Consider the following 50,702-nt stretch of genomic DNA (forward strand, 5'->3'; position numbering starts at 1 on the left):
CGTCTCATACAGACGTGTCGGATCCAGCTTGACGTCCTCCGGACATAGCACCAGCTCGCCCCCGTTCGTCAGCGTCCGTGCCAGATCGGCGAGGAACACATCGAACGAAAAGCTGGCAAGCTGAAGCAATGTCACGGGGAAGGTGTCCATGGCAAAGGCATCCCGGTAAGCAAAGGCAAGATTGGCATAGCTGCCATGCTCCACCATGACGCCCTTCGGCTTTCCTGTCGTGCCCGACGTATAGATGACATAGGCCAGCCGGTCGGGATGCGGCCGAGGATCCCAGGCAATCGGTCCTTCCGCATAGGCTTCATACGCGTCCAGGTCCAGGACTTTGCCTGCAAACCCTTCCGACCGGCGGAGCAGAGCGCTTTGGGTAAGCAGGATAGCTGCCTGACTGTCTCGCAGCATATGCTCGATTCGCTCTGCCGGGTAAGCGGGATCGATAGGGACAAAGGCCGCCCCCGCCTTAAAGGCGGCAAGAACGGCGACCACCCAATCGACGGACCGCTCGGCCATGACGGCTGCGATGCTCTCGACCCCGACCCCTCGGGCAACAAGCGCGGCAGCTAGACGTCCGGATCGTTCGTCAAGCTCTTGGTAGGTCAGTGCCCGATCCAGATACCGGACGGCTATGCGCTCCGGACTCGCCTCTGCCTGTTGCGCGAACAGCTGCAAGAAGGTCGTATTCTGAGGATAAGCGGTCTCGGTCGCGTTGAAGACGGTCCGGATCTCGCGCTTCTCCGCCTCCGTCACCATATCCAGCCGGTCGATCCGGCAATAAGGCTCAGAAGCGATACACTCGAGCAGGCAGCTGTAGTGATCGGCCATCCGCTGGATCGTTTCTCTTCGGAAAAGATCTGTACTATATTCAAGATGGACCTCGATATGATGAGCATGCTGTATGGCCTCGAACGTAAAGTCGAATTGAGCCATCTTCGCTTCAAACTCATACGGCTTGAAGGTTAAGCCTGCGATGTCCAGCATCGGCGGATCGGTCTGCAGCGTGAACATCGTGTCGAATAACGGATTGCGGCTCAGATCCCGCTCGGCGCCGGAGCGCTCGACCAGCAGCTCGAACGGATAATCCGCGTGCTCATAAGCCGATAAAGCCAGCTCTCGGACCTTCTTGACATAGTGAAGGAAAGGAAGCTCGTCCTCCACCTGACTGCGGATGGCCAGCGTATTGACGAAGAGGCCGATAAGCGGAGCCGTATCCGGATGGGGGCGTCCGCCTGACGGCGTGCCTACGACAATGTCCTCCTGTCCGGCATACTTGCGCAGCAAAATGAAATACGCAGACAGCAGCAGCATGTACAGCGTGACGTCCGTCCTTTCGGCGAGCCGGACGAGAGCGGCCGTCAGCTCCGGATTCAGACGGAAGCGAAAGCTCTCCCCGGCAAAGCTGCGCTCCGCAGGTCGCGGAAAGTCCGTCGGCAGACGGAGCGAGGAAGGCAGCTCCCGATACCGATCCAGCCAGTAAGCTTCTTGCCTCTCCATCTCCTCCGACTGCAGATAGCCTTGCTGCCAAGCCGCATAGTCCTTATATTGAACGTTCAGCTCTTCCAGCCTCTCGCCCGCGTACAGCTTCACGAACTCCTCGGCAAAGATTCGCATGGATTCCCCGTCGGCTATCAGATGATGCATATCGAACAGCAGGATATGCCTTGTGCGGGAGATCGACAATAGTCCAGCACGCATCAACGGAGCCTGAGACAAGTCATAAGGACGGAAAAATGCGGCAATCCTGGTCGAAAGCTGCGAATGATCGATCGTCTCATAGTCGATACGGAAATCGACCTGGGCGTGAACGCGCTGCAGGAGCTCGCCCTCTATCATCTCGAAGGACGTTCGAAGCGACTCGTGACGTTCGATCAGCTGATGCCAGGCCCGCTCGAACCGAAATAAATCCATCTCGCCCTCGACCTCGAATATTCCGGGGATATGATACCCCGACTGGCCGCCTTCGAGCTGCTGCAGGATGTACATGCGCCGCTGGGCGGAGGAGGCGGGATAGGCGGCGGCCTGCGGCAGCCGCTCGATATCCGGAAGCTCCCTCCGTTCGGTCTGCAGGATAAGCCGGGCCATCTCCTCGATCGTCGGATAATGGAACACGGCACGGATCGGGAGCGAAATCTGCAGCTGCTTATGTATGCGGGCGATGAGCATCGTCGCTTTGATCGAATGACCGCCAAGCTCAATAAAATGATCCTGTACCCCGACCTCGCATTGCAGCACTTCCTGCCAAATAGCCGCCAGCTTCGCCTCGACTTCATTTCGCGGGGCAACATAAGCCGCACCGCTGCCGATGCTTCCGTCCGGCTCCGGCAGTGCCTTGCGGTCCAGCTTGCCGTTGGCCGTGACCGGCATAGAGGGCAGCCTGACGAAATACGAAGGAATCATGTATTCGGGCAGCGAATCCGCAAGGAAGCCGCGCAGCTCCCGGACCGTCAGTTCCTCCTCGGCTACCAAATAAGCGCATAAATACTTCTCCCCCGCCTCGTCCTGACGGTCGATGACGATCGCCTCCCGGACAGATGGGTGATGGACCAGCTGCGACTGAATTTCGCCCGTCTCGATCCGGTAACCCCGGATTTTCACCTGATGATCGATCCGTCCGAGGAACTCGATATGACCGTCCGGCATCCATCTTGCCCGGTCGCCTGTCCGGTACATACGCGGTGAGCGTGCGTTCCTGCCGCCGAGCTCAGAAGCCGCTGCCGCTTCTGCAGCTGCTGAATGCGGCAAGGAATTACCAAAACCTGACGCCTCCGCTGCAAATGGATCGGGTAGGAATCGCTCCGCCGTCAGCTGCGGGTCATCATAGCCGACCGCCAGGCAGTCGCCGCCGATATACAGCTCTCCCGGCACTCCGATCGGACACGGCTGCAAGCCCGGATCGAGGATATAGTAGCGCGCATTCTGAATCGGCTTCCCGTAAGGGATGCTCGCCCACTCCGGGCGCACCTCGTCCACCTCGAACATGTTCGACCATACTGTCGCCTCCGTCGCTCCGCCCAGCGCCAGCACGCGCACGCCCGGGAAGGCTTCCTTCAGCACGCCCGGCAGCTTCAGCGGAATCCAGTCGCCGCTGAGCAGCACGAGCCGCAGGCGGCCTCCCGCCTTCCCCGGCTTGGCCTGCAACAGCGGCGCGAGCTGCTGAAGCGCCGCCGGGGCCGAGTCCCAGCACGTGATCGGCTCCTCGAGCAGCAGCTGCAGCAGCCGGTCCGGCTGGCGCACCTCGTCCACCCCGGCCAGTCGGATCGTCCCTCCGGCCGTCAGCAGGCCGAATACATCATAGACCGACAAGTCGAACGTCGGCGACGTCACGAACAGCAGCCGGTCGTCCGCTCCCATCTCCGTCGTACGGTTCACCCAATCGATCAGATTGGATACCGTCCGGTGCGCGACGATAACTCCCTTCGGCACCCCGGTCGAGCCGGAGGTAAAGATCACGTAAGCCGTATGATCTGGCTCCGCCGCCGCAGGCAGGTCTCCTCCGTCGTATCCTGCAAGCATGGACTCTGCTTCATCGACGAAGAGCACGGCGGAGAGGGCCGGGCAGGACGCGTACAGCGCCGCCGATACCGTCTCCAGCGGGCGTTCGGTCACCAGATGCGTCGCGCCGAGCGTGTTCATGATTCGCTCGATCCGCGCTGTCGGCGTTGACGGCTCCATCGGAACATAAGCGCCTCCCGACTTGGCGATGCCGAGCATTGCGGCGATCATTCCGACCGAACGGGAGACGAGCAGCCCGACATGCGTGCCCGGCCCGACGCCGGTCTCTCGCAAGCAGCGGGCGATCCGGTTAGCCCGTTCGTTCAGCTCCCGGTACGACACCGTTTCATGATCCGTGATAATCGCGGGATGATCCGGCGTCTCGGCCGCCTTCCGCTCGAACCCCTGATGAATCAACCGATCCTTCGGATAGTCCCGCGCCGTATCGTTGAACGCATGCACAATCTGCCGGTATTCTTCTTCCCGGAGCAAGACGCAGCTCCCGATCTTCGCCAATGGATCGGTCACGACGGACTCCGCCAGCTTCACGAAATGGCCCTCCAGCCGTTCGAAGAAATCGGAATCGAACGCGTTTGCATTGTATAACAGCTTCACACCCAGCCGTTCTCCCGGAACGAACAGCACGTTAAGGTCATAGTTGGTTTGCTCGAAAGCCTCTACCTCGACAGGTTCAAAGCCGATCCTTTCCCGAGTACCCCCTCCCATGGCTCCTTCCAGCGGAAAATTTTCGAATACGAGGATATGGTCGATCAATCCCTGCTTCATCAAGCTGGCCGACTGCGTTTCATATAGCGGATAATAGTCGTACTCCGCCGAGGCTTGCTCATTGCGGCCTGCCTGCTTGAGCAGCTCGGCGAAAGGCAGTTCCCCATTCATCCGCATCCGTACCGGAATCGTGTTGATAAAGAGTCCGAGCATCGATTCGATCCCCGGCACATCAGCCGGCCTGCCCGAGACGACGGCGCCGAACATCACATCGTCTAGATGGGTATAGGTATGCAGCAGCACGGCCCACATCGTCTGGATAAGGGTGCTGATCGTAACCTGATATCGGTAGCCGAGCTCCCTTAACGCCCCCGTTACTTCAGCGTCCAACTGGAAGCTGTATTCCCGCTGCTCGTAGATGTCGCCCTCCCGGACGCCGAAGCGCCTCGGGAGAGCGGCCAACTGGTCGTAGCCTTGGACGTAGCCGGTCCAGTAAGAGCGGGCAGCCGCAGCATCTTGCTTCTCCAGCCACTTCATGTAGGTGCTGAAGCGGGGAGCCGGCTCCAGACGGATCGGCTCCTCGTGCTTCAAGGCCCCGTAGATGGCCAGCAGCTCCCGAAGCAAGATCCCGAGGCACCAGCCATCGAGGATAAGATGATGAAAGCTCCACATGAGCAAGTATTCCTCTGCCCCGGTACGGAGCACCTTGATGCGAATCAGCACCTCCTCGCTCAGACGGAAGCCTTGCTGCAAATCCATCCGCTTCAGCCAAGTGATCCTCTCCTGCTGCGACTCGGGGTCCAGATCGGTTAAATCCTCGCTGCCGATGACAGGAAACTCCGCCTCCTTAAGTACAACCTGCATAGGCTTGTTAACCTGGTCATAGACGAACACCGTACGGAACATGTCGTGCCGGTCCGTCAGCTTCTGAAAGCTGCGCTGCAGCAGGTCGATATCGACTTCACCCTGCATCTTCAGCATGATCTGCTCGCGATACGTCAGCGATTGCTCGTCCATCAACGCATGAAACAGCATGCCCTGCTGCATAGGCGAGAGCAGATACACGTCCTTGATTTGATCCTTGGTCCACTTCACGCATCGTCACCTCGTCTCAATGAATAAGCTGCATCTTGTATTGTGCCTCCGGCTTCTATACCCGAAGGACTTTAGTCGGAGAGCAGACTGAACAGATCCTCCAGATCCTCTTGTGTGATTTCTTCGGAGCTCACATCGCTGGAGGTCAGCTCTGACTGCTTCTTCGTCAAGCAATGCCGGATAAGGCTTGTCAGATGGCGCCGATACCCCTCCGCAAAGGTATGCATGGTCACCCGCTGGAAAACATACGGATTGTAATCGATCTTGACGGTCAACCGCCCCTTCTGTATGACCGCATGAATCCCGATCAGACTGATCCGCTCCGCATTTGGACTGATCTGCCAGCCCATCGGGGCATCCGACAGGACAAAACCGCCGGTAACCGACTCCTGGTCGATTTGACCTAGATAGTTAAAACTGATTTCCGGCTCGATGGCAAAGACGGAGCTGTCCCGAACCTCCGCAGGAGCCATATACTTTAACACGCCATATCCAATTCCCTTCGACGGTACGGACCGAAGCTGTTCTTTCACCGAGATAATCGGATGACGGGAGCTATCGAGCTCCAACATGACGGGATACTGGCTTGTGAACCAGCCGACCGTACGCGACACGTCCAGCTCGGGGAAAAGCGGCTCCCGGCCATGTCCTTCGAGCAGCACCAGCACCCGCTCATCTCTTGCCCAGTCCTTCACGGCCAGAGCGAGGGCGGCGAGCAGCACATCTTCTATTTCCGTATGGTAGGCATGGTGCACATGCTTAAGCAGGTCCTCGGTCTCTTCGGCTGTCAGCGTGAAGGAGCATTCCTGGGCCAGCCCTATTGTGTTCGAATACGCATCGAAATCCGGCAGATCGCGGGGAAGCAACGCATACGGCTTCGACTCCATTCGCTGCCAATAAGCTAACTCACTCCGCAGTTCTTCGCTCGAGGCATACCTGTTCAGCGCAGCTGTCCAGGCCTGATAGGCATGCGTCTTGGCCGCGAAGCTAACCGGCTCCCCCCTTACGGACTGGTCATATCCCTCTGCCAAGTCCTCCAGCAGAATGCGCCATGACACCCCGTCCACGACCAGATGGTGAATGACGATGAGCAAATAGCTGCCTTCATCCGCATGGAACAGCTTCGCTTTCAGAAGCGGACCTTGCTCAAGATCTAGACCTGCCTGCTGTTCGTCAGCCATCAAGCGAATCTGCTCAAGCTTGTGACGGGCATCTACGGCAGCGGTCTCCAGGGTAAAGCATGTCCGAACTTCGGCCTCGTCGATACCTTGCTGGACCAGACGGTAATGACTTCCCGCACGCACACATCTCATTCGAAGCACGTCATGATGCACAACAAGCCGTTGGAACACGGTCTGAAGGTACGCTTCATTCCAGCCTTCTTCTCTAAACAGCATCACCGATTGATTGAAATGATGAGGCTCGGCAAAGGCTCGCTCGAAAAACCAGCTTTGTACCGGGCCTGGCACCAGTTCCCCTACGACAGGCTCTTGCGGAGCGATAACCGTCAGCCTCTGCACGCGCGGTTCCAGCTCGGTGATTGTCGGGTAGGCAAAGAAATCTCTGACCCCGAGCTTATAACCGAATTTCTGAAGCCGGGCAGCCGCCTGAATGGCCTTGATCGAATCGCCGCCGAGATGGAAAAAGTGATCGTGAACGCCGATCCGCTCCGCGCCGAGCAGCGTCTTCCAAATATCCGCCAGCAGCTCCCCGACAAGCGTCGTGGGGGCCTCGAACTTGGCGCCGCCTGTCTGAAGGTCCGGCTCGGGCAGCGCTCGCCGGTCTACCTTTCCATTCGCCGTTAGCGGGATACGCGTCAGCTGCATGAAAACATGCGGAATCATATAGTCCGGCAGCCGTTGAGCCAGGGCTGCCCTAAGCCCGGCAACCGTCCATTCGCGATCGGCAACCATATAGGCGCACAGCATCGTCTGGCCGTTGGCATCCTTGTTCGCCGTTACGGCTACCTCCTTAATCATGTCCAGCTCCAGCAGCCGGCTCTCGATCTCGCCCAGCTCGACGCGGAAGCCGCGCACCTTCACCTGCTGATCCAGACGATCCAGATATTCCAGCGTTCCGTCCGGAAGCCACCTGACCAGATCGCCTGTCCGGTACATCCTCTCTCCCGGCTCGAACGGACACGGCGCGAACTTCTCCGCGGTTAGTTCAGGCCGCTGCCAATATCCGCGCGATAGTCCGATGCCAGCCGCGCATAGCTCGCCCGGAACTCCGATCGGCACCAGCTTGTCATGACGGTCCACGACATACAGCCGGGTTTGCTGAACCGGTCTGCCGATCGGGATAGAGACTGCCGCCTCCTCTAGGCTCTTCATTTCATATGCCGTCGCCAATACGGTCGTTTCCGTCGGTCCGTACAGGTTCACCAGCCGGTCCGGACCCAGCAGGCCAAGGGCTTTGCGGACATGATGGACGGATGCCTTTTCTCCGCCAAACATCATTTTGCGCAAGCTTGTCAAGCGATGAGGGCACTCCTCGACAAGGGCGTTGAACAAAGCGGTGGTACAGAAGAGGATCGTGATCGCGTGCTTCTCAAGCACCTGGGCCAGCAGCGAGAGGTCCGTTATGACCTCGGCATCGACGAGCACAAGCTGCGCTCCGTTCAGCAACGCTCCGAAAATCTCAATCACCGAGCCGTCGAATGCATAGTTCGACGCTTGCAGCATCCGGTCTTCCCGCGTAAAGTCGACATAGCCGGGATGCTTGACGATGCGCTGGACTCCCGCATGGGTGATCATCGTGCCTTTCGGCTGTCCGGTCGTGCCCGATGTATAGATCACATAAGCCAGATGTCCGGGGTTACATACCGGCTGCAGATTAGTTCCGCCCCCGTCATAGATGGACGGGTCATCCGTCCGAAGACAAGTCCCCCTGAACCCGGAGGGAACGTTCCGCTTCCCGTTGGTTATCAGAAGGTCGACCCCGCTGTCCTCCAGAATGTACTGGATGCGCTCCTCCGGGTATAACGGATCGATCGGGACATAAGCGCCGCCTGCCTTCAGGACAGCCAAAATGCTGACGATCATATCGATGGAACGGTCTGTTAGCAGCGCGACGAGCTTGTCGGGTCCTACTCCGCGTGCGCGAAGGGTGCGGGCCAGCCGGTTCGCTCTTTCGTTCAGCTCCCCGTACGTCTGCTGCTCCCGGCCGTGGACGAGGGCGATGTTCGCCGGATGAAGCCTTGCCTGCTCTTCAAACCATTCGTTCAACACCAGGGTATCCTCCGCATCGCCAACGCTCACGTTGTTGAAAGCAAGCAACTGCGCCTTCTCGGCTTCTGTGAGGCATTCCATGTCCGCAAGCGTCCGGCCGGGCTCCTCCGCCAGCTGCTGCAGCAGCCGGATATAATGAGCGCCCAGTCGTTCCATTGTGGCAGCATCGAACAGGCTGGTCCGGTATTCCAGCGTGAAGGTCAATCCTTCTCCTCCAAGGGAGGCTTCGAGCAGCAGATCGAACTTGGCGTGACCGCTTTGCAAGGGCGATGGTTTCAACGTGAGGCCGCCTGCGGCAATCCCGTCCACATCCAGATTCTGCAGAGCAAATACCGTGTCGAACAACGGATTGCGGCTCGCTTCGCGCTGGAGATGAAGCCGTTGAACCAGCTCCTCGAACGGGTACTCTTCATTCTCGAACGCTAGCAGCGCCGACGCTTTCACCTGCTGCAAGTATTCGGTAAAAGTCAGCTTACCGGAAGGGTAGACTCTTAGCGGCAGCATATTGACGAACATTCCGACGATCGGCTCCAGATCCGGGTGGGATCTGCCGGCGACCGGACATCCGACCACGATGTCTTCTTGACCGCTGTACTTGGCCAGCAGCACCTGGTAAGCCCCCAGCAGCACCATGAACAGCGTTGCCTCCTGCTGTTCCGCCAGCTGCTGAAGTTGTCCGGTTAGGGATGCTCCTGCTGCAAATGTTAGAGAATCTCCCCCGAAGCTCTGAACGGCCGGTCTCGGACGGTCGGTCGGCATATTCAATACCGGAATATCGCGGGAAAATTGCTCCAACCAGTACCGCTCCTGCCTTAACAGACGCTCCTCCTTCAGCAGCCGCTGCTGCCATATGGCATAGTCCTTATACCCCAGCGCCAGCTCGGTCAGCGTCCCTCCTTCGTAGAGAATGGCCAGTTCCTTCATTAATATATTCATCGAGACGCCATCGGAAATCAGATGATGCATGTCGAACAGCAAATAGGACACGCCCGGCTCATTTTTTACCCAGGCCGCACGCAGCAAGGGGGCCATTCTCAAGTCGAAAGGACGGATGAAAGCATCAGCTTGCTGCCTCAGCTCCCCCCCTGCCTCCAGCTTTTCCAGGCGAAACGCCACTCTATCATGAACCCGTTGAACCGGCTCTCCGTCCTCCCAATCGAAGCTTGTCCTTAACGCTTCATGACGGCGAATGAGCTGTGCAAAAGCTCCCTCCAGCCGTTCGGGATCGGCTTCGCCTTCTATCCGGAACACACCTGACATATGGTAAGCCGTTCCCAGATCCTCCATCTGGCTGACAATGAATAATCTTCTTTGCGCGGACGAAAGCGGGTAATTCTCGCTAATCGGCGCAGGTGTCAGCGCAGAGTAGCCAGAACCGCCGGCTAGCGCCACATACTCGCTCAGCTGCTCCAATCTGCTGTGCACGAACAGGATGCGCAGCGGCAGCTCGACGCCCAGCTGCTGATAGACGCGCGCCGCCATCCGCGCCGCCAGAAGAGAATGGCCTCCCAGCTTGAAGAAATCATCCTTTATCCCTACCTGCCGCTGCAGCACCTCCTCCCAGATGGAAGCGAGCTTCGCTTCCACCTCATTGCGGGGCGCCACATAGACGGTACCGCTGGCCACACTTCCGTCCGGCTCGGGCAGTGCCTTGCGGTCCAGCTTGCCGTTTGCCGTGACCGGCATCCCCTCCAGCCGTACGAAGTGGGCCGGGATCATATAGTCCGGCAGCGCATCTGCCAGGAAACCGCGCAGCTCGCTGACCGTCACGTTCTCCTCCATGACGAGATAGGCGCATATATACTTCTCCCCTGCTTCATCCTGACGGTCGATCGCAATCGCTTCTCGGACAGAAGGATGCTTGACCAGCTGTGCCTGTATTTCGCCCAGCTCGATCCGGTATCCCCGGATTTTCACCTGATGGTCGATCCGCCCGAGAAACTCGATATGGCCGTCCGGCATCCACCTTGCCCGGTCGCCTGTCCGGTACATGCGCGGTGGGTGCGCGATGGTTTCGCCTGCAAGCTCCGCCGCAAATGGATCAGGCAGGAATCGCTCCGCCGTCAGCTGCGGGTCATCGTAGCCGACCGCCAGGCAGTCGCCGCCGATATACAGCTCTCCCGGCACGCCGATCGGACACGGCTGCAAGCCCGGGTCGAGGATATAGTAGCGCGCATTCTGAATCGGCTTCCCGTAAGGGATGCTCGCCCACTCCGGGCGCACCTCGTCCACCTCGAACACGTTCGACCATACCGTCGCCTCCGTCGCGCCGCCCAGCGCCAGCACGCGCACGCCTGGGAAGGCTTCCTTCAGCACGCCCGGCAGCTTCAACGGAATCCAGTCGCCGCTGAGCAGCACGAGCCGCAGCCGGCCTCCCGTCGTCCCCGGCTTGGCCTGCAGCAGCGGCGCGAGCTGCTGAAGCGCCGCCGGCGCCGAGTTCCAGCACGTGATCGGCTCCCCGAGCAGCAGCTGCAGCAGCCGGTCCGGCTGCCGCACCTCGTCCGCCCCGGCCAGACGAATCGTCCCTCCGGCCGTCAGCAGGCCGAATACATCATAGACCGACAAGTCGAATGTCGGCGACGTCACGAACAGCAGCCGGTCGTCCGCGCCCATCTCGGTCGTACGGTTCACCCAATCGATCAGATTGGATACCGTCCTGTGAGCGACGATAACTCCCTTCGGCACCCCGGTCGAGCCGGAGGTAAAGATCACATAGGCCGTATGATCCGGCTCCGCCGCCGCAGGCAGGTCTCCTCCTTCGTAGCCTGTAAGCATGGACTCCGCTTCATCGACGAAGAGCACGGCGGAGAGGGCCGGGCAGGACGCGTACAGCGCCGCCGATACCGTCTCCAGCGGGCGTTCGGTCACCAGATGCGTCGCGCCGAGCGTGTTCATGATTCGCTCGATCCGCGCTGTCGGCGTTGACGGCTCCATCGGAACATAAGCGCCTCCCGACTTAGCAATACCGAGCATCGCCGCGATCATCCCGACCGAACGGGAGACGAGCAGCCCGACATGCGTGCCCGGCCCGACGCCGGTCTCCCGCAAGCAGCGGGCGATCCGGTTAGCCCGTTCGTTCAGCTCCCGGTAGGACACCGTTTCATGATCCGTGATAATCGCGGGATGATCCGGCGTCTCAGCCGCCTTCCGCTCGAACCCCTGATGAATCAACCGATCCTTCGGATAATCCCGCGCCGTATCATTGAACGCATGCAAGACCTGCCGGCGCTCTTGCTCGCCAACCATCCGCAGCTCCGTCACTTTCCGGTCCGGATGGGCGATCGCATCCCCGATCAGCTGCAGCAGTCTGCCGCACAGCTGCTCTATTTCGCTTTCGGCATACACTTGGGTGTGGTAATCAAAATCCAGAAGCAATGCGCCTGTCCCGACATGTTCCTTGATGTGAATAGCCATATCCAAAGCCTCTGCTCCGGCAAATAAACCTTCTATCCTGCACTCCATCCCAGGCTTGCGGACAAAATCCATCACCTGGTACTCCATCAGAATATGAAACAGCCGGTCCAGCCCGCTGTTCCGCTCCTTGAGCTCGGTAAACAGCAAGTCGAACGGATAGCGCTGGTGACGGATCAGACGGCTCTGTTCCTTGGCAAGCAATTCGACCCATTGGGCGAAATTCATCCCGGACTCTACTTTCATCCTTACCGGCGTCGTGCTGGTGAACATGCCCAGCGTCTGTTTCTCCTTGCTGTTCGTGCGATTCAGGATATTCGTGCCGACTACCAGATCCTCCATCCCGGTCACCTTATACAGGTACACGTAGAAGGCAGCTAAAAATACGGTTAGCATATTCGTCCGATGCTCTGAGCAAAACAGCTTCAGCTGTTCGAACACCGGCCCGGGCACCTCATAGCTGTATCTGGCTGCCTCAATATCCGGCGTATACAGATCATAGGGCTTCAAGAGGGTCGGCTCCGGCAACTCGCTGAATGTATCCAGCCAAAACCGGCGATCCTTCTCGAATCGGGGAGACGCCTCATACTGCCGCTCGCTATCGAGAAAGTCCAGATAGCTCGGCCCCGGCTCCGTTACCGCCTCCACGCCATGCTGCAGTTCAAGATACGTATCTAGGATCCGATTCACGGTCAATACCATGGAATGGCCATCGGAGATCAGATGATGCTGCTTCAGCAGAAGCATCGCCTGATCGCCTCCGAGCAGACCGAGCTGAAAGGAGCATAGCCGGGAACCGGTAATCGGCAGTGGAATGCGGAATTGTTCTCGGGCCCATGCCATGGCGGCTTCCTTCCCGCTCCCGGTAAAATCTACAACCTCTATAGGCAAGTCAAGCTCGTCCGTTAGGTGCTGATGCGGTATGCCATCCGTCTCTGCAAATCGAAGCCGAAGAGCATCGCTCGTTCGGAATAAGTGTCGGATGGAAGCGATCAGCCGCTGTACGTCCAGCCCTTCTGTTTGGATATGGACGATGCCGCCTATCGTCGCGACACTTGTTCCGGGGAATGTTTTTTCGGTATACCAAATCCTTTTCTGTGGGTGCGTCAAGTCATATGTACCGGAAGTGAAGTCAGTCACCTCAAGCCCTCCCATCCATTCGATTCAAATTTAGTCAAACGATATTCATGTGCAGGCGTAAGTGTTCCATTAAGGCTGGATCCGAGCCTCGAATCGTACATCGGGTCCATGCGGACCGGCGGTTTGCAGCAGATTTGACGGCTCTCCCTTTAGATACTGGTCGAAAAATGCCAGCGTATACCGGTTCATCTCCGCATGGATTTCGCCAGCGGGCCGCTCCAACGCCAGCAGCGGTGAATAAAGCACCGTATCGCTGAAGCTGAGATGATGCGTACCTGGCAAAATTATCCGATAAGCGTCGGTCTTGGCGCCGGTGTACACGCGCTCCACATGCTCCAAGAAATTAGCATAATAAGCCGTGACGGCGTCCCGCTGCTGATTCGCCGTTCCTCCGGATTGTCCTACGTGCTGCTGGATGCCATACCAGGTCCCGGACGCCATCATAAACATGACCGGCCGGGACAATCCCGCTTGCAGCACCTGACCGTATGGAGCGCCGTCCATGTCCAGTCCGGCTTTGATCCGAGGATCGAGAGCGAGCGCCTCCACGGCCGTCGATCCGCCGTCGGAATGTCCCAGGATACCGACCCTATCCAAGTCAAGCCGGCCGCTCCATTGCCCAGCCTCATCCTGCCGGTTCCAGACCTGCAGCTGATCCAGCACCGACTTTGCATCCGCAGCCCGAATCCCGATCAGCTCGGCACTCTCCTCGCTGCTTAGCATGTCGGGGCCCCCGTGGTAGGGGGCGACATGGCCATCGGGAAACACGGTATCCGCAGCCATATACGTATGCTGGATCGATGCTACGACATAACCATGGCTGGCCAGCTCTTCGACCTGGAACAAGCTTTGAAACCGGGACGCGGTAGCTCCGTGCGAGAAGAGAAGCACCGGATAACGCTCCTGGGCCTTCGATAGCGGAAGGTCCTCTCCGGCATGCGTCTGAACGCTATCCAGCTGGGAGAACAGCCACGCGGGGAGCCGGGTGTTCGCCTGCAAGGCGCGCTTCATTTCCTGGGGATACGGCTCCCGGCGGATACGGTCGCCGCCCTCCCCTTCGGCCGGATACCAGAATCGGACGAGGAGCTGCCTCCGATCTGCGGGATCGGAGGAGAACGGTTCCTCGCGATCCGTCAGCACCAGGCGTTCTGTCGTCCCGACTGCAAACGGACCTCCCGGCTTCGGCAGCTCGAAGGCCGGTAATACGATCGGCAGGAGACACCCGAGCACAATCCCCGATCCGGCGCCGAACAGCGACCAAACGGTACTGCTCCTGCCCTTGACCCGCTGCTTATTATGGAGCTTGCGCCCTACCCATCGCCAGAAGCCGTAGCAGGCCAAAGCGGGCAGCACGCCTGCGGCCATCAGCGGAATCACGTCGGTACGGCCACGTAGGAGCCATACGGCTACGACGACGACCGCGACAACGACTGCGGCCGGGAATGTTCGTCTGGCAGCCGTGGTTCTTGTACGTTCAACCTCCATATCGTTTACCTACCTCACTTTCTCCACGAGCAGCTCTTTCTCAAGCTCTTGAACTTTTTGCTCCAATACTTCGATCTTCTCGGCCAGCCGTTTCTCGATCAGCTCCAGTTGGCCGGTCATTTGTTCCAGCTTCTCCCGAGCAGGTCCGAACGGCTTGTCCGCATCAAGATCGGCCGATGAGGAGCGATCGCCTATCTGCTCGCCTCCTCGCCGTACGACCTTCCCGGGAATCCCTACGACCGTACTGTGCGGGGGCACCTCGTGAAGCACGACCGAGCCTGCGCCGATTTTTGAGTAATCGCCTACCGTAAAAGGCCCCAGCACCGTCGCTCCCGAGCTGATGATCACATGATTGCCGATTGTGGGATGACGCTTTCCGACGTCTTTGCCCGTCCCGCCAAGCGTAACCCCTTGGTAGATCGTAACATGATCGCCGATCACCACGGTTTCTCCGATGACGACGCCCATGCCGTGGTCGATGAACACGCCCTCGCCGATTACGGCTCCGGGATGAATCTCGATTCCCGTCAGCGCACGGGAGAGGGCAGCCACGATGCGGGCAGTCAGTCGGAAGTTCCATTTCATCAATCGATGAGCGATACGATGCAGCAGCAGGGCGTGGAAGCCCGAATAGACCAAAACCACTTCGAATGCCGACTTGGCGGCGGGATCCCGGGAGAGGGCGGCCCGGATGTCTTTTTTTATCGCTGCTAGCATAAATGCCTCCTTTCCGTCTAAGAGCTCCATTTGTTAGTATTATGTAATTGAAGAAAATGTTTACATTTCCTATTGTTTTGATATAGTATGAACTTGCAATCCACTATTTTGTCGGGAGGAACATGTATGATTTGGATGTTACTGGTTGGTGTCGGTATTGAAATTTCGGGAGTGGTCTGGGACACGATTTATCACGAGAAGTACGGATATGACGAGCTTTTCTTCATCCCCCCGGCGCATTATATGGACCTGGTCGGCGCGCCTCTTCTCTTCATCACCGCCCTCTTGCTGAAGCGACAAGGCAAGATCCCTTCCTGGCCTTTGTACGGCATTATGCTCGGCGCCGTTCTGCAAACAATCGGCTGGGTATGGGACAACGTCGGCTACCATCTCCGCGGCATTGAGCCAAGTCCGCTGGCCCCTCCGCATCTCGCTTTGAATCTTGGCTTGCTGGCCATGCTGCTATGTACCATCGCGGCCTTCATCGGACGAGCGGTGAGACGGGCCAAGGCCAAATCCAATCCTAAGCTATCCGCTTAAGGGAAGGAGGGTTCCCGATTATGATGCAGGTTCTGAGAAACGCTAACTTTCTTTCCTTCTTCACCTCGCGCACCTTGGCCAACTTTGCGGACAGCATCTACTTCATCGCGCTGCTGTGGATCGTCCAAACGACGTTCCATTCACCGGCCTTTACCGGATTTACGTTCACCGCTTTGTCCCTGGCCGCCGTCTTCAGCTTTGCCTTCGGACCGCTGATCGACCGGATCTCGGCAGCTGCCTTATCCGGTGTCGCACTCCTGGCCCAAGGGATCATCTTGCTCTTCATCCCTGTGCTGACCGGCCAAAGCCTGCTTTCCTTTTCGATCATTCTCGTTCTTGTTCTGGTAGCTTCGCTGTTCGCAGCCGTATTCTACCCGGCCAATATGTCGCTGATTCCGCAAATTTTGGAGGATAAGGACAAGCTCGTCCAGGGCAATGCCCTGGTCTCCTCCTCCGATCAATTGATCAACCTTATCGGTTTTCTCCTCGGGGGAACCCTGGTCGCTTGGATAGGAGCCAGCCAGTCGTTTTACGTGGCTTCGGGCGCCATGCTCGCCGGGTCCATCCTATTTTTTCTCCTCACGCGTCGCATGAAAGCCGGGAAGCCCAGCCGTACAGATGCCAGCAGCGGTTCGTCGTCTTCCTCTCCTGCCTCCTACATGGCCGAGATCAAAGAGGGCCTGCATTTTCTATGGGGGAATCTGTTCCTTCGGGTCTTAATGCTGCTCAATCTAGTCGCCAATTTCTCCATCGCCCTGCTGATCATTGCGCTGCCTTCGCTGGGCGAATCCTACGGTTCCGCCTTCTATTACAGCGCCATTTATGTGGCCTTCTTCTTCGGGATGATTATCGGCGCGCTGATGACGAATTCGATCAAAAAGACCGGCATGAACATATCCTTATTCTGGATCGGCAGCGGCTTGGCTCTCATGCTTTTCTTCGTGCTGCCGCATGCTATCGGCTGGAAGGTCATCTCCATCGCCTTGTTCGGGCTTTGTTCGGGGGTAGTGAATGTGCTTCAGATGAGCTTTATCCAGCTGCTGACCGAGGAGCGGATGATGGGACGGGTCATGTCCTCCGTGACGACCATGTCCAATATCGCGATCCCGCTAGGCAGCTTGATCGGCTCCTCGTTGGCGCTGCAACTGCGGATCGAAACCTTGTTCCTGCTGGCCGGCTCTTTAATCATCGGCTGCGGGGCCGTTATGCTGATGATTCGTTCGGTACGCCGTTTTACCGCCGATAGTATCCAGCCCTCCCATGCGCAATCGACCGAAGTGGCCGTCTAGCCATCGCACAGAACTCGCCCGTTATGCTCCGGTCGACCGACCGGACATAACGGGCTTTTCCGTTAGGCCGGAAGCATGTGCCCGACATTATCCCTTAAAGCTTTATTGACGAAATAAGTAGCGATCGCCACGTCGAAGACAGCCATACCCATCGGATTAAACATAATCGGGGCATCCGCCGGAAATGCTTCCATACAGCCCCCCACGATCAGATCCGTTATCGAGCGAACGGCCGTCTGCTGAAGTCCCTCCTGCAGATGAAACCGTTCGATGTCCGTTTTCTCCCGGCACACCTCCTCCCAGCTGTCGACGACGATCGTATCGCGTACATAGGGGAACACGTCGTTCTTGAAGTCGCGCAGCGAAATATTCAGAAGCAGCGCGCCCTCCTTGGGTCGTCGGTCGATATAAGGCTCCGGGGCAACGGTACACGTCATAAACCAATCAGCGTCTTCATAGGCATCCTGCCAGCTATCCGTTACGACGACCTTATCGCGGTAGGACTCCGGAATAAGCCGGATGTCGATCGGTCTCGGATCGTACAGCTTGACCTTCCCGATGCGTTCTCCCCATAACGACATCGCCATCTGCAGATGCTGCCTCCCGATCGGCCCGAAGCCTGTGATTCCGAGGTTGTACGCAGCCTTGGGCCGATGCCGGACATACTCCCGAATCACACTCCCGGTCACCGAAGCGGTGCGGATGGTGCTGAGCAATGCCGTATGGATGATGGCCTTGGGCTCTCCCGTATCCGCATGGTTCAGGATGACGACGCAGCTGGCCCGCGGCAAATGCTTATCCACATTGCCGGGAAAGCTGGCGATCCACTTGATCCCTGCCGCATTCATCTGTCCCCCGACAAACGCGGGCATCGCAATAATCCGATTGGCCGGATCGCGAAAGCGAAGATAAGGCTTGACGGGCTGCACGCAATCCCCCTGTTCCAGATAGCGGACTGTCTCTTCGATAACGGAGACCGTTTCCTCCCAATCTCCATGCATTTCCATTACATGACCTTCGTTCAAATAGAGCATCCCAGCATCTCCTTCATCTATAGAGCGGGTTTTAGACGGCTCGCTCCGACTGCAGCCTGCAGATTGTTAACTGTTGACTTCGGCTGCTATACCGTTTCCAGCTTGTTTACCTGGTCGTAGATAGAGTCGCACCATGCCTCATTGTAAATCGTACTGGCATAGCGCTCGCCCCTGTCGGGGAAAATCATCACCACATTCGGCGGCTCGGGGAACACGCGTCCCGCGAAATAATGTCTGACCGCCGCATATACGGAGCCCGAGGAGCCTCCCGTGTACATGTAATGTTTAGTTAATAACCGGTGACAATGCTCGATGGTCGCTACCTCGTCAACCAGAATAACGTCGTCATACAGCGCTTGCTTCAAGATATCCGGCACCATACTGGAGCCAATACCGGGGATATGACGCTTGCGGGGTATACCTCCGAATATGACCGAGCCCTGCATATCGACGGCAATGATCTGAGCCTTCGGGTATCGCTCCTTGACCTTCCTTGAAGTGCCTGCCAGGGTCCCTCCCGAGCTGACACCGAGAAACACATAGTCGATCCCCTCAAGCTGCTCGCAAATTTCTGTCCCTAAGGAGTTGTAGTAAGCCTCGGCGTTCAGCGGGTTGCCGTACTGGTTGATCCAGTAACAATTGGGCAGATCCCGTAACAGCCGCTGTATGACGGCGATCCGGGTCAGCAGGTAGCCGCCGCTGTGGTCGGGCTCCGTTACTTTGATCAGATTGTCACTCAGCCGCCGGATGATCATTTCATTTTCCGGTGAAATATTCGGGTCGACGACACACCAGAAGTTCAGGCCCAGGCTCTTGCAATAGGAGGACAAGGCCACCCCGAAATTACCGGAAGACGACTCGATCAAAATGGTATCTTGGTTAATCGTTCCGCTGCGGAGCAGCTTTTCGAGTATGTATGCCGCGCTTCGATCTTTCACGCTTCCTGTCGGATTGAATCCTTCCATTTTTGCGTACAGCTTGACCTGCTCAAGCCCTGCATCCTGCATATGAACCAAGGGGGTGTTCCCCACCTTGCTCAGGATGGATTGGTATACCATACGCTTCACCTCGATTCCGCAATGTGTATGACGTTAACCTAGCCGGAGGTCGTCCCCCGAAGGTGGCCGGGAACCGCACGGAAGGTTCAGCTGAACGTGCGATTCCCGGACTATCTTGCGGTCAGCTCCAGACTTGCTCTATCCTTGGGTGCCTCCTTGCAGCTGCAGCCCGTTGCCGGATGAGCAAGCCAGGCTTAGGAGGGACAGCGGTTCGTCCGGATTTCCGCACAGCTGCTCCAGCAGCTGGGTGAATTGATGCAGCAGAAGCTGAATGTCCTCTTCTGCCAACAAGTCCTGCGCATACTCCATGATGAGTTCAAGCCCCTGCTCTCCCCGATCGACCGCTCCGGCAGCCAGAAGAGAGAGAACCATCCCGTTATTTTCGGGATACGGAAGGAGCGTCAAGTCGCCGGAGCTCATGAGCTCCGCCGGTTCGTTCTGCATCTGGAACGTGACGTCAAACGGGGGTCTTTGGTAGGTCGGCCAGCCCGCATCGCGCAAGGACTCCAGAAGCCACAGGAACGGATACTCCTGATGCTCCAGCGCCTGAAGGGCCGTTTCCTTTACTTGCTCAAGCAACTCGTTAAAGGAAACCGTGCTGGCGGGCCGCACCCGAATGGCAAGCGCGTTCTCAAGCGGCGCTATCATCGGGGAAACGGCCGGATGGCTGCGGCCTCCGCTCGGCGAACCGATAACCAGATCGTTTTGGCCGGTTCTTCGATAAAGCAGGGCGCTGAAGGCGGACAACAGGACCATGTAGAGTGTGGCCCCCCGGCGTACCGCCAGCTCCCTGAGCTGCCTGGAGAGCTGAGGCTCCAGCCGAACCGCCAGCTGAGCGCTTTCGGCTCCGCGTAAGACGGGTGCACCGCTCCGCACAGGAAGCTCTACGTTCGGAAGCGCACCTGATAGCTGCCGCAGCCAATATTCCTCCTGGGCCATCATTCCCGGCTCCTGCAAGGCCGATTGCTGCCAGCATGCATAGTCCTTATACTGTGCCGTTAACTTTGGAAGCGCGTCGCCTTGGTACAAACCGAACAGCTCCGCCATCAACTGACCGGTTGACAACCCGTCGGCGACGGACCGGTGCAGGTCAGTAAGCAGCATGTGGCGATTCTCTGCCAAGCTGACCAGCTCGGCGCGCAGCAGCGGAGCTTGCTCCAGGTCGAACGGCCTTACAAACGCTCTTAAGATTTGGTCCATATCCTCTTCGCCCGCCGTCGATTCGGCGACTTCAAAGCAGACGGAATCATGTACCTGCTGATCGGCTCCCTCATCATGAAGAATGAAAGAGGTACGAAGCGTTTCATGGCGGCTCAGCAGTTCTCCGAAGGCAGCCCGGAGCATTACCTTATCCAGCGGACCTTCAAGCAACATCGCTCGGGTAAGGTGACCGCCAGCAAGGTTCGTTCCATTCCTGTAGCAGCGGATGTGTTCGGTCTGGGCATAGGAAGCCGGATAAGCGTCCCTGCTCCCTGCCTCGGGAATGGCTGCCCACAAGCTTCCGATCGTTTCGGACTCCAGGTACGCAGCCATCATCCGTACAGTCGGATGCGTAAACACCGTGCGCAGCTGCACTTCCATTCGGAATTCCCGCTCGATCGCCTGGATCAAACGGATGGCCAGCAGCGAGTGGCCGCCCAGTTCAAAGAAATGGCCGTCCATGCCGAAGCTGCTTGTGCCGAGTACATCATGCCAGACGCGCAGCAGGCGGGATTCCCATCCATTCTTGGGCGGAGCCCAGGCGCTGGCAGATACGGATTCGGAGTTAGATAGCTCCGGCAGCGGCAAGGCCTTACGGTCGATCTTGCCGTTGGCCGTCACAGGCATGCGCTCCAGACGGATGAACTGCGCCGGGATCATGTAGGACGGCAGGCTTTCGGCGAGGAAAGCCGCCAGCTCCGCAGCTTCCGGTGGCTGACGCTTACCGGATTCGCGGGGGCGCTCGGATTCACCCGCCCCGTCGGAGCTCTCTGATGGCCCGGCTTCCTGAGAAGTCGTAAAGTACGCGCACAGCATACGCTCCCCGGCAGCGTCATCCAGATCGATGACGACCGCTTCGGTCACCTGCGGATGATCAGCCAGCTTGTTATCGATCTCGCCCAGCTCGATCCGGTAGCCTCTCACCTTTACCTGATGGTCCTTCCGCCCGAAAAACTCGAGGACGCCGCCTTCCTGCCACCGTCCGAGGTCGCCCGTCCGGTACAGCCTTCTTCCCGGCTCCTTCACAAACGGATCGACCCCGAAGGTCGCCTGCGTACGGGCCGCATCGTTCAAGTACCCCCGACCGACGCCGATGCCCGACACCCAGATCTCGCCCTTCACCCCGACTGGACATGGCTGGCCCCACGCATCCACCACATAGATGCGGAAGTTGCGCAGAGGCTTGCCGACCGGCACCGTACCGGCTTCGGGTGTCCGCTCCATTCGGTAGTGGGTAATATCGTCTGAAGCTTCCGTCGGCCCGTAGGCGTTGACGACCGGAATGTCCGGGTACAGGCCGAACCATCGCTTCACCGCATTCTGCTTCAGCGCTTCCCCGGTCGCCACCAGATAGGCCAGCTGAGGCAGCGGCACAGGCGCAGGGCCGGCCTCCAGCCCATCCAGCAACACCGCCAGATAAGACGGCACAACCTCCAGAATCGTCACGCCATCGGCGATCACCTGCCGGAGCAGCGCTTCCGGCTGCAGGATCAGCTCATTCGGATAGATCGCCGTCGTGCCTCCGAGCGTCAGCGCGGTGAAGAACTGCCACACCGAAATGTCGAAGCAGTGCGAAGCGTTCTGCGCGATCACGCTGCCGCCGGTCACCTGCAGATCCTCGACCTTCGCGGTCAAATGATTCATCATGCCGCGATGCTCCACCATCGCTCCCTTGGGCCGGCCCGTCGAGCCCGACGTGTAGATCACGTAGGCCAGACGGTCCGGATCATGCGGCAATCCCAGGTCGGAGCCTTCCTCCGCAGCGAGCTGCTCCGCGTGACGGTCCAGCTTGACAACTGCGCAGCCGAGCTGATCCGTCAGCTCCTGGGCCGCATACTCCGACAGCGTAAGCAGGACCGCCGCTTCGGCATCGCCGAGCATGCCCGCGTTCCGGCTTGCCGGCGCTTCCGGGTCGATCGGCACATAGGCGGCGCCTGCTTTCCAGACGGCCAGGATGCAGGCCACCATCTCCGGCGAGCGGTGCATCAGGATGCCGACGCGATCCTCGCTTCGGATTCCTTGCCGCAGCAGCAACCGGGCGATTCGATTGGCCCGGGCGTTGAGTCCGGCATAAGACACCCGCTCCTCACCGAAGATGAGCGCCGTCCTGTCCGGCTGCTGCCGCTCGATCAGCTGATGGAGCGCGCGCTCCGCAGCCTGATCCCCGGGCCGCTCGTCATAGAAGCCCTCCAGCTGCTCCCGCTCCTGACTCGTCAACAGGCAGATGCTGCCTATCTTGGCCTCAGGAGTGCCGGTCATCTGCTCCAGCACCCGGATGAAGTGTCCGGACATCCGCTCGATGGTGCTACGGTCGAACAGGCTTGTCCGGTATCCCCAGCTTAGCCTCAGCCCGTCTTCCCCCTCAGAGGTCTCCAGGTTGATATCGAATTGGGCCGCCGGGTTCTCGATGGGATAGGGGACGCAGCGGACGCCATCCAGCTCAAGCTCGGTGGAGCCTATATTCTGATGAGCAAACATCACGTCAAACAACGGATTCCGGCTCAAATCACGCTCCAGACGAAGGTCCTCGACCAAGTCCTCGAACGGATAATCCTGATGCTCGAAGGCCTCCAGTACATGCGTACGAGTCTCCTCGAGGAAATCTTCGATACGCTTGTCGCCATCCGGCGCACAGCGCAGCGCCAACGTACCGACAAACATGCCCAGAACGTTCTCCAGCTCCGGAGCGGTTCTCCCGGCTATGGGCGAGCCGATGACGATATCTCGCTGTCCGGCATATTTGGACAAAAGAATGCTGTATGCGGCAAGCATTATCATGTAGACGGTCGTTTGCGACTTCTTGGCCAGCTCGCCCACTCGTTGTGCCAGTTCAGGTTCGAGCTTAGTCACGAATAAGTCCCCTGCGTAATCCAGCACCGCAGGGCGGAGCCGATCGGTCGGCAGCTCCAGCACAGGCAGCTCGCCGCTGAAGCGATCCAGCCAATACCCGCGCTGTTCCGATATCCGGCTGCGGACCGCTTCGGATTGCTGCCATTCGCTGTAGTCCCTATATTGCAGGGTAAGCTCCGGCAGCGGATCGCCCCCGTAAAGCTGCTGAAGCTCTTGAATGAGCAGCTGAACGGACAGGCCATCGGCAATCATATGGTGCATGTCAAAGAGCAGTAACGCACAATCCGCGTTGAAGGTGATCAGCTTAACCCGCATAAGAGGCGCCAGGCTTAGATCGAAAGGCCGTATGAAGGCTTTCGCCTCAGCCTGCAGCTGCTCCTCAAGAAGCTCCGCGTGCTCAAGCCTGAAATCCGTCGTTGCATGAATCAGCTGAACGGGATTCCCATCTTGAACCTCGAAGGATGTTCGCAGCGCTTCATGTCGCAGGATAAGTGCTTGGAAGGCTTTCTCCAGCTTAGCGCGATCCAGACGGCCTTCGATCCGAAGTGCCGTAGGCAGGTTGTAGCTGGTCTGGCCCCCATCCAATTGATTCAAGATGAACAATCGCTTCTGTGCCGAAGACAACGGGTAAGTCTCCCGCAGCGGCGCTTTCGGAATCGATCGGTAAGCGCCAGTCACGAACTGTCCAAGTAACGGACTCAGCTGCCGGATCGTCGGCCGTTCGAATACGGCTTTAAGCGGAACCTCGACGCCGAGTTCCATATGGATCAGGGCAACGAGGCGAGCCGCCTTGAGCGAATGGCCGCCCAGCTCGAAGAAATGATCGTCGATGCCGATCAATCCCGCCTCTCTACCTAGCAGCTCGCTCCACAGGAGAACCAGCGTCCGTTCGCTTTCATTGCGCGGAGCCGTGTAGACGGCCGCCGTACTTCCGGCTTCCGGTACCGGCAGCGCCCGGAAATCAATTTTGCCGTTTTGAGTCAGCGGAAGCCGCTCCAGCCGGACGAACGCCTCGGGAATCATATAATCCGGCAAATGCCGGGCCGCATGCGCCTTCAGCTCCCGCGCATCGGCAGGCTGGCTTTGCTCGCCGGTCGTATAATAAGCGCATAAATATTTAGTACCTGCGGACTCGCCCGGACAGTCGACGACGACAATCTCCCGGACAGCCGGATGCTGAAGCAGGACGGCTTCTATCTCGCCAAGCTCGATCCGGTAACCGCGTATTTTCACCTGCTGATCGATACGACCCAAATATTCGAGCTGACCGTTCGGCAGCAAGCGAGCCAGGTCGCCTGTCCGGTACAACCGGCCCCCGGGGACCTGCGCATGATGCGGGAATTTCTCTTCCGTCAGCTCCTGGCGGTTCAAGTAGCCGAGCGCCAATCCCGCTCCGGAGATGCACAGTTCGCCGGCAGCGCCGATCGGCACAAAACGCAGATGCCTGTCCATGAGGTGAACGTGCATGCCTGCCACTGGACGACCGATAGGTACGCTCCCTGCAAGCGGAGTTTCGTCAGGGTCCGGGTCCGGGCGCCACATCGTCGTAATAATCGAAGCCTCGGTCGGTCCATATGCGTTCGCATAAGACGTGTGGCGACGCCATTCGTTGACATGCTCGGCAGGCGCTTCGGAACCGCCTGTAATCAAGAGCCGCAGTGAGGTCACGCGGCCGATCGGCAGCTGGGCTGCATAGGCCGGCGGCAGAAGCGCTGCCGTCACTTGCTGCTCTCCCATAAGCCGCTCCAGTTTGACAGGATGGTGCAGCACTTCTTTGGGAGCGAGCACGAGAGTGGCTCCGCTTAGCAGTGTCATCCACAGCTCCCAGACGGATGCGTCGAAGGACAGACTTGCAAACTGCAGCACCCGGTCGCCAGCAGCAAAGCCGTATTCGGCTTTGAACGTATGCAGCAGATTCAAGATACCGCGATGCGGGATCATAACCCCTTTGGGCTTGCCCGTCGTACCTGATGTATAAATGACGTAGGCCAGATCGTCCGGGGATGAGACCGAGCGTACCCGCGCTTGCGGCCGCTCGGCGGCCGTAGTCATCAGCCTTTCACGCTCATCCAAATAGATGCAGCGGCAGTTCAAGTCCAGAGCAGACATCAGATGCCGTCCGGCGAGAAGCAGCCGGGCCCCGCAATCTTCCAGCATATAACGGATCCGCTCCTGCGGATTGGCCGGGTCGATCGGCAGATAGGCCCCGCCTGCTTTCAATATGCCGAGGGTAGCGGCGACCATCTCGAAGGAGGCATCGGCGAGAAGAGCGACGAGCGAGCCCCGACCGATCCCGGCCGCTGTCAAGACGACAGCCCATTCCTCCGCTTCGCGGTCCAGTTCCTCATACGTCAACATGCTGTGATCGAACGTGACCGCTGCAAGCGTAGGATCGGCGCTTCCGACGACCTCTTCGAACACCTCGCTTATGGTGCCCGCTGATGCAGCTTGTATCGTTTCAGTCTCCGGTAAAATGACGCATTCCTGCAGCATCTGCTCCTCTGCCGTCACCATCTCCAGCTGGCTTACAAGCATATCCGGCTTCGCCGCCGTCTGCTCGATAAGCCGCTCTAGATGAAGCGGAAGCATCGCCAGCACCCGTTCGTCGAACATCCCGCTCTCATAACTGAGCTTCACCGTCAGAACTTGTCTTGGCGCTACGGTTACCGAGAGCGGATAATGCGTGTGCTCGGTCACATCCACGCTCCCGATTCGGAAGCCTAGATCCCAGGCTGAACCGATCGATTCGGCCTCTTCCTCCAGCGGATAATTTTCGAAGGCGATCACATGATCGAACAGATGCTGCTGCAGGGCGCTTTCCGCCTGAATGTCATAGAGCGGGTAATCATCGTACTCTCGAGACTGCTGCGCTTGCGCAGAGACCGCCTGCAGCAGCGCGGAGAAGGTTGCCCCCAAGCTTGTGCGTATACGAACCGGAACGGTGTTGATGAAAAGACCGACCATCCGCTCGATATCCTCGATCTCCGGAGAGCGACCGGATACGACTGCACCGAACAGTACATCATCCGTATCGTTGTACAGCTGAAGCAGAAGACCCCAGAGCGTCTGGAAGACGGTGTTTAGCGTGACTTCCTCGGCGCGGGCAAGCTCGCGCAGCATCGACGTGCGTCGCTCATCGATGACGAATATCTTTTCCTTCCGGAGGGAGCTTGCGAAGGAGTTGTTCCGGTTGCCCGTCTTGGGCAAGCTTGTCTGCGTATCGTAGCCGTCCACATACTGCTTCCAATACCGGGAGGCCGCTGCTTTATCCCGGCGTTCCACCCAAGCGATGTACTGCCCATAGGCTGGAGCCGGCTCCGGTTCCGCAAGCGTGCCCCTTTTCAAGCCGGCGTAAGCTTCGAACCACTCCTTCAGCACGATTCCAAGGCACCAGCCGTCAAGCAGAATATGATGAAAGCTCCAGACCAGTCTGTAGCTGTCCTCCCCCATCTTCACAAGTCCGATCCGCATCGGCGTAGACTCGCTCCAGGCAAACGGACGGGTGCGCTGATCTTCCTCGAAGGTGAGAATCGACGTCTGCCACTCTGTTTCCGGTACTGCGGATAAATCCAAATAGGCCATTGGCTCCATCGAGCTTTCCTGCAGCACAACTTGCAGAGGCGCTTGTACCCCATCGAATAGAAATACGGTACGGAAAATCTCGTATCGGACGATCAGCTCTTCGAAGCTCTGCCTAATCAGCTCCGAATCAACCTTCCCCTGCAGATGCAGGGTCAGCTGTTGAAAGTAGGCGCCCGACTCCGGCTCCAGCAGCAGCTGGAACAGCAGCCCTTCCTGCATGGGAGACAGCGTGTAAACGTCCCGAATCTGGCGCTCAGAACCGATGAGTCCGTATACCTGCTCCAGCTGCTCTAAGCCGATCCGGCCGGAGCTGATGTCGCTCGGGGTCAACTCCCCGTAGGACTGGCCGATACAATGCCCGATCAGCTGCTCCAGTTGAAGCCTCAGGCCTTCGGCAAATGTGCCCATGGCCTCGGCTTCGAATTCCGCCGGATTATAGTCGATGACAAGCGTCAGACGGCCGCCTCGTATCCATCCGTTAATATCGACGGGATGACGGCGCTCCAGATTCGGGCTCACTTCATCTCCCGTCTCATAAGCGGACAACGCGAACGTGGAATCTTCCATCGATCCGTCCAGTTGGCCCAAATAGTTAAAGCTGATATCCGGGCACAAGTCGAAGGTTTGCCCGTCATGGTCCAGGGCGCCGCTCTCGGCCACATATCGCAGAATTCCGTATCCTATCCCTTTGTGTGGAACGGCACGAAGCGTTTCTTTCACCTTTTTCAACCGCCTGCCCGGAGAATCTGCGGCTTCGACGTTCAGCACGACCGGATATAACGCCGTGAACCAGCCGACCGTTCGGGAAAGGTCGAGGTCGCGGGTAATCTCCTCACGTCCGTGGCCTTCCAGCCAGATGCCGATCTGCTCTCCGCCCGTCCATTCCACGGCAGCTCCGCCGAGCGCGGCAAGGAGAACGTCGTTCATATCCGTATGGTAGGCCTGGTGAACGGTAGTCGTAAGCGCAGTCGTCTGCTCGGCGGTGAGCGTTATGGCGATCTGAGCGTTGAGGTCGCGACCGGAGGCGGCATGCCGCCCTTTCCGCGGCAGCTGAGCCGGCAGCTTCTGCTCCATGGAACGCCAGTACTCCCTCTCCTGTAACAGCTGCGGACTGTCCGCATAACGGGTGAGAAATTCCGTCCAGTCCTTATAAGCATGCGATTTGAGAGGCAGCTGCAGCGCTTGGCCCGCTTCCGCCTGCTGATAAAGTTGAAAGAAATCCTCCAGCAAAATGCGCCAGGAAACTCCATCTACGACCAGATGATGAGCCGTCATAAACAGATGGTCCCCATCCGGGGTCCGGAACCAGCCCAGCTGCAGCAGCGGCCCGTGCTCCAGATCCATGCTTCGCTGGATCGCAGCCGTTGCGTCATAGATGCGGGCTTCCGCGTCGGATGCCTCTTCGATGTCTTCGATGTGCAAGCCATATAAGGGCTCCTCCATGCTCCCTACCCGCTGGATAAGACGATCTTCCCGGTAAGTGAAGCGGGTGCGTAGCGCATCATGATGCTCCGCCAGTTTGACCAGTGTACGCTCCAGACTTGCGAGCTCCAGCCTTTCCTTCCGATACAGCAGCACCGATTGGTTAAAATGATGCGCATCGGTAAAGCCCTGCTGGAAAAACCATCGCTGGATCGGAGCTAAAGGCGCCTCACCCGTTACCGGCTCCTGGCTCACCTGACGCTCCAGGTTACGGACGAAGGGGCTTAAGCCCCGGATTGTCGGATGAAGAAACAGCTGCTTCATCTCCAGCTGAAGCCCTTCCTTGTGAAGCCGGGCCGCCGCTTGGATCGCTTTGATGGAATCTCCGCCCATATGGAAGAAGTGATCGTCGATCCCGACCTCCCGGCCAAGCAGCCCGCTCCAGATCCCGGCCAGCTTCCGCTCCAGCTCGTTCCTCGGCTTGGCGGCTGGGGCAAAGGCCAGCTTTGCGGTTCTCAGCGGCAGCGGCAAGGCTTTGCGGTCGATCTTGCCGTTGGCCGTCACAGGCATGCGCTCCAGACGGATGAACTGCGCCGGGATCATGTAGGACGGCAGGCTTTCGGCGAGGAAAGCCGCCAGCTCCGCAGCTTCCGGTGCCTTATGCTTACCGGATTCGCGGGGGCGCTCGGATTCCTCCGCCTCATCGGAGCTCACCGATGGCCCGACTTCCTGGGGACTCGTATAGTACGCGCACAACATACGCTCCCCGGCAGTGTCATCCAGATCGATGACGACCGCTTCGGTCACCTGCGGATGATCCGCCAGCTTGTTATCGATCTCGCCCAGCTCGATCCGGTAGCCCCTCACCTTCACCTGATGGTCCTTCCGCCCGAAAAACTCGAGGACGCCGCCTGCCTGCCACCGTCCGAGGTCGCCCGTCCGGTACAGCCTTCTTCCCGGCTCCTCCACGAACGGATCGACCCCGAAGGCCGCCTGCGTGCGGGCCGCATCGTTCAAGTACCCCCGACCGACGCCGACGCCCGACACCCAGATTTCGCCCTTCACCCCGACCGGACATGGCTGGCCCCACGCGTCCACCACATAGATGCGGAAGTTGCGCAGAGGCTTGCCGACCGGCACCGTACCGGCTTCGGGTGTCCGCTCCATTCGGTAGTGGGTAATATCGTCTGAAGCTTCCGTCGGCCCGTAGGCGTTGACGATCGGAATGTCCGGGTACAGGCCGAACCATCGCTTCACCGCGTTCTGCTTTAGCGCTTCCCCGGTCGCAACCAGATAAGCCAGCTGAGGCAGCGGCACTGGCACAGGGCCGGCCTCCAGCCCATCCAGCAACACCGCCAGATAGGACGGCACAACCTCGAGAATCGTCACGCCATCGGCGATCACCTGCCGGAGCAGCGCTTCCGGCTGCAGGATCAGCTCATTCGGATAGATCGCCGTCATGCCTCCGAGCGTCAGCGCGGTGAAGAACTGCCACACCGAAATATCGAAGCAGTGCGAAGCGTTCTGCGCGATCACGCTGCCGCCGGTCACCTGCAGATCCTCGACCTTCGCGGTCAAATGATTCATCATGCCGCGATGCTCCACCATCGCTCCCTTGGGCCGGCCCGTCGAGCCCGACGTGTAGATCACGTAGGCCAGACGGTCCGGATCATGCGGCAATCCCAGGTCGGAGCCGTCCTCCGCAGCGAGCTGCTCCGCGTGACGGTCCAGCTTGACAACTGCGCAGCCGAGCTGATCCGTCAGCTCCTTGGCCGCATACTCCGACAGCGTAAGCAGGACCGCCGCTTCGGCATCGCCGAGCATGCCCGCGTTCCGGCTTGCCGGCGCTTCCGGGTCGATCGGCACATAGGCGGCGCCGGCTTTCCAGACGGCCAGGATGCAGGCCGCCATCTCCGGAGAGCGGTGCATCAGGATGCCGACGCGATCCTCGCTTCGGATTCCTTGCCGCAGCAGCAGCCGGGCGATTCGATTGGCCCGGGCGTTGAGTCCGGCATAAGTCACCCGCTCCTCAGCGAAGATGAGCGCCGTCCTGTCCGGCTGCTGCCGCGCCTGCCGCTCGATCAGCTGATGGAGCGCGCGCTCCGCAGCCTGATCCCCGGGCCGCTCGTCATAGAAGCCTTCCAGCTGCTCACGCTCTTGGCTCGTCAACAGGCAGATGCTGCCTATCTTGGCCTCAGGAGTGCCGGTCATCTGCTCCAGCACCCGGATGAAGTGCCCGGACATCCGCTCGATGGTGTTACAGTCGAACAAACTCGTCCGGTATTCCCATAGGAAGCGAAGACCTTCCTCATTGTGCGAGGCCTCCAGAGTCAGGTCCAGCTTGGCGGCCCGGTGCTCGAATTCGCTGGAAGCAAGCGTCAACCCGTCAAGCTCCAGCTGTGCGATGTCCATATTTTGATACACAAACATCACATCGAACAAAGGGTTGCGGCTCATATCGCGCTCAAGCCCCAGATTGTCCACCAGCTCCTCGAACGGGTAGTCCTGATGCTCGAAGGCGTTCAGCGCGTCCGTTTTGACTTCCACTAAATAGTCGTTTACCGTCTTCTCCCCTGCAGGCCGGCTTCGCATTGCGAGTGTGCCGACGAACATTCCGATTACGCCCTCCAGCTCAGCGGAAGGCCTCCCGGCCACCGGGGAACCGACAATAATATCCTCCTGACCCGCGTATTTGGCCAGCAAGATGCTATAGGCCGCCAGCAGCACCATATAGACGGTCGTCCCCGTTTCGGCTGCCAGCCGCTCGACGCTCTGGCTCAGCTCGCTTCCCGCCGAATGAACAACACGGCTGCCGATGAATTCCTGGACGGACCTGCGAGGCCGGTCGACAGGCAGCTCTAGCACCGGCAGCTCCCCTTTGAACCGGCCAAGCCAATACAAGCGATCGTCCTCCCGCCGCTTCTGCTCGGTTTCCGAGCTCTGCCACAGGCTGTAGTCGGTATACTGCAGAGGCACGTCCGGCAGCGAATCGCCCCGGTACAACGTCTGGAGCTCCCGGAGCAGGATCTGAACCGAGATACCGTCGGAGATAATATGATGCATGTCGACGAATAGCAATGTTCCACTATAGCCTTGGGCCATGCAGACCCGCAGCAGCGGCGCCCGGCCTAGATCGAAGGGACGAATCAGCGCCTCGGCAAGCTTCTCGGCCTCGACTTCTTCGCTGCCGTCTCCGTGATACAGCTCCAGCTCAAACGGTACGTCCTGATGAATCTGCTGAACCGGCTCCCCATCCCGGAGGATAAACGAGGTGCGCAGCGATTCATGTCTTTGAATCAACGCCTGGAAGGCCGCCTCGAGCCGGACGATGTCCAGCTCCCCTTCGATCCGGTACACCGAAGGCAAATTGTAGCTCGTTTGTCCGCCTTCGATTTGCTCAAGCACGTAGATCCGCTTCTGCCCCGGGGATAACGGATAAGTATCCATACGCCCGGCTCTGGCAATACGTCTGCGACGCGGCCTCCGCTCTTCGTTGCCGGCTGACTCGACGGCAGCGGCAAGCTCGCGGATGGTGGGCTTGTCGAATATGGCCCTTAACGGGATTTCAACGCCAAGCTCTCTATGGATGTGCGCGGCCACCCGGGCCGCCTTGAGCGAATGGCCCCCAAGCTCGAAGAAGTGATCGTCGATGCCGATAACGGCCGCTTCTCTGCCGAGCACCTCGCTCCACAGTTGAACCAGCTGATTTTCCCGGTCCGTGCGAGGTGCCGTATACATCGCGTCGCGGTGGAACGCCAGCTCCGGCTCAGGAAGCGCCGAACGGTTGATCTTGCCGTTGGGCGTTAATGGGAGCCGTTCGAGGAGCAGGAATGCCGAAGGTACCATGTAATCCGGCAGCACCGAGGATAACGCGGCCCGCAGCGCTTGAGGCTTCGCTCCATCGGAAGGCGCATTGCCCGTATCTCCCGTTTCGCCCACTTTGACCGTTTCGACGGTATAATACGCGCACAAGTATTTCACGCCGTCCGAATCGGTCCGGTCCATGACCACCGCTTCCCGAACGCCCGGCTGCTGCAGGAGCGTCGCTTCGATCTCTCCCGGCTCGATACGGAAACCGCGTATCTTCACCTGCTGGTCGATTCGTCCAAGATACTCAAGCTGCCCGTCTGACAACCAGCGAGCCAGATCTCCGGTCCGGTACATGCGCTGCTGAGCGTTCCTGACATGCGGTACAAATCTTTCCGCTGTCAGATCGGGACGGTGCAAGTAGCCGTCCGCAAGCCCCTCGCCAGCGATGCACAGCTCACCGATGGCGCCTGGCGGCACAAGCTGCAGATGGCGGTCGACCAGGAATACCTGGGTATTGGCGATCGGACGGCCGATCGGAATGATCCCGGTGTCGGCCATTCCGTCCGGATCGGCCTCCCAAAGCGACGTACATACCGTTGATTCGGTAGGTCCATACGCATTGAAATAACGGACGTGCGTTCTCCAAGCCTTCACCAGCTCGCCAGACGCCTCCGAGCCGGCCGTTACAAGCAGACGCAAAGCGCTTACTCGCTCCGGCTGCAGCTGCACAGCATAGGTTGGCGGCAGCGTAGCAACTGTAATGCCCTGCTCCTGAATGAACCGCTCCAGCATAACTGGATGATGGAGCACGTCCTTCGATGCCAATACCAGCTCGGCCCCTGTCAGCAAGGCCATGAACATCTCCCATACCGACGCGTCAAAGGACAGACTCGCGAACAGAAGGACACGATCATCCGGCGTCACCTGCAGGGTATCCCTGAATGTGACGAGGAGACTGCTCATGCCGCGATGCGGTACCATAACGCCCTTGGGCTTGCCGGTCGTACCCGATGTATAGATCACATAAGCGAGATCAGAATCCTGTGTCAGGCCGGCGACCCGGTCTATCGGCTGAATCAGCTCACCCGGCCTGCCCGGCTGTAATTCTCCTTCAGTCTCTTTAGTTTTGGCAGTAGCGACGTACTCGCCGTCCAGGCAGAGTACCTTGCCGCTGAAGGCTCCGGGCAGATCCCGGGATGACAGCCCCTGCTCGGTCAGCAGCAGCTTCACGCCGCTGTCCTGCAGCAGATAGGCGATCCGCTCCTCCGGATAATCCGGGTCAATCGGCAGATAAGCGCCCCCAGCCTTGAGTATGCCGAGAATGGCAGAGAGGGTATCGATCGACTTCTCCGCCAGCAGACCGACGATGTCGCCTGGCGTCAAGCCTTGATCGAGCAGCGCCGCAGCCAGCTTGTCTGCGCGGTCGTTGAGCTGCTTGTAGGTCAGCGTCTGTCCGTTCGAAGTGACTGCGCGGGCATGAGGAGTTCGATGGGCCTGCGCCTCGAACAGACCGTGAATCGTTGCCCCTTGCGGATAAGGGGCATGGGTATCGTTGTACCGCTCCAGCAGGCGCAGGTCGTCATCCGTCAACAGCCGCAGTTCGGCTACCGGGCGCTCCGAATCGGCGGCAGCCTGACCGATCAGTCCTTCCAGCTGCGCGGGCAGCCGCTCCAGCATGCATTCCTCATAGACGCCTTGCCGATAGCCGATCCTTACGGTCAGTTTACGGCCCAGGAAGACCGACACCGACAGCGGGTAATGACTTCGCTCGAATACCTCCGCGCCAGTCATCCTCCAGCCTGCTGCTTGCTCTTCCTGCAGCTCGTTCTCATCGAGCGGATAATTCTCAAAGGCTAGGACATGATCGAAGACATGCTGCTTAAGCTCGCACCCGGCTTGGATCTCGGATAGCGGGTAGTATTCGTACATCCGGGACTGATGAGCCTCTTCAGCCGCCCTTCGAACCATGTCTCCGAAGGTGTCCCCTGCTTCCGCCCGGAACCGGACCGGGACGGTATGGATAAACAGGCCGATCATGCGTTCGATCCCGTCAAGCTCCGGCGGTCTTCCGGCAACGACCGTTCCAAAGACCACGTCGTTCGTGTCATTATACTTGTGCAGCAGAACCGCCCAAAGCACCTGGAAGACGGTATTCAACGTTGCCTGATGCCTGTCGGCCACGGCTTGGAGAAGGGCTGTCGTCTGTTCATCCAGTACAAAGCTCAGCTCCCCGTATCCCTCGTTCTGGCGCTTTGAGCTGCCGCTTGCTTGGGGCAGTCCGGCCTGCGTTCCGTAGCCCTTCAGGTATTCGCTCCAATAGGCTGCGGCCTTGCCGCTATCCTGCTGCTCCAGCCAGCGGATGTAGCTTCCGTAGGCAGGAGCCGGTTCCAAAGCTTGCGCCCAAGCATCAAAGCGCCCCTGCTTCAGCGCCGCATACCCCGCAAGCCATTCCTTCAACACGATGCCGAGACACCAGCCGTCAAGCAGCAGATGATGGAAGCTCCAGACGAGCTTGTAAGACTGAGTACCCGTCTTGATCAGACTTACCCGCATCGGAGTTTCCCGGGAAAGGTCGAACCCGCGCTTCCGCTCTGCCTGTTCATAGCGCCGCACGGCGGCATCCGCCGCTTCCGGCTCCAGATGGCTGACATCCAGCTCCGACAGCGCAGGCATCGTGCACTGGGCCAGTACGGCTTGCACAGGCCGCTTGACGGACTCGGACAGGAAGATCGTCCGGAAAATGCCATGCCGCGCAGCCAAATGACGAAGGCTCTGGTCAAGCCATCGGGCATGCACTTCGCCTTCCAGTGCGAGCGTCAGCTGCTGAAAGTACGCCTCCGAGGCTGGCTCCATACGCGCCTGGAAGAGCAGTCCTTCCTGCAGCGGCGATAAGGTATACACGTCCTCTAGCTCCGCTTGCTCAGGCAGCGAGCCGTATACCAGCTCCAGTTCGTCTGCGCCGATCCGTACCGAGCTGATATCGCTGGGCGTCAGCTCGCTTTTTCGTCTTGAGGCGCAATGCTCCGCCAAGTCAAGCAGCTCCTGCTTGAACCGTTCGGCGAAGCCTTCCACAGCCCCCTCCTTCCACTGGGCAGGCACGTAGTCGAGCTCGAACGTGAGCTTCCCGTCCGTGATCCAGCCATTGATATCCAGCGGGTAACGCCGTTCCATCCGCGGGCTAACTTCGTTCCCTACCGGGCCATCGGAGCGTCGAATGCCATTATCCGTCTCGAACGCCCGGTCCAGATCGCCCAAATAATTGAAGCCGATTCCGGGCTGCAGAGAGAAGCTCAGCTCGCCGAGCTGCGCACGATCCGCTGCATACCGCAGCACGCCATAGCCGATTCCTTTGTGCGGGATGGAGCGCAGCGCTTCCTTCACCGCCTTGATCCGTTCTCCGGCACTCTTCCCGAGCCCCTCCGGAAGGACGACAGGATATAGCGAAGTGAACCAGCCGACCGTTCGCGATACATCGAGAGAAGCTCCCGCAGCGGACAGGACTTGATCCCGGCCGTGTCCTTCCAATCCTACCGCGATGCGCCGGCCGCCGGACCATTCGGAAGCCGCATGCGCCAACGCGGTCAACAGCAGATCGTTCATCTCGGTACGGTACGCATGATGCGTGTCCTGGGTCAGCCTGGCCGTCTGCTCGCTCGTAAGCGCGACCGTGAGCTGCGTACCGCTGCCGATCGTATAAGGAGCTTCCTTACCTCTAAGCGGCAGCGGGGCCACGGCACTCCTCTCCTGCTCGAGCCAGTAAGGAATGTCGGCAAGCAGCCGTTCGCTGGTCGCCCATTCGCGAAGCGATTGTGTCCAATCCTTGTAGGTATGCGTTTTTGGGGGGAGCTCTAGCTGTTCCCCGCCTACAGCCATGTCGTACAGCGCTGTAAAGTCGTCCAGCAAAATCCGCCAAGATACACCGTCGACGAGCAGATGATGGATGACGATCAGCAGATGATCTCCTTGCCCGGTACGGAAAAGCTCCAGCTTGACAAGCGGCCCGTCCGTAAGCTTCATGCTCGCTTGCAGCTCATCTGCCTTCCGGCGGATCGCTTCGCGGGCGGCTTCGGGCTGAAGTTCCTGCAGCTCGGTTGTTTCCAGCCTATTAGCAGCCTCACCGACCCCGCGTACATAAGCCGTCAGCTCGCCGTTCGGCGCCGGAAAGACGCAGCGGAGCATATCATGGTGCTCGGTCAGCTTATCCCAGACGAGTCGAATCGCTTCAGGATCCAGGCCCTCGTCCCGGTAGAGCATAACCGCTTGGTTAAAGTGATGCGCATCCGTGAAGCGCTGCCCGGCGAACCAGCTCTGGATCGGCCCCAGCGGAATGCTTCCTTGGACTGGCGCTTGAGAAGCTGTCGTTCCGAGCTGCCTGACATGCGGAGCCAAGTGCCGGATCGTCGGATACAGGAACAGCTGCCTCATCTCGAGCTGGAATCCAGCCTTGTGCAGACGCGCCGATACCTGAATCGCCTTTATCGAATCGCCGCCCGAGTGAAAGAAGGAGTCATCGATCCCGATCTTCGTTCCTAATAGCTGCGACCAGATACCCGCCAGCTTTTGCTCCACATCGTTTCTTGGCGCTACGTATTCCGTTTCGCGGCCTGCTGAGACGTCAGGCGCCGGCAGCGCCTTCCGGTCCAGTTTCCCGTTAGCCGTGATCGGCAGCCGGTCCAATGAGACGAAGTGCCTCGGGATCATATAGTCGGGCAGCTGTTTGCCCAGAAAGTCCCGCAGCTCGGACGGCTGCAGCTCGCGATCGGCCACGATATAAGCGCACAAGGCAGTCTGTCCTTGCCCGTCTTTGCGAGCCGTCAGCGCGGCTTCCCGGATGAGGTCGTGAGATAGCAGCCTGTTTTCGATTTCGCTCATTTCTATGCGATGGCCGCGAATCTTGACCTGCTGGTCCATCCGGTCCAAATATTCCAGCGTTCCGTCTGGCAGCCACCTTACGAGGTCACCCGTCCGGTACATGATCATGCCTGGGGCGAATGGACATTCGATGAATTTCTCCGCCGTTAATTCGGGCTTATTCAAGTAACCGCGGGAAACTCCACGGCCTGCCACATACAGCTCGCCCGGCACAAGCACCGGTTGAAGCGTCTGCTGCGGACCGACTACATACAGCTGCATCCCGCGGACCGGCTTGCCGATCGGCACGGTTTGGGCATGGGTTGCGAGCTCGTTCACCGGATGGTAAGCGGTCAATATCGTCGTCTCGGTCGGTCCGTAAGCATTGATCAGCCTGTTAGGGCCAAGGAACTGCAGCGCTTTGCGGACATGCGGAAGGGAAGCCTTCTCCCCGCCGAAAATAATTTGGCGCATCCCGGATAAGCAGTCGAGTTCCTCATCCACCAACGTATGGAACAAGGCGGTCGTGATCAGACCGACCGTGATCTCCTCGCTCTTCATGATGCCGGACAGCAGACGAAGGTCGCGAACCGCCTCGGCGTCCACCATGACAAGTCTAGCCCCGTTCAGAAGCGCACCGAAAATATCGAATACCGAACCGTCGAACGCATAGTTAGAAAATTGCAGAACCCGGTCTTCCGAGCGAATGTCGATGTAATTCGTCTCTCGGACAATATGAATCACATGATCATGAGTCAATACGGTGCCTTTCGGTTGTCCGGTCGTTCCGGACGTATAGATCACATAAGCCGTATCGTTCGGTCCGTTCACAATCGGCAGGTCAGAGCCGTCCTCCCCATAAACTTCTTCCTGATCGAGGTAGAACCGGATTCCTTCATACGGCCCTATCGCTTCCGAACCTGCTCGCTCATGCGTCAACAGCACCCTTGTACCGCTGTCCGCCAGCATATAAGCGATCCGATCCGGCGGATAGCTTGGATCGATCGGCACATAGGCGCCACCCGCCTTCAGCACGCCCAGGATACCGACGATCATCTCCACCGACCGCTCGAGCATCAGCGCGACGAGCGTATCTGGCTTCACTCCCGTCTCCCGCAGCGTCCTGGCAAGCTTGTTCGCCCGCTCGTTCAACTCGCAGTAGGTCCATCCCTCGCCCCGATACGTCACGGCGATTTGATCCGGTCTTAGCCTTACCTGCTCATCAAAGACGGCGTTCAAGCAGGAGACGCGGGCAGCCGGCTGCTCCTCCGGTACAGGTTTATTAAACACATGCTTGATCTGCGCTTTTTCCCCATCTGTGATCAATTCCAGCTCCCCGAGCCGACGCGTGTCCGGACGGCTTGCGGCAAGCTGATGAAGCAGGTGCAGATAATGGCCGGACAGCCTTTCCACCGTTTCTTTCCGGAATAATCGGACGGCGTATTCGAGCGTGAAGTAAAGCCCGTCGTCGGCAAGGCTGCCTTCGAGCGTCAGATCGAACTTAGCGATCCGGCTCGGGGACGCATAAGGAGTAATGGAAAGCCCGTCCATCGTCGCGGGCCGAATATCGATATTTTGAAGTGCAAATACCGTGTCGAATAAAGGATTGCGGCTTAAGTCCCGCGGCAGCTCAAGCTGATCGATAAGCTCCTCCAGCGGATAGTCCTGGTGCTCGTATGCGCCAAGCACCGCTTCCTTCACTTCGGCTAAATAGATCGCGAAGGTTTTCTCTGCGCCGGGAGACGTACGGATCGGCAGCGTATTGACGAACATGCCGACCAGAGGCTTCAGCTCCTCGCGCTCCCGGCCTGCGAAAGGCGATCCGACCACCATATGCTCCTGGCCGCTGTACTTGGCAAGCAGCAGCTGGAACGCCGCAAGCAGCACCATGTACAAGGTAGCCCCCGCACCGGTAGCGAGCTCCGTCAGCTTCCCGGCCAACTCGGCATCGACCCGGAAGCGGATCTCGTCCCCTTCGAACGAACGGACCGCGGGGCGGGTATAGTCTGCAGGCAGGTCAAGTGAAACAAGCTCGCCTTCTAACCGGGCCAACCAGTAATCCCGCTGTCGTTCCAAGATAGATCCGCTGTGTCTGCTGGCTTGCCACGCTGCATAATCCTTATATTGGATGGCCAGCGGAGCCCGCTTCCGTCCTTCGTACAGCTCGGCAATTTCCTCCAAGACGATGGAGACGGATATCCCGTCCGAAACGATATGATGCATGTCGGCAAGCAGCACATGCTTCCGCTCCCCGGTCCGAACAAGAGCAAACCGCACCAGCGGAGCTCGCGTCAGCTCGAACGGCAAGACGAAATTACTGATCGCTTCTTCCAGCCGGCTCTCTTCGCATTCCGCATAGCCGATAGTCAGCTCAACCTCCTCATGGATGCGCTGCATCGGTATGCCGTTCACGACCTCGAAGGAGGTACGCAGAGCTTCGTGCCGTTTCACGAGCGCCTGCAGCGCCTCTCCCAGCCTCACGCGATCCAGCTCGCCTTCGAGCGTAAGGAATCCGGGCATATTGTAGGACGTGCTTTCCCCCTCAAGCTCCTTGATCATATAGAGCCTTCTCTGTGCGGAAGACAGCTCGTAGAAGTCGCGCTTTTCAAGCGCCGGGATTACGTCCTGCTCCGACTTGTTCATCTTATCGACCAAAGCTGCCAGCTCGCGTACCGTCGTGCGCCTCAGCAGCTCGCGAAGCGGAACCTCCACCTGCAGCTTCTGGTGCATTCGCAGCATCAGCAGCTGGGCCTTGAGGGAATGTCCGCCCAGCTCCAGGAACGAATCGTTCACGCCCACGCGCCTAACCTCCAGCACTTCCTCCCAGACTGCGGCCAGCAGGCGCTCCGTCTCGTTGGCAGGCGCTTCATAGTCCGCAGCGGGGCGGATGCTCTCCGCTGGATCGGGCAGCGCCTTCCGGTCGATCTTCCCGTTGGCTGTGACCGGCAGACGATCCAGCTGCACAAAGTACGAAGGAATCATATAAGAGGGCAGCGTGGCGGATAAGTGCTCTCTCAGCTCCTCCGACCTGACCGGGCGCGCCGCGGTGTAGTAGGCGCACAGTACCTGCTGACCCTGCGCGTCCTTCCGGTCGATGACGATGACATCGGTGACTGCGTCAAAGGCCGACAGTTGTACCTGGACTTCACCCAGCTCGATGCGGTAACCGCGTATTTTAACCTGATGATCGATTCGACCGAGGAATTCGATCACGCCGTCTTCGCGGAACCGCGCCCGATCTCCCGTCTTGTACATACGCGCATCAAGCGACTTACGGAACGGATCGGGCAAGAAGCTGGCCCGGGTAAGCTCCGGGTCGTGATAGCCCGCAGCCAGACACTCGCCGCCGATGTAAAGCTCGCCCGGTACGCCTGCCGGGCACGGCTCGTGCTGTTCATCCAAGATGTAATAACAAGCATTCTGGATGGGACGCCCGTAAGGGATGCTAACCCATTCGGGATCGATGCGGCCAACCTCATGGAAGTTGGACCAGACGGTTGCCTCAGTCGCCCCTCCAAGGGCGATGAAGCGGGCCGAAGGAAAGGCTTTCGACATCGCAGGCGGCAGCGTAAGTGGAATCCAGTCGCCGCTCTGGAAGATTAATCTCAGCTTGCTGTCCCCGGCTGATGGCATCCCGTCCAGGTAAGGTAACAGCTGGCCGAGCGCCGCCGGTGCGGAATCCCAGAAGCTGATCGGCTCGTTGCGCAGCAGTTCAAGAAGAATCCGCGGATCTCTCATCTGCGGTTCAGTCGCGATATGGATCGACCCGCCGGCAGCCAGCAGTCCGAATATATCGAAGACCGATAAGTCGAAGCAGACGGAAGCTACGAGCAGCACCCGGTCTTCTTGATGGAACTGGAAAGTACGCAGCGCCCAGTCGATCAGGTTGAGCACAGGCTTGTGTCGTACGAGCACTCCCTTCGGCGTACCCGTCGAGCCGGATGTGAAGATCGCGTAGGCGTAGTCTTCCACTCCCGATTGCTTGGGCAAATCGGCTGTAGACAGCTCCGTGCTTACATCCCGGTCCAGCAGGATGACGACCGGACCATTTTCCAGCTCCTGGCTCAAGCCCTCCAGCAGAGCCGATTGCGCCGACAGGCTGACCATATGCTTCAGGTCGAGCGTACGGGCAATATGGGCGATCCGCCCAGCCGGGAAAGTAGGCTCGAACGGAACATAAGCGGCGCCGGCCTTCAGGATACCGAGCAAACCGACGATCAACTGCTCGGAGCGTTCCATGACGATTCCGACGAATCGGCCTGCGCCAGCGCCTTGAGCCTTCAACAAATGGGCTAGCCGATTCGCCTGCTCGTTCAGCTCCCGGTAGGTCAGCGAACGGCCTTCGCATACCAGGGCCAATGCTTTAGGCTGCCGGGCGGCCATCTCTTCGAACAAGCCATGCAGCGTCGTGTCATGTCGATAGGCAAGCGCCGTCTGATTCAAATCATAGACCAGCCATTGCCGTTCCGCTTCCGTCGCCAGCCTGATCTCCGACGCGGACATCTCCGGCGCAGCCGCTACCTGCTCCAGCACATGTGTCCAATGCTCGCCAATACGATCCATCACGCCATGCTCATAAGCCCGCGCGTTATAGTTCAGCTTGATCAGAATTTCTTCTCCCGGAATTACGATCACATTCAAGTCATAGTTAGTCTGTTCGAACGAAACGAAATCACTCATCGTAAACCCGATATCCGATTCATCGAACGACCGCTCCAGCTCCTGCTGGTCTATCGTGAAGTTTTCGAGGACGAGTAGATGATCGATCAGTCCCTGCCGAATATCCGTCAACGCCTGGATCTCCGTCAACGGCTCGTTGTCATACTTCCCCCCGGTAGCGACGGCTTGGTCTCTAACTATGCTAAGAAGATCGACAAAGGACGGAGCTCCGGTCATCCGGACCCGGACCGGAACGGTGTTGATAAACAGTCCGACCATGCTGTCCGCGCCTGGCAGGTCTGCGGGCCGTCCGGATACGACATGACCGAATACTACATCTGTCACCTGATTATACTTAGCGAGCAGTACGCCCCAGGCAGTCAACAGCAGATGATGCAGAGTTGAACCTTGCCGATGGGCGAGCTTCTCCAGCTTGGCGGTCAACATGGCGTTTAGCTTGAATGAACGTTCGGCAAGCTCGTACCCTTCCGCGCCGGTATAGCCGGAGCGCTTGGGCACGCCGGTTTGCTGCTCAAAGCCGGCGAGCAGGTTGCGCCAATAGGTATGGGCGTCCAAAGGGTTCTGCTCATCCAGCCAGCGGATGAATCGTTCATACGGCTGAACGGGTTCAAGCTGGGGAGAAACGCCGTTCACCGCTTGCCTGTAGAATTGTAGCCAGTCGCGCATAAGCACGCCGAGGCACCAGCCGTCCATCACAATATGATGATGAGTCCATGCCACCTTCCATGTGCCGTCGTCCATGCGGATGATGAGATACCGGAGCGGCACCTCTCGTGTGAGGTCAAACCCTTTCTTCCGATCCTCCCGGACTAGCTGCACCGCCGCCTCCTCCCGTTCCGCTTCAGGGAGATGGGTAACATCGAGGCATTGGCCCACGGCTTTGCGCTCCTTGAGGACGAGCTGCAAGGGACGATGCACCTCGGTGTCGATGAAGACGGTGCGCAGAATGCCGTACCGGTCGATTAGGGCCTGGACGCCGGCATGGAATGCTTCGACGTCAAGCTCTCCTTGGAGTGTCAGCATGAGCTGCTCCGTGTACATCTCCGAATCCGGATTGAGCTGCTTATAGAACAGCATCGCTTCCTGCATCGGGGTCATCCGAAACAATCTTTCCATCTCGGCCCCGGGCAGCTTTTCCTCCATCTTGAGCCTCACACGAGCAAACTCCGCCGGCAGAAGTCCGTGGCCTCCGAAGTCGGACGGCGTCTGGCGGCGCATGCCCGCTCCCGCGCAATGCTCGGCCACTTGCTGCAAGCTGAGCTTGAACTCGGCGGCAAATGCTTGCAGCGATGCTTCGGTGAAGAAGGCGCCGCTGCCATGCAGGGCGGCTTCCAGCCGTCCCCCTTTACTAGAAACGCGAATTGCCAGCTGGGTGCCGCCTGTATAGTCTGTCCATGGACTTGCTTCCAGATCTGCTTGTCCTACATAAGCGAGCGAGAGGTCCGCTCGTCTACGGGATAAGGCAGCGAGACCCGATTCAGTCTCATTCGCTGCGGCGATCAGTCCCCAGCCAAGTCCGCGGTGAGGCGGCTGAAGCAGCTCCTCCTTCACTTGCACCAGCCATTCGCCAAGATCCTTGGCGTCCTCCATATTTACTACATACGGATAGGTATAGCGGAAGCAGCCGACCGTTCGGGAGGCGTCTACCCGATGGCCCCAGGCCTTTCGTCCGTCTCCTTCCAGCTCCAGCTGCCAACGTGTACGGCCCGTTCGCCGTTTTATCGTCAAGCCTAAGGCGGCCACCAACAGCTCTTCCGGCGCCAGCCCGTAGGCAGAATCGGCAGCTTCAAAGAGATGGTCTGTCTCTTCCTTCGACCATGGAAGCAGGCACGTGACGGAAGCCCCTTCGGATGGGTTGTCCGGTTCTTCCTTCCTCGGATCGGGCAATAACGAAGCTGTCTGCTCTACCGATCGCCAATACGGGAGCTCCCTCTGCTGCATGATGTCCGAAGCATACCACTGGCCAACCGTTTCCGCCCATTCCAGAAAGGAGGCGGTCTTCGCTTCCCAGACGACAGGCTCGCCTTGTGCCGATTGAAACAATCCTTGACGGATATCCGACGTCAGGATGCGCCAAGAACGGTCGTCTGCCAGCAAACGGTGAATTTGCACCAGCAAGCCGCTCTCCTCAGAAGCTTGAAGCAGCGTCACGCGAACTAGCGGCTCCGTCATAGACTCTGAAGCTGAGCGTTCATGACTGTGGAGGTTCTGAAGGATGTGATCCGCTTCACGTCCGTCTAAGCTATGATTCAACTCCTTTACTTCAAAGCGATAGAACGAATCCCGGTTTCTTACCAGCTCCTCCGCTGCCCGATTATGTTGAACCATCACGCCATTCTCCTGATGGAATGCCATACGCAGAGCATCATGGTGCTCCAACAGAGCGTCCATCACGGCAGCAACCCGTTCCTCCTCCAAACGATGACCGAATTTCAAGAGACGGCAATCATACGGCGGGAGTTTGCGAGCATTGGAATCAGCGAGCCACTGCCGCTGACCCGGGCTAAGACAGGCATGTCCTTCGATAGCGGGCCCGGCGACCATGGCGTCTGTTAGGACAAGACGGTCCGCCAGCCGGGCTAGCGTCGGATACTGGAATATATCCTTGAGCTCCAGCTTCCAGCCTTGACGCTGCAGACGGGCGACAACTTTGATCGCCTTGATCGAATCTCCGCCCAGCTCGAAGAAATGGTCCGTCGCCGATAGCTCCGCGATTCCCATCACCTCGGACCACACGTCGGCGAGCAGTCTTTCTTGCTGCGTACGCGGCTCGATCCGGGCTTGGTCGATCCGGCTTACTTCCCTTAGGTCCGGCCTGGGCAGCGCCTTCCGGTCGATTTTTCCATTGGGCGTAACCGGCATCGCAGTCAACTGGACGAGCGAGGCAGGAAGCATATACGCCGGCATGCTTTGCGCCAGAAACAACTTCAGTTCGGCTGGCATAAGCTCGGCTCCTTGAGCCGTCGTGTAATACGCGCAAAGTGTCGTGTTTCCCTGTTCGTCCGTATAATCGAGCGTAACCGCCTCGGTAACCGACGGATGATTGACGAGCGCATTATCGATTTCCCCGAGCTCAATCCGGTAGCCTCTAACCTTGACCTGGTGATCGATGCGTCCGTAAAACTCAATAGCTCCCTCCGGGAGCCATCTGCCCAGGTCCCCCGTCTTATACAGCCTGCGACCCTGCTCCGGCGCAAAAGGGTCTTCCATAAACGCGGCCCGGGTTCGTTCCGGATCGTGCAAATACCCTCTTCCGACCCCGGCGCCGGACACCCAAATCTCGCCTTTTGCGCCGATCGGACACAGCCGGCCGTAAGCGTCGACGATATATATCCGAAACCCCCGGACCGGGAAGCCTACCGGAATCGTCTCATAGGGCGGCGCCTCGTGCATGACATAATGCGTGATATCATCGGATGCCTCCGTAGGACCGTACGCATTCATAAGCGGGATATGCGGATATTGCCGGATCCAGCGCTCCGCCAGATTCCGTTTCAATGCTTCGCCGGTCGAAATAAGCGCTAGCAGCGACGGAAGCTTCCATTCCCCAGAAACGTCCAGCATGACGGCCAGATACGAGGGAACGACCTCGAGTATTGTAATGCCGTCGCGGGCGATCTGAGCAAGAAACGCATCCGGCTTCCATATCTCCTCATTGCTGTAGATTACGGTCCTGCCGCCTGTGCAGAGCGCCGCAAACATTTGCCACACCGATATATCAAAGCAATGCGACGCATTTTGAGCTACGACGCTTTCCTCTGTGATGGGCAGATCCTCGATCTTGGCGAGCATATGGTTCATCATCCCCAAATGCTCGACCATCGCCCCCTTCGGTCGTCCCGTAGAGCCGGATGTATAGATCACATAGGCCAAGCGTCCGAGCTCGGCGGGAATGCCGGGATGCTCGTCAGTTATGCCTTCGATGCGATCTTCAAGCTCATCCAGTTGCAGTACGAGCGTGTGTCGGACGGCATGCCTTGTATCCTCCGTCAACAAGCCTGATTCAGTCAGAAGGATCGTCATCCCGGCATCGAGGGCGATTTGCTCGATACGCTTGGCCGGATATGCGGCTTCGATCGGAATATAGGCCCCGCCTGCCTTCCAAATGGCGAGCATACAGGCGGCCATTTGGGGCGAGCGATGCAGCAGGATCCCCACGCGGTCCTCCGGCCTTAATCCATTCGCGAGCAGGATATGCGCCAGCCGATTGGCCTGTCTGTCAAGCTCCTGATAACTTGTACGGCTGCCTTGGAACACGAGTGCCGTACGGTCCGGATAACGCTGCGCGAGCTGCTCGAAGCGCTCGTGAAAGACCGTATCGATGTCATCGGGCGCGGGCTTCTGTTGAAGAAGCTGAAGCTGTGCCATTTCCTCCTGATCGCAAAGCTCATAACGGGATAGAGGCAGGTCCGCGCGATGAACCGCCTGACTGAATAGATGGAAGACCCGCCGGTGCATAAGCTGAATCTCTTCATCCGTAAATACATCGGTTCGAAATTCATAATTGATGTCGATTTCTCCGGTTTCTTGCCATTCCTTGATATTGATTACGAGATCGTCCGCCTCATGACCGGAAAAGATATAATCGCTTTCGTTGCGCAAGACTTCGAAATAGTTGGTTTCAATGAATTGATACTGGATCGATATCGAGAAAATCCGGCTCAGATCGGGGTCCTGCTCTCTGACATGCTGCATGATGAGGTTGTAAGGGTACCTTTGATGCCGAATGACACTCATCTGCTGCCGATGCACGTCATCGAGCAGCGTCACGAAGTCGGTTTCGCCGGAAATCTCAAGCCGAAGCGGCGTCGTGCTCGTGAACATGCCCATGGTCTGCTTCTCTTTGGTGTTCGTCCGGTTCGTAAAGTTGGTTCCTACAACGACTGACTCATTGTCGGTCATCTGCCGGATATACATGCTGTAAAGCGCTAGAAATAGAGTAAACAGACTCCGGTTCCGTTCCTTGCCGAATGCCTTTACCTTCTCCCGCAGATCATGAGACAGCCTGTATCTCACCTGTTTCGCAGCCGAGCTGCCCGCAAACGGTTGCAAAGGTTTTAGATCGGATGGTTCGGGGATCGAACGAAACGTCTGCATCCAGTACTGCCGATCTTTGCGGAACCGTTCGGATGCTTCATAGTCCCTCTCGGAGACTGCATATTCCATATAAGAAGGCTTCAGCTGTACTGGATCATCCGAGCCTTGGACAAGCTGCGTGTAGACAGACATGATTTCATTCAAGGTAGTCGCAAGCGAATAGCCGTCGGTGATCAGATGATGCAGCTTGATGACCAGACGGTACTGCTCGTCCGCAACCTGGAGGAGGGAGATGGCATAAAGCTTGGTATCAAAAAGTGGGAATACGTGAGAGATATGCTCCGTTATCCAATCCTGGGCAGCGGTCTCGGGAGACGGGGCTTCCCTTACATCCAGGAGGGGGAGCACATAGGGTTCATGAGGAACGAAAGCCTGCTGCGGTTCGCCGGTCTCGCTTTCGTATATTCGAATTCGAAGAGCATCATTAGCCTGGAGGATCCGATTGACGGCCTCTTGCATCCGGGATACGTCGATCTTCGCACGGAAGGTAGACGTAGCAATCAGATTCGCGATCGGGGAGTTCGGATAAATCTGTACCGTGTACCATATCCTTCGCTGGGCATAGGTGAGCGGAAATAAAGCCAATTCATTCATCAAATAAGCAGCCTCCATTCGAATGGTCAAAATGCTTACGTCTATGTAATTGTTACTTGCGGCAGAAGATTACGAGGACCTGGTTCCCCTTGTTCTTTCGTGGGTCCGCTGAATCATTCGGTTGACCGAAATGACAAGTGCTGTCAACAGCCAAAGAATCCCGCCGATCCCTTCCATCGTGTGGGGAATTTCCTGCAAGGGAGCTCCGTATATCCCTCTGGAGTGATAAACGAGATTATCCCAAAGCGAACCCGACAGCTCGAGAGCGATCATTACGGCGCCGAACCACCATAATCGCTTGCGGCCCTCCGTCAATCGGAGCATGCTCACACAACTGGCAAGCGACATTACGATTCCCGTCATGACGATATAATGCGGATATGGAATTCCTTGTTCGGCCGGGAAGCCATAGGTGAGATGCCACACCGAGTCAGCGGTCGTACCCCCCAGCGTAATTGCAATACCTAACCAAACCCATATCATGGTATTTTCACCTTATCTTTATGTTTTTTATAATTCCTTCACCTAATTTAGCAAAAAATAGTGAACAAATTGTGAATACATGGTGATTTTATTAAAAGTTTTACTTGTTTAAGACCTAAAAATAATGATAGTATACCCTGAGGGGATATACCTAATATATGGAAGGAAAGGTATTATGAGGAGTGCCAACGATTCTACTCATTTTTGAAGACAAGGCAACTAAGCATACCGTAGGGGATTTTTTGGCAAAGGAAGGGCATAAGCTTCTGGACGCAAGGAGCCTGGAGGATGCGATCGACCTGCTGTATAACGGAGTTCAGGTAGATTTGGTGCTGATGGATATACTCTTGCTCAGCAATCATCGTATCTGTGAAGAGATTCGCGCGATCGACGATATCCCGGTCATGGTTACTGGGCGTCCCGAACAAATGGTCAAAGGCTTCGCGCTCGGAGCCGACGATTATATCGCAACGCCCGTCAACCTTATGGAGTTTATGATGCGAACGCGCGCCATCCTGCGCCGGTACAAAAAATCCATGTCCGACACGTTGACCTTGTCCAATATGGTATTGAAGCGCACGAGTCAGGAGGTTCAAATCGAGGACAAGCAGCTGGTCCTTCCTCTGAAGGAATTCGAGATTTTGTTTAAGCTCGCCAGCTATCCGAAACAGCCATTCAGCCGAAATCAACTGATCGAGCAAATATGGGGAACCGAGTTCGACGGGAACTACCGGACGGTCGATGTCCACATCAAGCGGCTTCGCTATCGGTTCGAGCCGATCACAGACATCTTCCGCATTGTGACGATCTGGGGAGTAGGCTATAAGCTGGAAATGAAGGCGGAGCTAGAGGAGAAAACCAAAGAAAAATTATATTTAGGGAAGGAGGAATTAACGCTTTAGCAATAATAAGTAGAATCCAGAAGCTTAAGGAACGGGTACGGTGCTGGAGCCACTTGCGACAGTTGACCGTACTCCTCTTGTAAGCGCAGCACGTAAGCGCGAATGATCGAGTCCTCCGAACGACCGCAGCTTCAAGATCTTGAAGTAGCCATGCTCCCCCCGCCCTTCCCTTTTCCCGGAACGTTCAATTTATGAGAAACCCTTCTTATATATTGTTTACATAACGAAAGTTATGTAAACTCTATTATTTGATGCATGAATGCCGCCTTCATATAAAAATAACAAAATATTCTATTAGAGTTATTGAATCCCATACACCTCCTCTCTATAATAGAGAAGTACCAACATTTGAAGGAGGAGAATAATGCTTAAGAAACTACCCACCGCAGTAACCGCACTTGTTTTGGCTTTATCATTGACCGTCGCTCCGGTACATGCAGGCATTCCCACGAATCCGAACACCGGAGGTATTCCGGGCTCCTGGACGTCAGGTACGTCCCCTGCCGCTATTGACCCGAACAAGCCCGCTATTCTTTTCGTGCATGGACTGAACGGCAGCGCCAAGACCTGGTACGACGGCAATGATATGTATCAGAAGGCTTATGACGCCGGCTATCAAACCGCTTTTATCAATCTTCATGACATTACGGGAACGTCCCAGAGCATGTGGGATAATGGCGAGCTGCTCGCCGGGAAAATCAAGGAGATCAGTCAGCATTTCGGCAAAAAGCTGGTCATCGTCGCCCACAGCAAAGGCGGAGTCGATACCCAGTCCGCGCTTGTCCATTATAACGCCTACCCCTACGTGTCCAACGTCATAACCTTGGGCAGCCCGCATCACGGTTCCCAATTGGCCGATCTGGCCTACAGCGACTGGGCCGGCTGGCTCGCCACCGCCATCGGCTATCAAAGCCCTGGAACGGCATCCGTCCAGACGTCGTATATGAGCTATTTCCGGTCTGTCACGGACAATCATGTCAATGCCGGCAAAAACAAGGTGTACACATTCGCAGGCAATAACTTCTCGAACGGCAGCTTCACTCATTTCCTCGGCGGATTGTATCTGGAGGATTTCGGTCCCAATGACGGCGTCGTTACCGTCAGCAGCGCTCATTTGCCCGGCGGTAAGATGGTCAATGTAGGAAATTGGAATCATACGAGCATTAAAACCGGAACAGCCACGTTTAATCTGCTTAAGCCCTATCTCGTCCTTCAGACGGCAAATGCGAAGCAAAATCTAGTTGAAATCGCTTCGCCTCCTAAGAAGGTCCTGGATGGCGACCAGTCCGGAGTTTCCAGCTTTATTCGCGGAGGCCAGCATTCGGGTTCCGCCTCGGAAACGTTCACCGTGGAAAATGCGGTTTACTCGGTCAAGCTTGACTGGATCGGAAGCACGCCGCTTACCAAGCTGGATATCGTTGCGCCGGACGGATCGGTGGAAAGCGTACCCGTTCAACCGGTCGAGGATACGGGAATATTTGCAGGCGCTTGGCATCATACAGCAACCTTATCGAATCCAAGTCCGGGCGAGTGGACAATAACGGCGGGAAGCGATGGCCCGGCAGCGTATCTTTTCACTGCCGCGTATGAGGCCGGGGGTCCATCCAAGGTGAAAGTCAAACGCGGATCAGACGGCAAAAAGCTGAAGGTGGAGGCCGATGGTTTGAAAAACGGCCGTACACAGGTTCAATACAGCGTAGATTTTGTAGAAACCGATGCGAAGTCGGACAAGCTGAAGAAAAAAGCTCCCAAGATTAGCAAGCCGAAGCGGATTAAGCAAAAAGAACGACTCGTCTCCCCTGCCGAGGAGCTAGCGATTCCGACGGTTGAAGGCGCGGGCATTTACAATGTAACGGCAGAAATCGAAGGCGAAACGGAAAGCGGCCACAAGTTCCGCCGTACGTTGGTCAAATCGATCTATGTCGACGAGCAAGGCAATACGTATTCCAACTAAGGTACACCTAGAGAGAGCGGCTGTGCAAGCGGATATACCGCGAGCACAGCCGCT

General features: G+C 58.0%; 12 protein-coding genes (1 of these 12 running past the window's edge). 4 read left to right on the top strand and 8 right to left on the bottom strand.

All coding sequences use genetic code 11. The features are described 5' to 3' along the window. The 4 genes from GSF01_RS07390 to cysE all read right to left on the bottom strand — a co-directional run. Positions 1–5,319: the 5' portion of a non-ribosomal peptide synthetase gene (locus tag GSF01_RS07390; RefSeq protein ID WP_159882426.1), read on the bottom strand. The gene continues 1,788 nt to the left of window position 1, outside the view; the window shows 5,319 of its 7,107 coding nt (coding positions 1–5,319); the start codon lies at positions 5,317–5,319; its stop codon lies off the left edge, out of view. Positions 5,320–5,390: 71 nt separating this feature from the next. Continuing rightward, positions 5,391–13,100: a non-ribosomal peptide synthetase gene (locus GSF01_RS07395; protein WP_159882428.1), complete on the bottom strand. Its 7,710-nt coding sequence runs from the start codon at positions 13,098–13,100 to the stop codon at positions 5,391–5,393. Positions 13,101–13,169: 69 nt separating this feature from the next. After that, positions 13,170–14,585, bottom strand: coding sequence for an alpha/beta hydrolase family protein (locus GSF01_RS07400; RefSeq protein WP_159882430.1), 1,416 nt, complete (start codon positions 14,583–14,585; stop codon positions 13,170–13,172). Between the two features lie 9 nt (positions 14,586–14,594). Continuing rightward, on the bottom strand, positions 14,595–15,302 hold the full coding sequence (gene cysE / locus GSF01_RS07405) for a serine O-acetyltransferase (RefSeq protein ID WP_159882432.1): 708 nt from the start codon (positions 15,300–15,302) through the stop codon (positions 14,595–14,597). Positions 15,303–15,428: 126 nt separating this feature from the next. On the opposite strand from cysE, the gene GSF01_RS07410 reads away from it, so the two are divergent. Beyond that, complete coding sequence (locus GSF01_RS07410) at positions 15,429–15,842, top strand: hypothetical protein (protein WP_159882434.1); 414 nt, start codon at positions 15,429–15,431, stop codon at positions 15,840–15,842. A 20-nt stretch (positions 15,843–15,862) separates the two neighbouring features. Further along, on the top strand, positions 15,863–17,131 hold the full coding sequence (locus tag GSF01_RS07415) for an MFS transporter (RefSeq protein ID WP_159882436.1): 1,269 nt from the start codon (positions 15,863–15,865) through the stop codon (positions 17,129–17,131). Positions 17,132–17,193: 62 nt separating this feature from the next. Here the strand turns inward: GSF01_RS07415 and GSF01_RS07420 are convergent, their stop codons facing one another. From GSF01_RS07420 to GSF01_RS07435, 4 genes are all read right to left on the bottom strand, one after another. Further along, on the bottom strand, positions 17,194–18,165 hold the full coding sequence (locus tag GSF01_RS07420; protein WP_159882438.1) for a 2,3-diaminopropionate biosynthesis protein SbnB: 972 nt from the start codon (positions 18,163–18,165) through the stop codon (positions 17,194–17,196). A gap of 86 nt (positions 18,166–18,251) precedes the next feature. Further along, complete coding sequence (gene sbnA / locus GSF01_RS07425; protein WP_159882440.1) at positions 18,252–19,223, bottom strand: 2,3-diaminopropionate biosynthesis protein SbnA; 972 nt, start codon at positions 19,221–19,223, stop codon at positions 18,252–18,254. Positions 19,224–19,361: 138 nt separating this feature from the next. Next, positions 19,362–47,309, bottom strand: a complete 27,948-nt coding sequence (locus GSF01_RS07430; protein ID WP_159882442.1) for a non-ribosomal peptide synthase/polyketide synthase — start codon at positions 47,307–47,309, stop codon at positions 19,362–19,364. Positions 47,310–47,378: 69 nt separating this feature from the next. Then, positions 47,379–47,792: a hypothetical protein gene (locus tag GSF01_RS07435; RefSeq protein ID WP_159882444.1), complete on the bottom strand. Its 414-nt coding sequence runs from the start codon at positions 47,790–47,792 to the stop codon at positions 47,379–47,381. Positions 47,793–47,974: 182 nt separating this feature from the next. Between GSF01_RS07435 and GSF01_RS07440 the strand changes: the two genes are divergently transcribed. Both GSF01_RS07440 and GSF01_RS07445 read left to right on the top strand, forming a co-directional pair. Continuing rightward, positions 47,975–48,694: a response regulator transcription factor gene (locus GSF01_RS07440; protein ID WP_159882446.1), complete on the top strand. Its 720-nt coding sequence runs from the start codon at positions 47,975–47,977 to the stop codon at positions 48,692–48,694. A gap of 364 nt (positions 48,695–49,058) precedes the next feature. Continuing rightward, positions 49,059–50,648: an esterase/lipase family protein gene (locus tag GSF01_RS07445; RefSeq protein ID WP_159882448.1), complete on the top strand. Its 1,590-nt coding sequence runs from the start codon at positions 49,059–49,061 to the stop codon at positions 50,646–50,648. Positions 50,649–50,702: the final 54 nt, after the last annotated feature.

This window comes from Paenibacillus puerhi (genome assembly GCF_009846885.1).
In the GTDB taxonomy this organism is placed as follows: Bacteria; Bacillota; Bacilli; order Paenibacillales; family NBRC-103111; genus Paenibacillus_G; species Paenibacillus_G puerhi.

Excerpts from the sequence above, each read along its gene's own strand:
- cysE (WP_159882432.1), bottom strand. The coding sequence starts at position 15,302 with ATGCTAGCAGCGATAAAAAAAGACATCCGGGCCGCCCTCTCCCGGGAT.
- GSF01_RS07445 (WP_159882448.1), top strand. The coding sequence starts at position 49,059 with ATGCTTAAGAAACTACCCACCGCAGTAACCGCACTTGTTTTGGCTTTA.
- GSF01_RS07435 (WP_159882444.1), bottom strand. The coding sequence starts at position 47,792 with ATGATATGGGTTTGGTTAGGTATTGCAATTACGCTGGGGGGTACGACC.
- sbnA (WP_159882440.1), bottom strand. The coding sequence starts at position 19,223 with ATGGTATACCAATCCATCCTGAGCAAGGTGGGGAACACCCCCTTGGTT.
- GSF01_RS07430 (WP_159882442.1), bottom strand. The coding sequence starts at position 47,309 with ATGAATGAATTGGCTTTATTTCCGCTCACCTATGCCCAGCGAAGGATA.
- GSF01_RS07410 (WP_159882434.1), top strand. The coding sequence starts at position 15,429 with ATGATTTGGATGTTACTGGTTGGTGTCGGTATTGAAATTTCGGGAGTG.
- GSF01_RS07420 (WP_159882438.1), bottom strand. The coding sequence starts at position 18,165 with ATGCTCTATTTGAACGAAGGTCATGTAATGGAAATGCATGGAGATTGG.
- GSF01_RS07400 (WP_159882430.1), bottom strand. The coding sequence starts at position 14,585 with ATGGAGGTTGAACGTACAAGAACCACGGCTGCCAGACGAACATTCCCG.
- GSF01_RS07415 (WP_159882436.1), top strand. The coding sequence starts at position 15,863 with ATGATGCAGGTTCTGAGAAACGCTAACTTTCTTTCCTTCTTCACCTCG.